Genomic DNA, 54,549 nt, shown 5'->3' on the forward strand with positions numbered 1-54,549 from the left:
CTGGGGTGGCACCGCCCGTAGTTCGCGGCAGGCGGTACGCAGTACGGGGCAGTGGGGTCAGGACGCGGCCTGGGCGGCCTTGGAGAGGCCCGGGAGGATCTTGTTCAGAACCCAGGGGACACTCAACACGCTGACCGCGCTCATCCCCGAGATGACCTGCTGGTCCGTCATCAGGTAGGCGCTGCCCTTCTTCACCGCACCGAGCGAGGCGTAGACGGGGTCGGCGGCGAACTTCTCCGGGGTGGAGCCGTCGATGTAGCCGACCACCACGTCCGCGTCGACATCGGTGAGGTTCTCCTTGCTGATGGTGACGGCGAACTCCTTCTTGGCGTTCTTGGCTTCCAGCGCGTCGACGCCGGGCGAGTTCACAAACCCCAGCTCATTCAGGATCTGCACCCGCGGGTCTCCCGGCATGTAGACGTAGTCGTCGGCGCCGTAGGACACGATCGACAGCGTCTTGCCCTTGAACTCGGGGTGCTCGGCCGCAGCCTTGGCGGTGAGGTCCTTGATCCCGCGCACGAGCTTGTCCGCCTCGGCCGACTTGCCCAGCGCCTTGCCGATCAGGGTCGTCTGGTCCTGCCAGGTGGTCTGCCACGCGGCGCCGGGGTAGGCGACAGTCGGCGCGATCTCCGACAGCTTCGTGTAGGTCGCCTTGTCGAAGCCCTCGTACGGCGCCAGGATGACGTCCGGGCGCAGCGCGGCGACCTTCTCGAACGGGATGCTGTCGATGGTGTCCAGCAGCGTCGTCTTGGCGGGGTCGAAGTGCTCGGTGTCCCACGCGGTCGTACCCGCCGGCGTCGGGCCGTACGTCACCTTCGGCATGCCGACCGGCGTCTCCCCCAGCGCGTACACGACGTCCTGGGCGTTCCACCCGAGCGTGACGATCCGCTCGGGCTTCTTCTCGATCGTGGTGTCGCCGAACGTGTTCTTCAACGTGACCGGGAACCCGGCGGACGCACCCGAGGCAGGCGTGGCCTGCTCGTCGGCATCAGTGCCGCACGCGGCCAACGTGGTCGCGACCAGCACGGTGGCCACCCCGAGCACGGCGATTCGGGTACGGGACCAGGACATGACGGATCTCCTTAGCTTGCTGTTACCTCAACTAAGGACAGCCTAAGCTAAGTAGGTGCCTCCGTCTCACGCCGGAGGGTGTGAGCGCCGACTCACCTGGCCGCGGCCTTGTGGGAAATGCCGTCGGAGTCCCGCTGGTGGGTTCTGCGTGCGGATCGTGCGGATCGGGATACGGGTCAGGACTCGAACTTGTAGCCGAGGCCGCGGACGGTGACCAGGTGGGCTGGGTTCGAGGGGTCCTTCTCCAGCTTGGAGCGGAGGCGCTTCACGTGGACGTCGAGGGTTTTGGTGTCGCCTACATAGTCGGCGCCCCAGATCCGGTCGATCAGCTGGCCGCGGGTGAGGACCCGGCCGGTGTTGCGCAGCAGCATCTCGAGCAGCTCGAACTCCTTCAGCGGGAGCCGGATCTCGGCGCCTGACACCGTCACCACGTGCCGCTCCACGTCCATCCGGACAGGCCCGGCCTCCAGCGTGTCGGGCAGCAGCTCGACGTCCTGGCCGCGACGGAGTACGGCGCGAATGCGGGCCAGCAGCTCGCGCGGGCTGTACGGCTTGGTGACGTAGTCGTCGGCGCCCAGTTCGAGCCCGACCACCTTGTCCACCTCGGTGTCCTTGGCGCTGACGATGATCACCGGGACATTCCCGCGGCTGCGCAGCGCCCGGCACACCTCGGTGCCGGACAGTCCCGGCAGCATCAGGTCCAGCAGGACGATGTCGGCGCCGGCCCGGTCGTACTCGTCCAGCGCGTCCGGTCCGGTCTCCGCGACGGCGACCTCGAACCCCTCCTTGCGCAGGACGTACGACAACGCGTCGCTGTAGCTTTCTTCGTCTTCGACGACCAGCACTCGGGTCACGAAGCTGCCTCCTGGGTTGTAGACCGCTGGTGCTCTGACGGGGTCGGCGTCAGGTAGATGGCCGGCTCCCCCTGGATGGAAGAGTCGGTCGGTTCCCCGGTCGCGGGGTCCAGCCGCAACGGGAGTCGGACGGTGAAGGTGGATCCCTGGCCCTCGACGCTCCAGACCCGCACGTCGCCGCCGTGGATCGAGGCGATGTGCTTGACGATGGACAGGCCGAGTCCGGTCCCACCCGTCTCACGGCTCCGGGCCCGGTCGACCCGATAGAACCGTTCGAAGATGCGTTCCAGGTCGCTGCTCGGAATCCCCACGCCCTGATCGCTGACGGTGATCTCGACCAGGTCCCCGATCGGGTGCGCGGCGACCGCCACCCGGGTCCCGTCGGGGCTGTAGTTGACCGCGTTCTCGACCAGGTTGCCGATCGCGATGGCCAGCTGGTCCTCGCTGCCCATCACCTCGAGAGCGGGGTCGGTCTTCACCACCAGGTTGATGTCGCGGTCCTCCGCGTCCACCCGGCAGCGGTCCACCGCCTGCTCGACCACAGCTGTCACGTCGACCGGGCCGGGGTTCTCCAGCGGGTCGTCGCCCTGCAGCCGGGACAGCTCGATGATCTCCTTGACCAGCCGGCTCAGCCGGGAGGCCTCGACCCGCATCCGGCGGGAGAACCGCTGCACCGCCTCCGGGTCGTCGGACGCCTCCGAGACGGCGTCGGCCAGCAGGATCAGCGCGCCGATCGGGGTCTTCAGCTCGTGGCTGACGTTCACCGTGAAGTCGCGGCGGATCGCGTCCAGCCGGCGCTCCCGGGTCCGGTCCTCGACCAGCACCAGGACCAACTGGCTGCCGAGCGGAGCCACCCGGGCACTCACGTACTGCGTGGCGCCGAGCCGGCCGCGGACGATCTCCAGGTCGCGCTGGCGGATCTCCCCGTCCCGGCGGACCGCGCGGACCATGTCGAGCAGGTCGTCGGCCACCAGCCGCTCACCCCGGACGATCCCGAGCACGTGCGCGGGGGCGCTTGCCTGGAGCACCTGGTCCTCGGGGCCCATCACCACGGCCGACGACCGCAGTACGGACAGCACGGTCGCCACTCCGGTGGGCACGATCGGGTCCGGCGACTCCGGCACCTTGTGCTGAGCACGTTCGCTGAGCATCAGCGCACCGAGCGAAAGCAGGGCCAGGGCCGCGCCGATGACGCCGCCCAGCACCGCAGCCAGCGTGGGGTCCACGGCACTGATGCTACGCGGGCAACCAGCAGGGAAAGACCGAATGAGCACCGGATGACCGGAACACGACCTAACTGTTCATCGGCCGTTCACCACTCGTCGCCAACCGGCAACCTGGGCGGCCTACCGTCCACGGTGAGCGGGCGTGACTTCCACGGTGGGCGGGTACTTTGCCACGGGTGGGCACAGGAAGCGCCCGCCCGCCAGCAGGACCGCACACCACAGATCGGAAGCAGACACGATGCGCGACACCTACCACGAGCAGCTCGACGACATCCTCGTCGAGCTCGAACGGATGACCCGGACGGTGTCCACCGCCGTACGACGTTCGACCAACGCGCTGCTGCAGGCCGACATCCGGCGGGCCGAGGAAGTCATTGCCGCCGACATCGAGCTGGACGCGGCGGGCGAGGGCGTCGAGGAGAAGGTCTTCGAGCTGATGGCCCGGCAGGCCCCGGTCGCGAACGAGCTGCGGATGCTGGTGGCGGCGCTGCGGATGGTCGCCGATCTCGAGCGGATGGGCGACCTGGCCGCGCACGTGTCGAAGATCGCCCGGCTGCGCTACCCGGCGCCCGCGATCCCGACCGAGCTGAACGGCGTGATCGAGGAGATGGGCGCCGTGGCGGGCCGGATGGTCGACGGCGCCGGTGACGTGATCAGGTCCCGCGACATCGACGCGGCCGCCAAGCTGGAGGCCGTCGACGACGAGATGGACAAGCTGCGCAGCAACCAGTTCCGGCTGATGATGGACGACTCCTGGCCGCACGGCGTCGAGGTCGCGGTAGACATCGCGCTCCTCGGCCGGTACTACGAGCGGATCGCCGACCACGCCGTCTCGATGGCCCGCCGGGTCGTCTACCTGGTCACCGGCGAGCTCCCGGTCGCCATCGGCGGCACCGCGGCCGGCTCCGGCGCCGGCGCGTCCGCCCCCTCCCCGAACGGCAAGTGAGCACCGAACGGCAACTGAGCAGCTCGATCAAGGAAGCCCTCGGCAACCAGCTGGTCGTCGAGGGCTTCTTGCTGTCCTGAAGGGGCTCAGCGGCCCTGGTTCTTGACGGCTTCGATGGCGGCTGCGGCGGCCTCCGGGTCGAGGTATTCGCCGCCCTTGGTGATGGGGTGGAAGTCCTCGTCGAGCTCGTAGTAGAGCGGCACGCCGGTCGGGATGTTCAGCCCGACGATGGTCTGCTCGTCGATGTTGTCGAGGTGCTTCACCAGCGCGCGCAGGGAGTTGCCGTGCGCGGTGACCAGGACGGTCCGGCCCGCGCGCAGGTCCGGCACGATCGCGTCGTACCAGTAAGGCAGCATCCGCTCGACGACGTCCTTGAGGCACTCCGTTGCCGGCAGCAACTCAGGCGGCAGTCCGGCGTACCGCGGATCGCCTGCCTGGTCGAACTCGGAGCCGCGCTCGATCGGCGGCGGCGGGGTGTCGTAGGAGCGGCGGAACAGCATGAACTGCTCCTCGCCGAGCTCCTCCAAGGTCTGCTTCTTGTCCTTGCCCTGCAGGGCGCCGTAGTGGCGCTCGTTCAGCCGCCAGGACCGGCGGACGTCGATCCACTGGCGCTCGGCCTCTTCGAGGACGATGTCCGCGGTGCGGATGGCGCGACGCAGTACCGAGGTGTGCAGGACGTCCGGGAGCAGGCCGCGCTCGAGCAGCAACTGCCCGCCGCGGTGCGCTTCCTCGACGCCCTGGGCGTTCAGGTCGACGTCGACCCAGCCGGTGAACAGGTTCTTGGCGTTCCAGTCGCTGTGGCCGTGACGGAGCAGGATCAGGCGGTAGGTCATAGCGACAGCCTATCGAGGCTCCAACCAGCCCTTGAACGCGTCCAGGTTCCGGGTGGACTCGCCGCGGGACAGGCGCCACTCGTATTCCTTGCGGATGGACGTGGCGAACCCCAGCTCCAGGATGGTGTTGAACGAGGAGTCGGCGTATTCGAGCACCGCGCCGAGCAGCCGGTCCACCTCGACCGGGGTGATCGCGTGCAGCGGGACCCGGCCGTCCAGGTGGATGTCGCCCATGTGGTCGACCGCGAAGGCGACGCCGTACATCTTCAGGTTCCGCTCGAGCAGCCAGCGGTACACGGCCTCGTGGTTCTCGTCCGGCCGCCGGGCCACGAACGCGTGCACCTGGACGGCCTGGCTACCCACCGTGAGCGTCACCGTGGTCTTCAGCTTGCGCTCCCCGGGCAGGTCGGCGGTGAACGCGCCGGGCGTCGCCTCGGTGAAATCCAGGTCGTTCTCGGTCAGCACCTGGCGGATCACGTCCGCGGCCGACACCCTCATCCGCCTACCTCTCCCTCGGGGGACTCATCTGACCGCCTCCGCGGCCAGCTCCGCTGCCATCGTCTCCTGCGCCGTCCGGTACGCCGCCAGGGTCTTCTCGGCGGTCAGCTCCCAGCCGAACCCCCGGGCGTGTTTGACCGCGGCCTGGCTCATGCTCTCGCGGGTCGACGGATCCGTCGCGATCCGTCGCAGCGCGTCGGCGAAGTCGTCGACGTCGTGGCCCCGCACGAGCAGCCCGGTGGTGCCGTCGCAGATCGCCGTCGTCAGCCCACCAACGGCCGCCGCGACCACCGGCGTCCCACAGGCCTGCGCCTCCAAGGCGACCAGCCCGAAAGACTCGGAGTACGACGGTACGCACACGACCGAGGCGGCCCGGTACCAGTCCGCGAGCCCGGCACGTGCCATCGGCTTCACGAACCGGGTGACATCGTCGACGTGCAGCGCCCGGGCCAGTTCCTCATGGGACTCGGGGCGTTCCATGCCGTTGCCGGAGGGTCCGCCGATGATCGCGACCACCAGGCGGTCCCGGATCGACGGGTCCCGCTGGAGCATCCGGGCCGCCGCCCTGATCAGGATGTCCGGCGCCTTCAGCGGCTGGATCCGCCCGACGAAGGCGAGCACGATCGCGTCCTCCGCCACCCCGACGGCTCGGCGCGCTGCCGCTTGGTCGCCCGGGCCGAACACGTCCAGATCGACCCCTGGGTTGACCACCCCGACCTTCGCGGGCTGTGCGCCGTACAGGGTGATCAGTTCCTGGGCCTCGTCCTCGGTGTTGGCCAGCAGGCGGTCGGCGGCCTCGACGACCTGCTCCTCGCCGATCAGCCTGGCCGCCGGCTCTGGTACGTCGTCGTCCGCGAGGCTGGCGTTCTTCACCTTCGCCATCGTGTGCATGGTGTGCACCAGGGGCACGGCCCAGCGGTCCCGGGCGAGCAGGCCGACCTGGCCGGACAACCAGTAGTGGGAGTGGATCACGTCGTAGTACCCGGGCTCGCGGATCGCTTCAGCGCGCAGTACGGCGCGGGCGAACGTACAGAGCTGGGCCGGGAGCTCGTTCTTGGACAGGCCTTCGTACGGGCCGGCGGCCACGTTGCGGACGGTGACGCCGGGCAGCAGCTCGACCTTCGCGGGCAGCGCCGAGGAGGTCGCGCGGGTGAAGACGTCCACCTCGATACCGAGATCCGCGAGGCGCTTCGACAACTCCACCACGTAGACGTTCATCCCGCCCGCGTCACCGGTGCCGGGCTGGTCCAGCGGGGAGGTGTGCAAACTGATCATCGCGACCCGCCGGAGAGGACGGTCGGCGGAGGGTTGAGTCACGTGGTCAGCGTAACTCCGGCGCCCTGACGGCGTTCGGGCGTGAGACGGGTTGCCGGGAAGGGCAGCAGGTTTGCCAGACTCAGGGGTATGTCTTCAACTGACCGTCCACTCGCCGTCGTCACCGGAGCCAGCAGCGGGATCGGGGCCGCCTCGGCCCGCAGACTCGCCCGGGAGGGTTTCGAGGTGGTCTGCGCCGCCCGCCGGCTGGACCGGATCGAGGCACTCGCGAAGGAGATCGACGGCCGTGCCATCCAGTGCGACGTGACGTCCGCCGAGGATGTCGCGGCGCTGGCTGAAGCGGTCGGCGACCAGGTGAACCTGCTGGTGAACAACGCGGGCGGCGCGTTCGGCTTCGAGCCGGTCGCGGAGGCGGACCTGGACGCGTGGCGGCGGATGTACGAGGTGAACGTGATCGGTGTCGCCGCGGTCACCAAGTCGTTGCTCCCGGCCCTCATCGCCGGGGAGGGCCAGATCATCGTGATGGGGTCCACCGCCGGCCAGGTCGCCTACGAAGGCGGTGGCGGGTACGTGGCGGCCAAGCACGCGGTCAAGGCAGTCGTGGACACTCTGCGGTTGGAGCTGTACGACCAGCCGGTCCGCGTCTGCGAGATCGCGCCGGGCATGGTGAAGAGCGAGGGATTCGCCCTCACCCGCTTCGAAGGCGACCAGGCCAGGGCCGAGGCCGTCTACGCAGGCGTCGCGGAACCCCTCACCTCCGACGACATCGCGGACATCGTCGCCTGGGTCGCCACCCGTCCCGCCCACGTCAACATCGACCGCCTCACCGTCCGCCCTCGAGCCCAGGCCGCCCAGCACAAGGTCCACCGCGTCCAGTAGATAGGCCCGGGACGACAGACGCGGGACCGCCGACAACAACTGGGGTCCGTGAACAGGAACTGGTGACCGTGGACAAGAAATGTCTTGTCCGAGGTCCCGCGTCCTTGTCCGAACCCACGTCTTCTGGCCTCCCCCGCGTCATTCCGCCGGACCAAAGGGGTTCGGCTGCTTTGCGCTCCGGGGGCGGACGGTCGGGCGGGCTATTCGGCGCGGAGGCGGGTTACCGGTGGGGACGAGATGGGGAGGGGCGTGGCGGGGTCGGGGAGGTTGTAGCCGCGGTGCAGGCGACGGCGGATGGACTCGACCGGGAAGGTTCCAGGGTAGATCGTCATCTTGACGGTGACGCCCTCCAAGGTTGCCCTGAGCAACATTTCCTCGACGGCGGGATCGGCGGCGCCGCGCTCGGCGAAGATGGCGCGGATCGCGTCCTCGACCTGGGACAGCCGGACCGTCTTGTCCGCCTCGACCTGGGCGAAGACCGGGTGGGTGGCCGGCTGCATCATCAGTGAGATCGCCAGCCGCTGCACGGGCAGAGTGGTCGCCGCCGCCATCAGGGCGCCATCGATGATGCCCGCGAGCCGCTCGTCCGCGGTGCCCGGGAGGTCGAGGATCGCGGCGATGCCGTCCAGCCAGCGGTCCAGCAGTTCCGCAGCCAGCCGCTCCTTGCTGGTGAAGTAATAGGTGACCAGCCCGCGGGACACCCCGGCCCGCTCGGTGACATCCGAGATCGACGCGGCCTCGTACCCCTTCTCGGCGAAGACCTCCAGGGCCGAGGAGAGGATGCGTTCGCGGGACTTCTCCCGCAGTTCCTGATTTGCCGTGACAGAGCGTGGCAAGCTGATCGCTGCCCTTTCGTTCCGGGCCAGGCCCCCGGGATGGGCCGAGCAACCCCCCACGGACACTCGGCAACCCCGGGGTCGACCCCACTCCCCCGACGCAGACCACTGGATTCGGGCCCGTCTATAGACTGTACGGACAGCGAACGAATGTCAAAGGCTCAACCGGTTTCGGGAACACCGTCTGTCACCGGTACCATGGAGCGGCTGCGCTCTGCAGACTGGCAGGTACAACCGCCGCAGCCACCGCCTGGCTACCTCATCAATTTTGCTTGGAGCGCTTCCGCATGCCCCTCCGTAATGATCTGCGCAACGTGGCCATCGTGGCCCACGTCGACCACGGGAAGACCACCCTGGTCGACGCGATGCTGTGGCAGTCCGGCGCGTTCGGAGCCCACCAGCACGTCGACGAGCGCGCAATGGACTCCGGCGACCTGGAGCGGGAGAAGGGCATCACCATCCTCGCCAAGAACACCGCGGTCCGGCACAAGATGGCCAACGGCGAGCAGATGACGCTCAACATCATCGACACCCCCGGCCACGCCGACTTCGGTGGCGAGGTCGAGCGCGGTCTGTCGATGGTGGACGCGATCGTGCTGCTGGTGGACGCCTCCGAGGGCCCGCTGCCCCAGACCCGCTTCGTACTGCGTAAGGCGCTGGCGCGGAAGATGCCGGTGATCCTGGTGGTGAACAAGGTGGACCGCCCGGACGCGCGGATCGCCGAGGTCGTCGACGAGACCTACGAGCTGTTCCTGGACCTGCTGGACCACGACGCGGACCAGAGCGCACTCGACTTCCCGGTCGTGTACGCGTCCGCCCGGGCCGGTCGCGCCTCGCTGAACCAGCCGGAGGACGGCGGCATGCCGGACTCCGACGACCTCGAGCCGCTGTTCGAGACGATCCTCGCGAACGTGCCGGCCCCGGAGTACACGGAGGGCGCGCCGCTGCAGGCGCACGTCACCAACCTGGACGCCTCGCCGTTCCTCGGCCGGCTCGCGCTGGTCCGGGTGCACGAGGGCACCCTGAAGAAGGGCGCGCAGGTCGCTTGGTGCAAGCACGACGGTTCGATCCAGCGGGTCAAGATCACCGAACTGCTGGTCACCGAGGCGCTCGAGCGGGTCCCTGGCGACTCGGCCGGGCCTGGTGACATCGTCGCGATCGCGGGCATCCCGGAGATCATGATCGGCGACACGCTGGCCGACCCGGACGACCCCAAGCCATTGCCGTTCATCACCGTGGACGAGCCGGCCATCTCCATGACCATCGGCACCAACAGCTCGCCGCTGGCCGGCCGGGTCAAGGGCACCAAGGTCACCGCCCGCCTGGTCAAGGACCGCCTCGACCGCGAACTGGTCGGCAACGTGTCGATCAAGGTGCTGCCGACCGAGCGTCCGGACACCTGGGAGGTCCAGGGCCGTGGCGAGCTGGCGCTGGCCATCCTGGTGGAGCAGATGCGCCGCGAGGGCTACGAGCTGACCGTCGGTAAGCCGCAGGTGGTCACCCGGGAGATCGACGGCAAGCGGCACGAGCCGGTGGAGCGCCTCACCATCGACTGCCCGGAGGAGTACCTCGGCACGGTCACCCAGCTGCTCGCGGTCCGCAAGGGGCGGATGGAGCAGATGACCAACCACGGCACCGGCTGGGTCCGGATGGAGTTCCTGGTGCCGGCGCGTGGCCTGATCGGCTTCCGCACTGAGTTCCTCACCGACACCCGCGGCACCGGTATCGCGCACCACGTCTTCGAGGGCTACGAGCCGTGGTTCGGCGAGCTACGCACCCGCCCGTCGGGCTCGCTGGTGTCCGACCGGACCGGCGCCGCCACGTCGTACGCGATGGTGAACCTGCAGGAGCGCGGCACGATGTTCTGCGAGCCGGGCACCGAGGTGTACGAGGGCATGATCGTCGGCGAGAACTCCCGCGCCGACGACATGGACGTCAACATCACCCGCGAGAAGAAGATGACGAACGTCCGCTCGAACGCGGACGAGTTCGAGAAGCTGGTGCCGGCACGCAAGCTGTCGCTCGAGCAGTCGCTGGAGTTCTGCCGCGAGGACGAGTGTGTCGAGGTCACCCCGGATGCCATCCGGATGCGTAAGGTCGCGCTGACCCAGATCGAGCGCGCGAAGCTGGGCCGCAAGAGCAAAGCCTGATCGGTGGTTGCTGACCCGATTGGTCGATCCGGCGGGGAGAAAGTTTCGGATCGTTACCAACCGGGTGGACTGCCACGGCGTCTACCTAGTGAAAAGCACACAGTTGGGGGAAGGGAAAAAGGACATGGGCATTCTGCGGAAGCTCGGCGCCACCACGACGGCCGTCGCGATGCTGGGGGTGGGGGTCTTCACCGCCGCAACAACGGCTGGTGCCGCGGCACCCGTCGCCAAGGCTGCGGCGGTAGCGCCCAAGGCTGTCGTGGCGCCGAAGGTCGCGACGAAGTCGACGGCAGCGACCGTGCTCGTGCCGGGCAAGCTGCGGCTGGACAAGCGCTGCATGACCGGCCGGATCATCTGCATCAACAAGAAGACCCGCAAGGTGGCCTTCATGGTCAACGGCAAGCCGCTCGCGGTCGGCGACGCTCGCTTCGGCGCTGCGCGGACGCCGACCCGGAACGGTATGTTCAAGGTCTACCGCAAGTCGAAGAACCACGTCTCGTCGATCTACAAGTCGCCGATGCCGTACGCGATGTTCTTCAGCGGTGGCCAGGCGATCCACTACTCGGCCGACTTCCGCGCCCGCGGCTACAACGGCGCGTCGCACGGCTGCGTGAACATGCGTGACAAGAACAAGATCGCGTGGATCTTCGCCCGGGTGAAGATCGGCGACAGGGTCCTGGTCTACAACGCCTGAGCAACAGCAGAAGTACGTCCGCGGCGGTCGGGTTCTCCCGGCCGCCGCGGTTTCGTTTACGCCAGGGCGTTCGAGAATGCCTGGTAGAGCCGTGGTTCCACCAGACAGAACGTCGCCTCCCGCACCTCGGTCGGCGTACCGAGCAGCGTCTGTACTGCGATGTCGGCCGCCGATTGCGCGGGCCAGCCATAGATTCCGGCCGAAACGGCGGGGAGCGACAGCCGCCGTACGCCGAGTTCGTCTGCTACCCGCAGCGCGTTGCGGTAGCAGGACTCGAGCAGGGCAGGATCGCGTTGGCCGGCCGTGTAGTTCGGCCCGACCACATGAATCACGTACTCCGCGGGCAGGTCACCCGCCGTCGTCCAGCCTGCCTGGCCGGTCGGAAGGCCGTGCGGGTATCTCGCGATGCACTCGGCCAGGATCGCCGGCCCGCCCGCGCGGTGGATCGCGCCGTCCACCCCACCGCCTCCGCGCAGGGCATGATGGGCAGCGTTGACGATCGCATCCGTCGGCACGGTGGTGATGTCGGCGGTGCTCAGCACGATCTCCATCGACGTTCTCCCTAGAGCTGTGGATCAGGTCACGAAGTGCGCACAGCGGGTGACCCTGTTGTGTTCTGCAACTTACGCTGCGCCCCCGCCGGGATACAGTCTGGTGACGGCACCCGCCCGGGGCCAACCAGCAGGTCTGTGAGGGCGTCCCACTCGCTGTAGGGGACAGATCGACCACGAGAGGTTCGGATGCGCGCGCAACGCTTGTTCCGCAGGGTTCTGGCCGTCCGTCACGTGCTGGCCGCAGCCGTCGTCACGGCTGCGATCGCCGGGCTGACCGGGACCGGAATGGCTGCTTCCGCGACGCCGTCCTCGACCGCCGATCTGAAGACAGTGCCGTTCGAGGTGAGCGGCGAACTGCCGATCTACCCGAAGGCCCTGTGGCGCAACGGTTCCAGCGGTGCGGACGTGCGCAAGGTGGAGGCGCGGCTGATCCAGCTGAAGCTGCTCGACAAGCAGTACCTGGACAACTCGTTCGGCACGATGACCCGGTCCGCGGTGAAGAAGTTCCAGACCAGCCACGGGATTCCGCCGCTGGGCTACGTCGACCAGAACACCTTGACCAAGCTCACGACTGCCACCCACGAGCCCACCCAGACCGAGTTGTTCCCGCCGGCGCCGGTTGTCGACGGCAAGAAGCTCGATCAGCGTTGCGCGACCGGCGTCGCCCTGTGCATCGACAAGACCACCCGGAAGCTGCGGTACGTGGTCGACGGGACCGTGAAGCTGACGATGGACGTCCGCTTCGGCGCCAAGGCAACGGCGACCCGCGAAGGCGGCTTCACCGTCGGCTGGAAGAGCCGCGACCACGTCTCCACGCTGTACGACTCGAAGATGCCGTTCGCGATGTTCTTCAGCGGAGGCCAGGCCGTGCACTATTCGTCCGACTTCGCCGCCCGCGGCTACAGCGGTGCCTCGCACGGCTGCGTCAACGTCCGCGACCTGACCAAGATCAAGGTCCTCTTCGACCAGGTCCACGTCGGCGACAAGGTCGTCGTCTACCGCTCCTAGCTCTAACCTGCGTCGCTCGCGGCTGCGTCGCTCGCGGCTGCGGCTCTCAGTTGCGGCTGGCGGTTGCCTCTCTCAGTTGCGTCCGAAGACCAGTGGGGCAGGCCCCGTGGATCTTCGGACGCAGGAGGTTGTCAGAGCGGGCGGGGGCCGCGGCGGCGGCGGATCGCGCCCCAGCCGCCCCGGCCTCGGCCGGCGGCGGCTCGCAGCGCCGGGCGGGCGTCGACGAGGTAGACACCGGCCGCGACGATTCCGATCAGGCCGAAAAAGCTCAACCAGCTCTGGAAGATGTGCGACAGGGTGAAGGTGGCCAGGATGAGCACCCAGCCGGGCTTGGTGAGCTTGTCGGCGGCGACGAACACTGCGCGGGGGCGGAAGGCGGCATCGAGCAACGCGACCAGCTTCAGGCCGAGCAGCACCCACCAGATGACGTCGATCGGATTCGCGAACCCATGCAACAGGGTCGGGAACGTGGCGAGTGGGAGCATGCCTACGAGCCTAACGCAGGCCGCGGGTGGCCCACCGCTGCCGAGTGGCAGATCTGGACCACCCGCGCCGGTGGTGTCACGGCCGAGGGCCGCGGAACTACTCTCAGTCGCCGACCTTGGAGGCCGCGGTCGAGGCCGCCTTGCCTGCAGTCTTCGCGGTCTTGCGGGCGCTGGTGGCCGTTGCCTTGACGTTGCTGGTGGCGGTGTCGGCGGTCTTGCGCGCGGTGGTGCGGGTGGCCTTGGCCTTGCTCACCGTGGTCTTGGCCTGCGCGACCAGGTCCTCGGTGGCCTTCTGCTTGCGGATCCGGGTGACGATCTCCTTGCCGCGGACGCCGAGGTCGTCGTAGGTCTCCTCGGCCTGGCCGAGCACGGTGGTCAGACCGGCCTGGGCGACGGCCGGCAGCTCGCGGAGCTTGGCGGGCACGGTCTTGGCGTCGGCGGCGAGCGCCTCGAGGCGCTTGCTCAGCTCGGCCTGGCGCTTGGTCAGCTCGGTCTGCAGTGTCGACTGCAGCGTCTTCTGGTCCAGCTTGGCGACGCGGCTGGTCACGTCGTCGCTGACCGCGCGGAACTTCTCCACGGCCAGGTCGCCGGCACCGGCGATGACGTACAGCGGTGAGGTACGGGTTGCCATCAGGCATCTCCTAGAACATTGGTTTCAGCGGGGTCTGTCCTATCGGGTACTGCGACTACTCGGTGGTGCGACTACTTGGTGGTGCGTTTTCTTGCAGGGGTCTTCTTGGCGGCCGGCTTCTTCGCCTGTGCGGCCTTCGCGGTTGCCTCAGCCTGGTCGGTGGCGGCCTTGCCGACAGTCTCTTGGGCGGCTGCTTCGGCGGCTGCGGCCTGCGCAGGCGTCGCGGCGGCCGCGGTGTCGGGCGTGTTCTCACGGACGAACGAGGCGTACACGTCCAGCAGGACGCGCTTCTGCCGCTCGTTCAACGCCGGGTCGAGCAGCACCGCGTCGACCACTCCCGACGCCCGCCGGGCGCCGTCCGAGCTGTCGTCCGGATCGAGAATGCCGGCCCGTACGTACAGGGTCTCCGCGGAGATCCGCAAAGCCTTCGCGAGCTGCTGCAGCACATCGGCCGACGGTTTCCGCAGGCCGCGCTCGATCTGGCTGAGATACGGGTTCGACACACCTGCCAGATCGGAGAGCTGCCGCAACGACAGCTGAGCGTGCCGACGCTGCTCGGCGAGGTACTCCCCCACCGAACCGACACGATCACCCAATCTGGCCATGCCCCCAGTGTGCTAGCAAGGTGCTTGCAATTGCAAGCAGCCACCGCGTGAGGCCAGTCACCCGTACTACGAACGCTGCGTGGCCGGTTGCTTTGTCGGCGACGCGCCCCCTGCTGGTCGATCAGCGAAGACCGGCCCGCGGTGGTGGTTCAGCAAAGCGCGGCAGGCGGTGGTGGTGGTGCAGGGGAAGCGCGGCAGGCGGTGGTTGGTCAGGAAAGCGCGGCCGGCGGTGGTTGGTGCGGAAAGCGGCCGGCGGTGGTTGGTCAGCCGAAGAGAGTTGGGGACGCGTGGACGGAGCCGACCTGGATGCCGCCGCCGAGGAGGGGCAGCTGGGCCTGGGTGTCGATGACCTCGTTGTCGATACCGAGGTGCTTCAGCACCGCCGCCATCACGACGGCGCGGGCTCGGAAGGCGCCGTCCTCGACCTTCACCGCGATTCCACGGCCGTCCGCGAGCCCGAGCGCGTAGACACTCTCGGCACCCGCCTTGCAGAACAGGCCGGGCACCGACCGCATCAGGGCGGCCTCGTCACGCCTACTCCCGCTGGCGTACTCGGGATGCGTGCGGTAGGCGGTCGCGATCCGTTCTTCCAGCGAACCGGGAGCCGCCGAGGCGAACAGTCCGAACGAACGGGCCAGCCCGGCCAGGCTGATCGCGAGCAGCGGAGCCCCGCAACCGTCGACCGCGACATACGAGGCCTTCTCACCGGCCGAGTCCTCGATCGCGGTCCGGATCGCCTTCTGCACAGGGTGTTCCGGCGAGCGGTAGTCGTCACGTCCCCACACCGCGTCGGGGCTCTTGGCCAGCGCGTCGTCGTGGATCGGCCAGCCGTTCAGCACGGAGGTGGCGATCATCGCAGCGTGCTTGCCGGAGCAGTTCATGGTGATCGACTCGACGACGTGACCGGCCCGGACCCACTGGTCCCGCGCCTGTTCGTCGATCGGGTACGCCGGGGGCGTGCGCAGGGCTGACTCGTCCAGGCCGACGCCCGCCAGGATCCGCCGTACGCCGTCGAGGTGGAACTCCTCGCCCGAGTGGGACGCACCGGCCAGCGCGAGGAGTTCGCCCTCGAGGTTCAGTCCGCTGCGGAGCATGCCGAGTGCCTGCATGGGCTTGTTCGACGAGCGCGGGAACATCGGCTGGTCCACCACGCCGACCGACCACTCGACGGTCCCGTCCGGGGCGGTCACCACAACAGAGCCGCGGTGATGGCCCTCCACGAATCCGCTGCGGACGACATCGGCGACGATCACAGGTTCGGTCACGGCCGTACCCTAGGCGACCCGGGCTGACTCCAAGCCCGCTGTCCAGAAAGGCCACGGCACAAGGTGGTCTACCTCACATCCGGGCCCGGACGTGCAGGCCGACCTCGGGGTCGACGAGCACTTCCTGGGTGGCGGTGACCGTCGGCCGGTCCTCGGCGACGACCTCCAAGACCGCCTCGGGATCCACCGAGCGCTTCACCAGCGCGAGCGCGATCGGGCCGAACTCGTGGTGCCGTGCGGCCGAGCCGATGAAGCCGACCTGCTTGTCACCCGCCCGCACCGCGTATCCGTGCGCAGGAAGGTGATCCACAGATCCGTCCAGGTGCAGGCGAACCAGTCGGCGCGGCGGCCGACCCAGGTTGTGCACCCGCGCGACGGTCTCCTGACCTCGGTAGCACCCCTTCTCGAGGTGGACCCCGACGCCGATCCAGGTGACCTCGTTCGGGATCGTGCGTTCGTCCGTGTCGAGCCCGAGTCGTGGCGCACCGGCCTCGATCCGCAAAGCCTCATATGCCCAGACGCCCGCGGCAGGGCCCTCCAGAGCAGCCAACTCGGCCCGGGGCAGGAAGAGCTCATGCCCGCCGAGCGAATCCGCGGCGCTGCGGGTCAGCGGCCCGTCAGCCGGAGCCGGCCCCGGACGCCAGACGATCGCGTAGTCGTCGGTGACGTCGGTGATCTCGACGCGGGACATGAAGATCATCTTCTGCAGCCACTCCACCAGCGCAGCGGCGGCGCCCGGCTCCGTGTGCAGCCAGAAGGTCTCGCCGTCGTCGATGCCGTACATGACGTGTTCGACGTGTCCGGTGGGAGACAGCAGCAGGGCCGTGGTCGACGTGCCAGGCCTCATGCCCTCGAAGTACTGGGATGTCAGTGCGTGCAGCCAGGTGAGGCGGTCCGGGCCGGTGATGGTGACCACTTCGCGGTGCGAGAGGTCGACAAAGCCCCGGCCCGCGGCGAGGGCACGCTGCTCGCGGAGATCCGACCCGTAGTGGGCGGCCACCCCGGCGTCGAGTCCGTCGGCCTCGACCGCACCCGGCAGATCCAGCAGGGGGCTGCGCTTCAGTGACATATCACCAGAGTACGTCCATCGGCGTAGGCCGAACGCCTCCGCTGGTGGGATGTGGACGACCCCGGGCCGGACCAGGCTGGAAGCACTACCAGCAAGAGGAGACAACGATGACTGACAGGCGATTCCGGTTCGGTGTGGTCGCGAGTCCGGACCGCGGCCCTGAGGCTTGGCAGACGACCGTACGCCGGGCTGCCGAGCTCGGGTACTCGACCATCTTGATGCCGGACGGACTCCAACTGCTGTCGCCGTTCCCGTCGCTTGCAATGGCCGCGACCACCGCGGATATCCGGGTCGGCACCTTCGTCGCGGCGGCCCCGCTACGCCCACCGCGAGCGGCTGCGTGGGATGCCCACACGCTGACGGTGCTCACCAACGGCCGGTTCGAGTTCGGCATCGGCACAGGCCGGCCGGTGGTCGAGCAGTTCGCGGCTGAGCTGGGCCTGCCGTTCGGGTCCGCGAAACAACGCCGGGACCAGGTCCGGGAGACGCTCGACCAGTTGGCGAAGCTGGACGGCGACCGGCACACACCGATCATGCTGGCCGCGGGCGGACCGCGGACCCTCGCACTGGCTGCTTCGCGGGCCGACATCGTGTCGTTGGCCAAGGCAGCGATGACACCGCGCGAGGAGGTCGTCCAGTTGGCGCGGGAGCTCCGCGAGCTGGCGGGACCGCGAGCAGACGACATCGAGCTGGCGATGAACCTCTTCGCCGCCGGCAACGGGGAACTGCCGCCCTGGACCAAGCAGGCAGCCGGCGTTGATGCGGCCACGCTCGCCGCGAGCGATTCGCTGATGCTGCTGCGCGGAACACCGCAGGAGATGGCGGACGAGCTGCTGCGGCGCCGTGACGAGTTCGGCGCCTCCTACATCAGCGTCAACTCGACCTACCTCGAGGAACTCGCCCCGGTCGTGGAGAAGCTCGCCGGTCAGTGAAACCCGCGGAGGGAATCCGCCGCGGCCCGGCGCCCCGCAGTACGGGCTGGTCGTGGAGCCGGACGCCCCGCAGTACGGGCTGGTCGTGGGGGCCGTCCGGCCAGCAGTACGGGCTGGTCGTGGGACAGAAAGCACGCTGCCCGGCAGCTCCCGGCGGAAGGGGGAGCTGACAGGCAGCGTGGAGGGGTGGGACAGGTGGACTAGCGGGCCGCCGGGCCTGCGTCGACGGACGCGGGTTCGGCGGTTGCCGGAGTGGTCTCCGGGACGTCGCCCGCGTGGGTGTCGCCGGCGGCGAAGGCGGCCTCGTCGAACGGGTCTTCGCCGGCGAAGACCTGCTTGGCCTGGTCCTTGTCGAACGCGCCGACCCAGTGACCGACCAGCACCGTCGCTACCGCGTTGCCAGCGAAGTTCGTCAGTGCCCGGGCCTCCGACATGAACCGGTCGATGCCGACGATCAGCCCGACGCCGTCGAGCAGCTCCGGCCGGTGCGACTGCAGCCCGCCGGCCAACGTCGCCAGGCCCGCACCGGTGACCCCCGCCGCGCCCTTCGAGGCCACGATCATGAACACCAGCAGGGAGATCTGCTGCCCGAGCGAGAACGGCTGGTTCATCGCCTCCGCGATGAACAAGGACGCCATCGTCAGGTAGATCGCGGTGCCGTCCAGGTTGAACGAGTAGCCGGTCGGGACGGTGATGCCGACCACCTGCTTGGAGACGCCGAGGTGCTCCATCTTGCCGATCAGCCTTGGCAGCGCGGTCTCCGACGACGAGGTGGACACGATCAGCAGGAACTCCCGGCCGAGGTACTTCAGCAGCTGGAAGATCGAGATCCCGGTGGCCAGCCGGAGAATGGTGCCGAGGACGACGATCACGAAGAGCAGGCAGGTGATGTAGAAGGCGATCATGATCTTGCCGAGGCTGACCAGCGCGTCCCAGCCGGTCGCGCCGACAACAGCCGCGATGGCACCGAAGGCGCCGATCGGCGCGGCCCACATGATCATGGACAGCACCTTGAACATCAGCCGCTGGATGTGGCCGATGCCGTTCAGGATCGGCTGGCCGCTGCGGCCCATGGCCTGCAGGGCGAAGCCGATCAGCAGCGCCACGAAGACGGTCTGCAGCACCTGGCCCTCGGTCAGCGCGGACAGGATCGTCTTGGGGATGATCCCGAGGAGGAAGTCGGTGGTGCCTTCGTGCGCGCCTGCGGCCTGCTGCTGGCCGGTCTGACGCAGCTTGTCGGTCAGATTCAGGCCGGCCCCGGGCTGGACGAGGTTGCCGACCACCAGGCCGATGGCCAGCGCGACCGTCGACATCACCAGGAAGTAGACGAGCGCCAGACCGCCGACCTTCCCGACACTGGCGGCCTGCCGGACCGAGCCGATGCCGAGCACCAGGGTGCAGAAGATGATCGGGCTGATCATCATCTTGATCAGGTTCACGAATCCGGTGCCGAGCGGTTTCAGCTCGACTGCGAAGTCCGGGAACAGGAAGCCGACGCCGATCCCCAGGAGTACGGCGACGATGACGGCTATGTAGAGGAAGTGGGTCCGGTCGTTGCGGACCGGCGTCGGTCGGGGTGCGGTCGTGCTCGACATGGTTGCTCCTGAGGGGGACAGCTGGAACAGAGCGGGCGGCTGGGTTCTCAGTAACTGTGACGTGACGCACAGCGGAACTGCGTATTTCGTTCATATCGTTCGTGGCCGTCAGCCGCATCACGGCGCGCGGCGACCAGTGGGGGCACTGGTGTGCAGAATGTCGGCATGAAACGACGGCCGTCCGAGCTGCGGCGCCAGGTGCTCTGGTTGCAGTCCGTCACGGTCATGGTGCTGATCACGATGGTCTGGATCACGCTGATCAGCCGGGCCCGGTCCCAGGCCGACCGGGACGCCGCCGCGGCCGGGGTGCGGCCGGCCGGCTGGTGGGACGTGATCGAGCCCGACCTTCGCTCGATGCTCGGAATCGCCAGCCTGATTCTCGGCGTGGCCATCGCCGGCAACGCGCTGGTCACCTGGCGGGTCCGGCGGGCCACCCGCGGGATGGGAACGCAGTCGCTCGCCTGGATGCTCGACTTCTACGAAGGAGTCCTGCGTGCTGCTCGCGAGGGCTTGCTGCTGGTGGATACGCACGGCCGGATCCAGCTGGTCAACGACGAGGCCCGCCGCCTGCTTGGGCTGCAACAGGTGCCACCCGGCACCGCTATCGAGGACCTCCACCTACCCGCTGCCCTGTCGGAACTGCTCGGCGCCGGACGGACGGCGTACGACGAACTGCACCTCGGCGCTGAGGGGGTCGTGGTGGTGAACCAGCAGCCGGCGCGGTCCGGCCGGATCATCACCCTGCGCGACCACACTCAGCTGCAGGCCCTTCTCGGTGAGCTGGACGCCGTGCGGAGTCTGGCCGAGTCGTTGCAGGCGCAGAACCATGAGGCGTCGAACCGGCTGCACACGGTCGTCAGCCTGATCGAGATCGGCCGGCCCGAACGCGCCCGGGAGTTCGCGGTGTCCGAACTCCAGTTCGCGCAGGCGATGACCGATCGCGTCGTCGGTACGGTCGGTGATCCGGTGCTCGCGTCCCTGCTGCTCGCCAAGCTGGCCCAGGCGCAGGAGCGCGGCGTGCTGCTGACGTTGGAGCTCGGCTCCGAGGCCCTGAACACCCGACTGCCCGCGCAAGACGTGGTCACCGTGGTCGGCAACCTGCTCGACAACGCGATGGAGGCCGCCCGCGGCGGACCAGCCCCGCGCCGCGTCGAACTGAAGGCCAGTACTACGGCTGACGCGATCGACCTGGCGGTCACCAACACGGGCGCCGAGCTGGGAGCCACCGAACTGGCGCGGCTGTTCGAGCGCGGCTGGACCACCAAATCCGAACCAGGGCACGGACTCGGCCTCGTCCTGGTGCGCAGCGCGGTCGAACGCTGGCAGGGCACCTTGATGGTCGACCCCGACTCCGAGCTGGACGAAGTCCCCGCTCTGACCGTCCGCGTCCGCCTCCCCCGGGCGGTGAGCGCCGGTGCCTGAGTCGCTTCGCGTCCTGGTCGTCGAGGACGACCCGGTCGCCGCGGAAGCCCACCGGACCTATGTCGACCGCCTGCCCGGCTTCATCTGCATGGGAATAGCCGGTACTGCGGCCCGCGCGCTGCAGGTGCTCAGCCGGGACCAGGTCGACCTGGTTCTGCTGGACATGAATCTGCCGGACGGCCACGGACTGGACGTAGTACGGCGGATGCGTGCTGCGGGCAACCAGACAGACGTGGTGATGGTGACTGCCGCACGGGAGGTGGCGGCGGTTCAGGCGGCAGCGCGGATCGGGGTCGTGCAGTACGTGCTGAAGCCGTTTGCCTTTGAAACGTTGAGGGATCGGCTCACCGCATATGCACGGCAGCGGCGCGCGGTGGAGTCCGGCCAGGTGGTCGCGGACCAGGACGAGGTGGACCGCTTGTTGCATCCAGCAACGGTTTCGTCAGTACCGAAGGGACTGGCCGGGTCCGTGCTGGACCGGGTCGTGACGTTGCTCGGGGACCGCGAGGGATGGACCGCCGAGGAGGTCGCCGCATCGTTGGGGACCTCACGGATCACCGCACGGCGGTATCTGGAGCACCTGGCCGACCAGGGGCAGGCGCTGCGGACCCAGCGGTACGACGGCCGCAGCGGACGGCCGAAGGTGGAGTATTCCTGGGTCTCCGAGAGTTAGTGCCCGGACACGGGGCGCTAGGCCCGGATCAAGGTGGCCCAGAGGTGGGGCTGAAGGGGCTGTCCCTCGGCCGCCATGTCGTAGGCCCACATCAGCTCGCCGTTGACCAGGCCGTAGAGCCGGTGGCCGGCGCTGACCTCCTTCGCGGTGACCGTGCGGGCCACCACGTCGGTGCGCATCTCGATCTTGGCGCCCTCGATCTCGCCGTACCAGATCTCCGCGATGCCGGTCGGATGCGCGAGCACCACCTCGAGCTTGTTGTCCGGCTTCGGGCGCCAGAACCCGGTCTCGACCGCCAGTGGGCGCTCCTTGGTGCCGTCCTCGCCGACCACGTAGGTCTGGCTGACGTAGTGCAGGTAGGGCTTGCCGTTGTGGCTGAAGTCGATCTGCTGCCCGAACTCGAACTTCTCGATCGTCGGGTAGTCACCGTGTCCGCGACCCTCCCACCGGCCGAGCAGCCAGGCCAGCGGCATCAGGTCGGGGTGCAGGTCCTGCGGGATCTCGAAGGCCACGGTCTCAGCTCGCGCTGCGGCCGCGGTACAGCCGGTAGACGACGAATGCCGAGAACCAGCCCATGAACAGGGTGACGAGCACCAGCAGGGTGGTGAAGATGACATGGAGCACGTTCGTCAGTCTAGGGGATGCCGGCAGGCGCCTGAGCTACCGTGGGGTGATGTCCCGCACGCTGGTGATCAAGCTGACCGCAGGTGCCAAAGAACCCGAACGCGCGAACCAGGCCTTCACTGTTGCCGCGACCGCGGTGGCTTCCGGGGCCACGGTGTCACTGTGGTTGACCGGCGACGCGGTGTGGTTCGCCGTACCGGGGAAGGCGGAGGCGGTCGAGCTGCCGCATGCGGCACCGCTGGCGGACCTCGTGGACGCCGTACTGACCGGTGGGCAGCTGACAGTCTGCACGCAGTGCGCAAAGCGCCGCGACCTCGGCCAACCCGATCTTTTCCCGGGCACCCGGATCGCCGGGGCGCCGGCCTTCACCGAGGAGATCCTCGCCGACAACGCGCAGGCGATCGTCTACTGACGCCCTGAGCAGTCGGCCGTTCGCGAGCAGTAAGCCGCGACGGCCCTGGAGCTGTTCACCGGCTTCCTGAACACGCGCCAGTGGTATCCGTGGCCCTTCCCCTTCAAGCAAACGCGACTACTGGCGCGACTGGTTGTTGCTAGAGGCGACGATTGTGCTGATCGGCGTACTGGTGCTGGTGATTCAGTGCAGGCGCTTGACGTTCAGGAGGTCGCGAGCCTCGTCCGGGGACATCGGCGGACGCTGAGCCAGCGTGGCCAGCGACGCGGCCCGCTCGACGAGCTCGGCGTTGTGGGTGACCGGCTGCCCCTTGGCCAGGGTGAGGGTGTCCTCCATGCCGACGCGGAGGTGACCGCCCTTGGAGAGTGCGGCCAGCGCCACCGGCATGGTGGTCCGGCCGACTCCCGTGGCGGACCAGGAGGTAACGCCCTCGGGGAGACCGTTGACCGCGGCAACCAGCGCGTCCGGAGTACCGGGCATTCCGCCGGGGACGCCCATCACCAGGTCGCAGTGCACCTTGCCGCCATACGGGAGACCGAACTTGTCCAGCAGCCGGTGCAGCGCGGCGACGTGGCCGAGATCGAACAGCTCGAACTCCGGCACCACCTCGCGCTCCTGGGTGAGCCGGTAGAGCTCGGTCACGAACGGCCAGGGGTTCATGAAGACGTCGTCGCCGAAGTTGACCGTACCCATCGTCAGCGAACAGGAGTCGGGCGCGGCGTCGAGCACGCGCAGCCGGTGCTCGAAGGGGTCCGTCACCGCCCCGCCGGTCGACAGCTGCACGATCAGCGCGGTGTTCTCGCGCACCGCGGTCACGGTCTCAGCGAGCCGGCCCAGGTCCAGCGTCGGCCGGTGCTCGGCGTCGCGGATATGGATGTGGATCATCGCGGCCCCGGCGGCCTCGCAGCGCTTGGCGGTCTCCACCAGCTCGTCGAGCGTGGTGGGCAGCGCCGGACAGTCGGCTTTGGCGGTCTCGGCACCGGTCGGAGCAACAGTGATCAACGTCGACGTCATGAACGAATCGTGCCAGATGCGGGCCTCGAACGGGACATTCGGCGGCTGAGCGGCGCAAGAGCCGGACGATCTCCCGTCGCGGAGAGGTCGTGCGACCGGTTGAGAGGATGGCGCCATGAGAGCAGTAGTGCAGCGCGTGAGCCAGGCGTCGGTGACGGTCGAGGGTGAAGTCGTCGGGGCGATCGAGAAGCCCGGACTGATGGTCCTGCTCGGGGTGACCCACGACGACACCGAGGAGAAGGCGGCCGCTCTGGCTGCCAAGATCTGGACTTTGCGCATCCTCCGCGACGAGCGGTCCTGCGCCGACGAGCAGGCTCCGATCCTCGCCATCAGCCAGTTCACCCTGTACGCCGACACCCGCAAGGGCCGCCGACCCTCTTGGAGCGCCGCGGCCCCGGGGCCGGTCTCCGAACCTTTGTACGACGCGTTCTGCGCAGCCCTGGAGGCACTTGGCGCGAAGGTCGAACGCGGCCGCTTCGGCGCGCTGATGCAGGTCGCTCTGGTCAACGACGGCCCGGTGACTCTCATCCTCGACGCCTAGCAACTCCCTTGCGTCCGAAAGAGCCGGGGGCCTGCCCCGCGGCCCTTCGGACGCAAGGCAATGAAGAACCGGGCCCCCGCCCGGATCGCGTGGATCCGGCCGGAGGCCCGGGGGTTACCCGTCTGGGTCGGTGAGGTTCGACTCAGAGTGGGAGGGGTGGTTGGCTGGATCAGCCGACCACACCGGCGGCCGAGTGGCCCACGACAACCTTGGTGTTCAGGCTGTAGACATCGATCACCAGGGCGTTGACGGAGATGTAGCGGCTCTGACGCAGGACCTGGTTGAAGGTCAGCTTGGCGATGCCGGGGATCTCCAGGGTCTGGTTCGGCTTGTTCGGCACGGTGTAGACCTTCTTGCCGACGGTCACCGAGACGACCTTGGAGTCGGAGGCCAGACCGATCTTGCCGTCCTTGGTCTTCCACGCGGAGGCGGAGGACTCGATGGCACCGATCGACAGGTTGCCGACCTTGACACCGGCGACGTGCGAGGTGAAGTTCACCGAGGCCTTGTCGGCACCCACGACGCCGTACTTGGTGGTGTAGACCGCACCGACGTAGGCGACCTTCGGGATGACGACCTCAGCGACGGCGTTCCGGATGGTCTTGCCCTCGGTGCCCTGGCACGTGGCCTGGTACGAGGTCGGGCCGGAGGTGACCAGCTTGTCCACGTTCGCCTTGGTGCCGTACGCGTCGCCGATGACCATCGCGATGGCCGGCTTGGTGATCTCCGCGCGGGTCTTCAGTACCGCGACGTCGACACCCTCCGGGATGTACTGGTTCTTCACCGTCGCGTGCAGCACGACCGCCTGCGCGTACGAGTAGATGCCGGAGCTGGTCTTCACGCCGCCGACGCGGTTCAGCACGATGTAACCCAGGCCCGGGATCGCGACCTTGGTGTTCGGCTTCGCCTTCAGCAGGTTCGGCACTGACAGGTTGCCGATCTTGACGCTGGCGAAGGTGGTGCTGCCCGTGTAGTACAGGTTGCCGTTCTTGTACCACGCGGTGGTCGTGGTCTTCGCGCCCGTGAGGGACAGCAGGCTGCCGAGCTTGATGTCGGCGGCGGTCGCGTTGCTGGTGACACCGTTGCCGCGTGCGTCGTTGAACGCGTGCGTGTCGGTGGTGACCGTGCGCGCGATGGCCTGGTCGTTCACGTTCGCGGTCGCGAGGTCGTTCTTGTCCGCGCGGCTCGAGTCCGTGGTGCAGCTGATCTGGCTGACCACCTGCGGGCCGCTGTTCGCGATCCCGGTCTTGACGTCGGTGCCGAACGCGTAACCGCTGTAGCCGAACACCGGCGCGGCAGACGCCGAGCCCGAGGTCAGCGCAATCGTGGAAGCCACGCCGACAACCGCGGCAACACCCACGGCAGCGAGCTTCTTGTATCCGATGCGGGGTCTCATGACCCCTCCTCCCTGAGTGATGACGTGACCCTAAGAGCGGGCCAGGACACAGACACAACTCAGGCGGTTGCAGTAGGTAACGAGGAGGTGATGCTCCGAGATCAAACTGTTACACAACCAGCCGACCCGTGAGAAACGCGATCTTGTGCGTAACTCCCCGATTGTGCGATCGAGAATCAGCGAGGTACTTGTTCCCGCAGCAAACCCCAGTACTACAAGGGGATTCCGGGCAGGCCGAAGGGCCCAGACGCGCAAGGTCCGGGCCCTTCGGGGGTCTTGCTGACTGCTGCTACCTGCTCAACGACGCCGCGCTCAGACGGCTACGGCCACCTCAGCGACCTCGCCGTACTGAGCCACGACCTTGCGGTCGACCGGCTCGGCCTTGGGAGCCAGCGTCCGCAGCGTCCAGGTGCCCGGCGCCGCGAAGAACCGGAAGTGGCCGGTCGCCGAGGTCGGCACCTCGGCCGTGAACTCACCGGTGGAGTCCAGCAGCCGCACGTAGGCGCCGCCGACCGGCTCCTCACCGCGCAGCACCTGACCCTGGATCACGGCTTCCTTGTCGATGTCGACGCCCTTGAGATCGAGGCCGCCCTTCTTCGCTCCGCACATGTCAGGCCTGCCCGGGCTCGTCGCCGAGGGCAACGGGTACGCCGACCAGCGAACCCCACTCGGTCCAGGAACCGTCGTAGTTCTTGACGTTCTCCTGGCCGAGGATCTCGTGCAGCACGAACCAGCTGTGCGCCGAGCGCTCGCCGATCCGGCAGTACGCGATGGTATCCTTGCCGAAGTCCACGCCCGCGTCGGCGTACAGGGTCTTCAGCTCGTCGTCGGAGCGGAAGGTGCCGTCGTCGTTGGCCGCCTTGCTCCACGGGATGCTGGCCGCGGTCGGGATGTGACCCGCGCGCTGCGCCTGCTCCTGCGGCAGGTGCGCCGGGGCCAGCAGCCGGCCGGCGTACTCGTCGGGACTGCGCACGTCGACCAGGTTCTTGACGCCGATGGCTTCCTCGACCTCGTCGCGGAAGGCGCGGATGTTCTTGTCCTGCGGCTGCGCGGTGTACTCGGTGGCCTCGCGCTTCTCGACTTCGTCGGTCAGCTCGCGGCTGTCCAGCTCCCAGCGCTTGCGGCCGCCGTCGAGCAGCCGGACGTCACCGTGGCCGTAGAGCTTGAAGTACCAGTACGCGTAGGCCGCGAACCAGTTGTTGTTGCCGCCGTAGAGCACGACGGTGTCGTCGTTCTTCACGCCACGCTCGGACAGCAGCGCCTCGAACTGCTGCTGGTTGACGAAGTCCCGGCGGACGTGGTCCTGGAGGTCTTCCTTCCAGTCCAGCTTGATCGCACCGGCGATGTGGCCGGCATCGTACGCCGAGACGTCCTCGTCGACCTCGATCAGGACGACGTTCCCGTCGGACTTGTGCTCCTCGACCCAGTCGGCCGAGACGAGCGCGGATTCCCTGCTCATGTGTGCTGCTCCTTAGTTGGTAGTAGCGGTGTTGGGCGTACGAATGCGTTGGATCAGCAGATAGGCCTCGCAGCCGAGGCAGAGCCCGACCGCGGCGTTCACGAACGCGGCGACCAGGGCGAACCCGGTGGCGACGACACCGAGCACCTCGACGCCGGCCAGATACCCGATCAGGCCGATGACTGCGAAGACCAGGCCGACCAATTGGGCGAACCGGGGTGGCGCGGCGTCCTCCAGCTCCGTCGGCGGACCGAGCCGGGGCCGGATCAGCCGCTTGAAGAACTGCCCGTACGGCGAGGCCTGGACGCCGAACGCGACCGAGATCGCGAAGACCACAGCCTGGACCGCGAGCGGCCAGGCGTTGTTCAGCACCAGGGTCAGCGCGAGAACGACCGTGGTGACACCCGCGGCGAACCGGAGTCCGCGCGGGTCGACCTGGGGTTGTGCTGCCGTCTGACTGGACATGACCACTCCCGGAAGGAGTTGGATCGAGCCGGGCCCGCCCGAGGTGCGGGAGGCGACGTACTGGGAACCGTGCTCAGCTACCGGTCCCGGAGCGCTCGTGACGCCGCCTGGTCAGCAGGGACGACACAGCGACGAGCGCATCCGGCAGTTGTCCACTGCCCTGCGCTTGGTCAGCCATGTCGTGTACTCCACGCCACCGAGAGTACGGAAACCGCGCCCACCGAAAAGACTTTGTCCCACCTATCGAGACAACTGATCACTATCCGGGCAGGAGAGCCGGCCTGTCAGCGGGGCGGCTGAGGACCCAGCACCACGTTGGTCGCGGCAACCTTGTCGTGGAGTGCCTGCTTCTTCTGGTCCCACAGCGGCCAGACGATGTTGAGCAGTCCCAGCAGCCCGAACAGACTCCCGAAGGTCGGGATGGATCCCAGTGCACTCAGCCCGGCATAGAGGCCGAACCGCTTGAGCACCGCCGACAGGGGCGGCGGGCCGGGTACGTCGCGCAACCGGACGCTGATACCGACCGCCTGCTTTCCCGGGGTCGCGCCGCTGCGGGTGAGGAAGTAGACCTCGTACACGAAGTTCACCACCAGCGCGATGAGCGTCACCGCGAGCGCCCACTTGTAGACGTCCCAGGGCAGTGTGAAGCTGAACTGGGTGTCGCCGGCCACCGCGCGGTCGAGGAGCCCCTGCTCGTAGTCCAGCGCCGCCTGGAAGTAGTGGTACCAGAAGTAGCCGGTGAGCGGCAGGCTCACGATCAGCACGACGATCGCGTCCAGGATCCGCGCGCCGACCCGCTTCCACCATCCCGACAGAGGTACCCCGTCCGGCGTGGCAGGTACGGCCGGCCGGTACCCGAACCCCTGCGCTTGCGGCGAGTAGCCCTGGCCGTAGTACTGACCCTGTCCATACTGCTGGCCCTGCCCGTAGTGCTGGCCCTGCCCATAGTGCTGCGGTGCCTGCTGGGGTTGGGTCTGCTGGGGCTGGGTCTGCTGGGGTTGGCCGAACTGGCCCTGGTACGGCGGGGGGCCGGGTCGGGGCCGACGGTGGTCCGTCCAGGCCGTGCCGTCCCAGTAGCGCTGCTGACTCAGGTCCTGCGGATCGTCGTACCAGCCATGCGGAAAGCTCACCGGCACAGCATCCCGCACGACAAGGTCGTCTGAACAATCAGCCCGACGACAATTCAGCGCGGCTGGCGATCCACCGCGGCACCCAAGGCGGCGATCACATCGGGCTTGCGCGGCTGGCCGCTGGCTCGAGTGACAATGGCGCCGGTGCTGTCGAGCACGAGCACGGTCGGGGTGCGGAGAATGTCCAGGCGGCGTACCAGGTCGAGGTGGGACTCGGCGTCCAGCTCGACGTGCCGGACTCCCTCCACCATCGACTCGACCTCGGCCAAGGTCCGTCGGGTCGCTCGGCAGGGCGCGCAGAACGCGGAAGAGAACTGCAGCAAGGTCGCCCGCGAACCGAGGTCGCCGCCGATCTCCTCAGCCGTCACCCGGTCCACGCCGGCCTTCGCCGTCTCCACTGCCGCCCTCTCAGCTGGGCCCCTCCGCTTGACCGGCCGGGTGCCCCGGAACCGGCCGTCGAACCGGGCCTTGAGCACGCTGAGCAGGACGCCGACGGCGACTGCACAGACCAGCACTACGATCCCCAAGCTCACAGCAATCCAGACTACGTCGCTAGGAATTCCCTTCAAACGGTCGTTCATCCCTTGGACCCTGCGAGCCCGTCAGCGGCTTGACTACACGCCTGAAGTCGGCTGGACCCCGGCCGGCGTCAGGTGGGCGAACGGGGGTGGGCCGAGGATCTCGATGCCGCCGTTGCTGCGGGCTGATTCCCGGATCCGGTCGAAGTCGACTCTGTGGGCCGTGCCCGCGTCGAGTGGCTCGCTGGCACCGAAGTAGAAATCCTGGCCGATCCCCGGCGTGATCAAGCAGAGCATCCGCGCCGTCTCTGACGTCACCAGAAAGGCGTGCGGCATGCCCCGCGGGGCCATCGCGAGCCCGCCCGGACCGATCCGGTGCTCAGCACCGTCCAGGTGGATCAGGATCTCGCCCTCCAGCAGATACATGGTCTCGTCCGCCTCCGGATGCAGGTGGAGCGGCGTCACCTTGCCTTGCTCGAGCTGGTCCTCGAACAACAGATAGCTCGCGTCGGTCTCCGCCGCGGTGGCCAGCCACCGGTGCACCCCGCCACCCGCGAACCACCGCAAGTCACCGTCATCCGCGCTCCTGACAATCGGATCTCGCCCCATCGCTCCGCCCACCTTCTCGAGTTCCTGAGACTGATGTCTCAACACGAGACTGCGGTATCATCTGGCCTGTGTCAATCCCCTACGAGGCCGGCGGTCGTACCAGGCAGAAGCAGCGGACCCGGGACACCCTCGTGGCTGCGGCGCGCGAACTGGTCGCGGCCGGGGTGACGCCGACAGTCGAGCAGGCCGCGGCAGCAGCGGAGGTCTCACGCCCGACGGCCTACCGCTACTTCCCGAACCAGCGCGCTCTGCTCGCGGCCGCCCATCCGGAGACCGCTGCCTCGTCGCTGCTGCCGGCAGATCCCCCCGCTGATGCCGCCGATCGCCTCGCTGCAGTGCTCGATGCCTTCACCGCTCTGATCATCGAGACCGAGGACCAGCAGCGCACGATGCTCCGCCTCTCGCTCGAGGCCGCACCCGCCGAGCGAGCGGCTCTCCCGCTGCGCCAGGGCAGGGCCATCGCCTGGATCGAGGAAGCGTTGGAGCCTCTCCGGGACCAGCTCCCCGAGCGGTCTGTCCATCAACTCGCCATCGCCATCCGCAGCGCGGTCGGCATCGAGGCCCTCACCTGGCTGACCGACGTAGCCAAACTTCCCCAGCCCGAGGCCGTCCGCCTGATGAAATGGTCAGCCCAGTCCCTGCTCCACGCCGCCCTCGTCGGCTCACCACCGCCGGTCGGGGATGATCAATCAGGAGGCGGTCGGCGGCCCCGATCCGATTGAATGGAGCCCATGGAGAGTGGGCTGGTCGTGCGGACAGGGGTGGTGATCCCTGATTCGGAACTGGAGTGGCGGTTCTCGCGGTCCAGCGGGCCGGGTGGACAGTCCGTCAACACCACTGACAGCCGGGTCGAGCTCAGCTTTGACGTGGCGGCGACCACCGCGCTGAACGAAGTACTGAAGGCTCGGGCGCTGGAACGGCTCGGGTCGCGCCTCGTCGACGGAGTACTGACCGTGACCGCCTCCGAGCATCGGTCGCAGTGGCGGAACCGGGAGGCGGCGCGGACCAGGCTCGCGGCCGTACTACGGGACGCGATCGCCGCGCCGCCGCGACCGCGGCGCGCGACCCGGCCGAGCAAGAACGCGATCCGGCGACGGGCCGAGGACAAGAAGCGACGCAGCCAGACCAAGCGGCTCCGCAACCGCCCGATCGACTGAATCGTCACACAGCCCGGCGCGAGGCCAGGTTTGGTCCCCTCGGCTCGTTACGCTTCTGCCCGTGCAGGAAACGGGGAACGCGGACCGGGAGGAATTGCCGGATCTGCAGGATGTCAAGGTGCGCGGGCGGTCGCTGCGCAGTTGGGTGGTCGGCGCGGGTGTCGTCGCGCTCGCGATCTCGGCCGCGTTCGGGGGATTGAAGAAAGCCGCCGACGAGACTCCGCAGGTCACCGCGGGGACACCCGTCGACGCCGGCCAGTTCGAGGTGACGATCCAGCGGGTGGTCGTCGTGGCCGATCTGAAGCCTCTGTTCAGTCCCGACGAGGGCGGCGCGCTGATCGGCGTGGTGACCAAGCTCAAGGTGACCGACGACACCGGGGTGACGCCACCGAGCGACCTGATCCGGCTGATCGGAGTGCCGGGGATCAAGGACGACGACCCACCGATCGGCACCACCAGTCTGCGCGACCAGACCATGAGCCCGGTACTGACCCCGGAGTACGGCGAGGACGTCGCCTACGTCTGGAAGTTGCCAAAGGCCACGGAGCTGCCGAAAGAGGTCAAGCTCACGGTGCAGCACTTCGAACACATCGACGACTCCGTGCTCGACCACCACGAGAAGTGGATGCCGGACAAAGTCGCTGCTGAAGGCATGGCCGCGGTCAAGGACAACACGAAATGACGGCCCGGAAGCTGGTCAACGTCGGGCTCACCCTTGTCGTGCTGGTCGCGATCGTCGCGCTCTACCGCTGGACGCCGACCCTCAAGGACATCCAGCAGCCCGTCGCGGTCAAGGGCGCGGTCGGCAAGCCCGTGCACACTCCCCGCTTCGACCTGACCGTCGACGGCATCCGGATCAGCAACAAGCTGCGGGTCCCGCGCACCACCCCGGATCGCGACACACTGACGGACTTCGTGGTGGTCGACGCGACGGTCAAGGCGACGCGGGAGCCGATCCACCTGGGCCTGGTGCAGATCAGGACCGCTGACGGCGTGACCTACCTCGGCGCGAACCGCAACGGCCTGGACCTGGCAGATCTGACCGGCTTCCAGTTCGCGCCCGACATCCCGGCGCGGGGTTCGTTCGTCATCGAGATGCCGGCCGACAAGTTGCCCGGCGCGATCCTGCTGGTGACGGAGAAGAAGATCTTCACCGATTTCGAGCCGCAGGCAACGATTCCGCTGGACGTGAAGAAGGAGCAACTGGCCGGTCTGCGGAAGGACGTGGCGATCCTGACCTCCACGGACGCCTCATGAGCAGCGCCCGTCGCGCCAGGCGCGGCTGGTTCCGCGCGAACGCCGCTGCACTGGCCTCGCTTCTGATCAGTGTCCCGCTGGCCGGCTGGTGGTTCACCCATGCCGACTTCAAGTCCTGGTACGACGACGAGCCGCGCGATCCCGTGGTTGTCGCGGCCGGCGGTACGCAGTACACGGATGCCACCTGGTACGCCGCGAGCGTCGAGGTGGATCCGGAGCCGAAGCGGAGCACCGATACGCCGGGAGCCCTGCCGACCGGAACCACCCGCGTGCGGGTGTACTTCCGCCTGCAGGTGGACGACGTGGCCAAGCTGGAGAAGCTCGGCGGTTGCAGCATCCACCTCCGGGCGCCGGACGGGCGGACGTGGGACGAGTCGATGCTGGAGGACGACTTCCAGGACCGCCCGACGGGATGCACCGGTGGCTACGACGAGAAGCCGCAGACCTGGCGCGCGCCGGGGACAGCGCAGTACTACCTGAAACCCCAGGCGGGGAAGGCGTTCGAGACGGTGGCGGTATTCGTCGTACCGACCGATGTGGCGGCGACGGCCCAGCCGACGATCACCTGGCCTACGAAACTTCCGCAGTACCTGGCATTCCCGAGGTAGCCGCGGTCAGGTCCGTGACGCCCTTGTCCTCCGGCTGATCCCCGGCCGCGGGCTTCGTCCGCGGGCGCAGGTAGCCGGCCAGCCCGCCCACCATCCGGTCGTACGCCGCGGCGAGCAGGCTGATCTGCAGCATGATCTTGAGGCCCTCGGTGACGAGGTTGAGCGGCTCGTCGACCACCTGCCAGAACTGCAGCGAATGCGGACCCAGCACGTAGTCGCGCATCAGGATCCACACCTCGCTGGCGCAGTACGTGACCACAGCCCACGCCAGGAAGTAGCCGAGCATCGGCCGGATCCCGGACCGGGCCACCAACCGGAACGCCGCCACCACGGGGGTCCAGCGGTCCTTCCAGTCCGAGACCACCGATTTCCCGGCGCTCCGGACAATGCGCGGCGTGCGCTCCCAACGCTGGGTGATCCGGTCGAACCGCCAGCGCGGCTGGACCTTCTCGGCCTTGTGTACGGCCCGTCCATAGATCACCGCGGTCATCGTGATCCACATCAGGGGCAGCACGGCGGCGCTCCACAGATCACCGATGCCTGCGGCAAGGAACCCGGTCACCGTGTCCCAGATGTCGCGGACCGTCGCGACCCCGAGTACGTGGTCGAGGACCCAGCCGTACCCGTCTTGCACCCAGGCAGCGACCTGGCGCTCCTTCAGCCAGCCCTTCGGCGACGGGATGAACGACGTCGCCTGGTAGGCCACCACGAAAATCCACAGCGCCTCTAGGTAGGTGACGAACAACCTGCGCACCGGGCCGCCCGCGTTACGGTCGCCACGCTTCTTGAAGAGCAGCCGCAGCAGATACGCCGTGACGCCCAGGCCGATGAACAACCATGTAGACAGCGACTGGAGTCCCGTCGACTGCTGAGCGACTGTGCCTCCGCCGAAAATGGTGGCCGCGTCCGCGTTGAGCTTGTGGACAGCCAGGTCGTACTCGTACTGGTACGCCTCCGCCTGGAGGAATTTGTAGGCCGCGTAGAACGCCAGAAACGGCAGCAGCGCGGCGGCCAGGGCGTCGATCGGCCGGTGCTCCTTGCCGGGTTCCATCCCGTCAGGCGCCAGCACGCCCTCGGCGACAGCCCTACGGTGGAACGGGAGCTCGCCCCGGAGCACGAGGAACATCGTGACGTACATGGCAAGGGAGATCAGTACGAGCAGGGCGAGCACGGCGATTCCCGCTGCCTGAACCTTGGCTCCCGCTTGTACCGCGACCCACGCAACCCCGCGGTGAGCGAGTTGCGCAGCGAGGAAGACGGCCAGCAACCGCGGCCAGGCCCTCCCGAAGAGCGCCCCAGCTCGCCCGACCGTAGTGAGCAGATCCCCCGATTCCTGTGCCACAGCCCCGAAATCTACCGCGCCAGAAGGTCGGACCAAGGTCTCCTCGCCGCAGCGGTCGTTCGGGTCTGACCGGCGAGGCTGCCTGTGGATAACGCGGGCTGATCAACGGGCCCGGCGGATACGCTTAGTCAGGAAGGACAGAGGGCGGCAGATGCGGGGCTCAGCCGCCGGCGAAGGGTGGGAGGGCGTCGACGAGGGCGCCGTCGTTGAGGGTGGCGTCGGCCTCGACGCGCTCGCCGTCGAGGAGGAAGGTGCAGATGCCGAGGACCCGGGCGAGCTCGGGGCGGTCGGCTGAGACCGTGCCCACGAGCTCCTTGATCGAGCCCGCCTCAGCGGTCGCCGTGGACTCACCTGCGGCAGCGCGCGCGGCGGCAAAATACCTGATGGTCACTTCCGGCATGTGGGAGCAGCCTCACTAATCGGTTAAGTCTTCCGGTATTGTGTCATCTTGCTGTTGCAAACCAGTGTGTCTCGGGCCCCCGGCAATGACGCCGTCGGGGCCTGACGTGCATAAGGACCGGATCACCCACCAAGGATCCGACTACCAGCACAAGGAGACAGCGTGAGCACGTTGCTTCTGCTGACGAACGCGTTGCAGGCCTCTACCGAGGTGCTGCCCTCGCTCGCCCTGCTGCCACACCAGATCCGGATCCTGCCCTCCGAGGTCGCGGCCCTCGTGGACGCCCCCGACGCCGACGCGGTCCTGCTGGACGCCCGGCGCGATCTGGTCAACGTGCGCGGGGTGGCCCGGCTGATCCGCACCACGGGCATCGACGTACCGCTGATCCTGGTCGTCACCGAGGGCGGTCTGACCGCGGTGAACGCCGACTGGGGCGCCGACGACGTCCTGCTCGACACGGCCGGTCCGGCCGAGATCGAGGCCCGGCTCCGGCTGGTGATCGGCCGGCTCGCGGCGGCCCGTAACGAGGACCCCGACACCACCCTGATCCGCAGCGGTGACGTGGTGATCGACGAGGCCTCCTACACGGCGAAGCTGAACGGGCGCGCGCTCGACCTGACCTACAAGGAGTTCGAGCTGTTCAAGTTCCTCGCGCAACACCCCGGCCGGGTGTTCACGCGGGAGCAGTTGCTGCAGGAGGTCTGGGGCTACGACTACTTCGGCGGCACCCGAACGGTCGACGTCCACGTCCGGCGGTTGCGGGCCAAGCTCGGCCCCGAGCACGAATCCCTGATCGGCACCGTCCGCAACGTCGGCTACCGCTTCGTCATCCCGCCCTCCACCCAGCGCGAATCCGCCGACGTCACAGTCTGATCCTGCCGCGCCGCGGCGGCTGCGCCGTGAGACCCGTCCTGCGGCTGGCTCGCCTGTCCGGCCACCGGGGCGGTTTCGGGTTTGGACGCTTTCAGGCGGATTCCGGCCTGGACCGGTGCGGGCTATTCACCATGGACCAACGGCTGTTTTTGCTGCTACCGTGCGTATTCGGTCTTTTCACGGAAGGTGACCGATGGCGCACGTTGCTCCGACTTCGCACCGCCGCGCGACCCGCGCAGGCCATCGCGGTGATCGCACCGCCGACGGGCCGATCCAGACGACAACCTGGCTCGGGCTCACGTTCGCCCAGATCCTCGGCCTCGTCCTGGTCGGCCGATCCCACGTCGGTGTGCACGCTGCCGGCGTCACCTTGCTGATCATGCTGGTCCCGCTGACGGTCGCCGTGTTCGGCACCGCCCTGCGCCGCGGCCTCGGCTCGGGCAAGGCCGCCCTCTCGACCGGACTCGCCCTGACCTTCGTGATCCTGAAGTTCCTGCTCTGACGCCGCGACGCCCGGGTCGCTCCTGATCAGGAGCGACCCGGGCACGCGGCACAGCGCAGTACGGGTCAGGAACCGATGCTGATGCGGTCGGTCGCGACCGGTGTGTACGGGTCGTGCGCGGTCAGGTAGTTGGCGAAGCCGTCGATGTCGAGACCGCCGAAGAACTTGTCCGTCGCCGTGGTGAAGGCCGGGAAGCCGTCACCGCCGTCGGAGAGGAAGTTGTTCGTGACGATCCGGTAAGTCGTGCTGTCGACCAGCGGCTGACCGGCGATCTTGATCGAGCCGGGCACCACCTTGGAGCCGGCCGCCGCGGCCGGGTTCCACGTGTACGTGATCCCTGCGACCTGGAGCACCTTGAACTTCGGGGCTTCCGGACCGTTCAGGCCGGAGAACTGCTGTTCCAGCAAGGCTTTGATCTGGGTGCCCGTCATGTCCATGGAGACCAGGTAGTTGTTGAACGGCTGCACGGTGAACGCCTGGCCGAAGGTGACGGCACCACCGTTGGACGCCAGGTCGCCCCGGATGCCGCCCGGGTTCATGAAGGCGACGACCGGAGTCTTGCCGTTCGTCACGGCCGAGGTGTCCGCCAGTTGCGCATCGGCGATCAGGTTGCCCAGCGGCGATTCCAGCGAGTCATCGTTCGTCCTCACCACGGTCGGGGTGGTGATGTGGCCGATCACCTTGCTCTCGATCGGCGCGACCAGCGTCTGGTACTTCGTGATCAGTTTGGTCAGCGCCGGGTCCTTCGGCACGTCCTGGGTGACGATCTTGTTGTTCGCCAGCGTGTTCAGCCGGTCGACGTCGTGCGTGGCGTTGTCGATGCTCAGCCGGACCTCGGTGACGATCTTGCCGAAGGAGGACGCGCTGGTGACCAGGCGCGGCTTGTTGGCCGGGTCGTTGATCGAGCAGTTGTACGCCGCGTGGGTGTGCCCGGTCAGCACCGCGTCGATCGCCGGGTCGAGGTTCTTCGCGATCTCGGTGACCGGTCCGGAGATGCCCGGGCAGCTGTTGTAGGCCTTCGGGTCGGACGGGAAACCACCCTCGTGCAGCAGCACCACGATCGACTCGATGCCCTGCTTCCGCAGCTCCGGCACGAGCGCGTTGGCGGTCGCCACCTCATCGGTGAAGGTGAGCCCCGCGATGCCGGACTTGGTGACGATGTTCGGGGTGTTCTCCAGCGTCATCCCGATGAAGGCGACCTTCTGGCCGTCCTTGAACTTCTTCACCGTGTACGGCCGGAACAGCGTCTTCTTGGTGTTCTCGTAGAAGACGTTCGCGGACAGGTACTCGAAGTCGGCACCCTTGAACTCGTTCTTCGGGTCCGGGCAGGAGTTCTGGTTGTTCTGCCCGTCGCCGTCGTTGAGGCAGCCGCCCTTCTGCATCCGGAGCAACTCGTGCCAGCCCTCGTCGAACTCGTGGTTGCCGACCGACGTGGCGTCCAGGCCCATCTCGTTCATGGCCTCGATGGTGGGCTCGTCGTGGAACGCGGCCGACAGCAGCGGGGACGCGCCGATCAGGTCACCGGCAGCGACAGTGGCAGTCTCCTGCCCCTGCGCCTTGGCGGACGCCCGCAACATTTCCAGCTGGGTCGCCAGGTACTCGGCGCCGCCGGCCGGCGTTCCGTTGACGTTGCCACTCGAGCTGGTCGCCGGATTAGGCGCCAGGTTCCCGTGGAAGTCGTTGATCGAGAGCAATTGGATCTGGGTGTGCGTCGGCTTGGGTTTCGCCGGCGCAGCCTGGGTCACGGTTCCCCCCGTGGCCAAGCCGAGTACCACGGCGGCGCCGGCTGCCAGCAGGCCAACGGCCCGCGGTCCCCTCAGCCACGTCTTGTCTCGTCCTGTGAAGGCCATGTCTTCTCCGTCGTCGGTTCGATACCGCGGGTGCGCGGTTCCGCGAAAATTACCCGACCCGGCGCGCCTCACCAAGGCCTTGACTACGAACTGGCAAGGACCTTTTACGGTACTTACGTGACACTCGAAGCCGTACCTTCCCCGTTGCCCTCGGCTACTGCCGCCCTCGTCACCGAGCTCGCCCGTTCGGCTGCTGAGAGCGACGGAGTCCACCCGCTCTCCGAACACACGCTGCTCCACCTGGACGGCGAACACCCTGGCGACGTCCACGTGCTCGCGTACGCCGGGGAGCCGGGGACGAGTGACCTCGCCGGATACGCCGCGCTAGGCCCAGACGGATCAGCCGAGCTGGTAGTTGCCCCGCAGTACAGACGTCAGGGCTTCGGCACCTCGTTGCTGCGAGTGCTGCTCGACCACGGCGGCTCCAAGCTCGCTGTCTGGGCGCACGGCCGACTGCCGGGATCCGATCAGCTCGCTGCTCGCCTAGGCCTCGAGGTGACCCGCGAGCTGTACTTCCTGCGCAGGCCGACTGCTCCGCTGGCCGAGCCTGCCTGGCCGTCCAGCATCACGGTGCGCACGTTTGTCCCAGGCGAGGACGACGCCGCATGGCTCGCTGTGAACGCGGCAGCCTTCGCACACCACCCGGAGCAGGGCGGTTGGACGCAGGCCGACATGGCGGATCGCCTGCAGCAGCCGTGGTTCGACCCGGCCGGCTTCTTCCTAGCAGTGGACTCCACTGGGGCAGTGGCCGGCTTCCACTGGACGAAGGTGCACGAGGACGAAGGCGACGGCCCGTACGGCGAGGTGTACGTGGTCGGCGTATCCCCCGACCAGCAGGGCTCCGGCCTAGGCAAGGCACTCACCCTGCAAGGGGTTCGCCATTTGCAAGAGGACCGGGGGCTCGCATCGGTCGTCCTGTACGTCGACGGGACGAACACTGCCGCCCGTGCCCTCTACGAAAAGCTCGGCTTCACCACGGCGGCCCTGGACGTCCAGTTCGCCCCAAAATCCTTGTGAACGGTGTCACACCGGAATCATCCGCTCACTTGGCGTCATAAGCGGGTCGGTCTCCCGTCTCACCCTTAACCGGGAGCCGTCCGCCTCTACCCCCCAGCCGGGCGGCTCCTGGCCGCCAACCCGGTTATCCACATGCCTCCCCCGAACGCCGGGCGCGACGCTCCCTCACCCAGTTACGATCAGGGTCGACTACTGAGGGGTGACAACCGTGACTTACCGCAACAGGACGACCGCCCTACTAGCGGCCTGCCTAACCGCCACCCTCTTCCTCGCATCCTGCAGATCCTCCCCCGACGCGGGTCGGCCCGACAGCGCTCCGCCGTCTACAACTGCCAACTCCTCAATCACCCCGTCCCGACCCAGCGCGACACCTTCCGGACCACCTGTCCGCCCAACCACCGCTGAGGGCTTGACGCTATCCGCAGCCGAGGCGTTCTACCGGCACTATGTCGATCTCATGAACTATGCCTCGCAGACCGGCGAGACCGCTCCTTTGTTGGCGGCCAGCGAGAGCGGCTGCGAGCGATGCAAGGAGTACGCAAGCTTCGTCGCCAAGGTCAACGAGGCCAACGGCGGTCTAACCGGTGACTACCGGGAGCGGGTGAAGGAAGTTTCGGAGCTCGTCCGAGGATCCAGCGGACGTGTCGGCGGGTCAGCGATCGTCACCGTTGGCAACTACACGACAAAGGCGACGCCAACAACAAAGCCGATAGTCAGCAAAGCGGCCGAGTACACCGAGCAGATCGCGCTCTCACCTAGCGGCAGTAACTGGGTGATGTACGAACTGAAACTCGAAAGTCGATGAAGTCGTCAAGATTCGTTCCCGTATGGGTGGTGCTGGTCTGCGGCGCGCTCTGCTGGCAGGCGGTCACGACGGCGAACGCGAGCCAAGCTCCGGCGGCTTGGAATAACTCCGTCACGACACCGACGCCCCCACCGGTTGTCGTAGTCGGCGGGACGAAGGAAGGCGCCAAGGCCGGCGCAAGCAAAAAGGCCGATGGACGCTTGAAGACAGGAGATCCAAAGCCATCGCCCAAGAAGACCGGAGAACCGTCTCGCCAGGTTCCATCCGCACCGTCACTTCCGGTCGTTAGCCAGAAGAGAGATTTTCGACTCAACGTGGGGATCTGTGGGCGGCTTGGGCCTGACGGGACTGTGCCAGGGCCTCAGAGGTGTCAGCCCTTTGGACCGGGGCGGCCGGTGCCGCCTACTCAGGTGGTGGTGCGGCGGCTGCCGCAGCCTCAGGATGTCCGGTGGGAGCAGATCCTCACTGAGAACAAGGAGGTGCTGTTTCCGAAGCTGGGGGTGAAGGTACAGCCGGCGGGGCGGACGTTGGTGAATCTGGACACGATCGTGTACACGGATGAGAGCCGGGTCTCGACGAAAACCGTTACGTTGTTGGGGTTTCCGGTGGTGGTTGAGGCAACGCCGATGAGTTACAGCTGGGACTTCGGGGACGGGGGTCCTGTGCTGATCACGAGTACGCCGGGGAAGCCGTATCCGGCGAAGGAGATCACGCACAAGTACATGAAGCGTGGGTCGACGAAGGTCACGCTGACTACGAACTACGCGGCGCGGTTCAACGTTGCTGACACGGGGTGGCAGTACGTGGACGGCACTGTGCCGATTGCCGGGCCGCCGACAGTGTTGCTGGTTCGAGAAGCTGTACCTGTGCTGGTCGATCCGCCGCGCTGAATGGACAGGCCTTCGACCCCGCCGCGCTCAGTGGATGGACCTGCGCGGCCCCGCAGCCTGACGGGCAGGCTCTCGACGACCGGCTGGACCGAGTGCTCAGCCGGGGTTGAGGACTGAGCGGATGTGCTGCGCGATCCTGAGTTGGGCGGCGCGGGTCTCGCCGCCGATGGCGAGGATGTTCGCGTAGCCGTGGACCATGCCGGGTTCGCAGATGTGGGTGACCTCGACACCTGCGTCCGCGAGCAGGGAGGCGTATTCGTTGCCCTCGTCGCGCAATGGGTCGAAGCCTGCCGTCGCCACGATAGCCGGAGCCAGCCCGCTGAGGTCCTTGCCGAAGATCGGCGACACCATCGGGTCCGAGCGGGCCGCCGGGTCCGGGACGTAGTGGTCGCGGTACCAGTTGATGTCGTCCTCGGTCAGGAAGAACCCCGCCCCGAAAAGATCACGACTGGGCCGCCTGCCGACCAGGTCCACCGCGGGGTAGATCAGCACCTGAAGAGCCGGCGCCGGCAGGCCTCGTAGTACGCATTGCTGGGCGACAACTGCGGACAGGTTGCCGCCGGCGCTGTCGCCGCCGACCCCGACGAGGGCCGGATCGACACCGAGGTCCTCGGCATGTTCGACTGCCCAACTGAAGGCGGCGATGGCGTCCTCGGCGGCGACAGGGGCCTCGGCCTCCGGCGCGAGGCGGTACTCGACCGAGAGGATGCGGATCCCGGCCTCCTCAGCCAGGTCGCGGCAGTAAGCATCGTGGCTTTCCAGATCGCCCAGCACCCAACCACCGCCGTGGAAGAAGACGAGCAGGCCGCGTCCGGCCGAGCGCGGCACATAGAGCCGGGCGCCCAGTTGGCCGTCGGCGCCGCGGACGGTGAGCTCGGTCACGCGCTGTAGTTCGCGGGGGTGCCCGGCGACCAGGTGCGACATCGCCAGCAGGTTCGCGCGTGCCGCCGGGACCGACGACTTCATCGTCGAGGGCAACAAGCGCTCGATCCGCAACAGCAGCTGGAGATCGGGGTCCAGGACGTTGCCGTCGATCTGGATCGGAGCGCCGGCCAGGCGGCGCCGAACTATCGCGGGCAGGACCGTCACCGGCTTCAGGGCGCTGCCCTGCACCGTACCCAGCGCGGTCCGCAGCAGCGTGTCCACTCGTCGGTTCACAAGGAGTGACGCTAGCAACTGGGATTGCCTCGCCGCGCGGGCTACCTCCCGTTCACCTGGGGATGGGATGCTGGACAACGTGGCTGGAGACTTGTTGGCGTCGCACAACCGGGAGTACGACGTCGAGCCCCCGTACGACATCGCGGAGGCCGGCGATCTCCCGCCTGACCGGTTCTCGGACCGGGAGTTGAGCTGGCTCGCGTTCAACCAGCGGGTGCTCGAGCTCGCTGAGAGCGACCGGGTGCCGCTGCTCGAGCGGGCCAAGTTCCTCGCCATCTTCGCCAGCAACCTGGACGAGTTCTTCATGGTCCGGATCGCCGGGTTGAAGCGGCGGATCGCGGCCGGTGTCGCGGTCCGCGCGGCCAGCGGGCTGATGCCGCGCGAGGTGCTCGACCGGAGTCTCAGCCGCAGCCGCGAGCTGATGGACCGGCAGGCCGAGAACTGGCGCAAGGTGGTGTTGCCCGCGCTGGTCCAGGAGGGCATCGACATCCTCCGCTGGGACGAGCTGAACACCGGCGAGCGCGACGCGATGACCCAGTTCTTCAAGGACCGGGTGTTCCCCGTGCTGACACCGCTGGCGGTCGACCCTTCCCACCCGTTCCCGTACATCTCCGGCCTGTCGCTCAACCTCGCCGTGGTGGTCCGCAACCCCGACACCGGCGGAGAGCACTTCGCCCGGGTGAAGGTGCCGCCGCTGCTGCAGCGGTTCGTCCAGGTGGCCGAAGGCCGGTTCGTCCCGCTCGAGGACGTCATCGCCGAGCACCTGGGACAGCTCTTCCCCGGCATGGAGGTCACCCAGCACCACACCTTCCGGGTCACCCGCAACGAGGACCTGGAGGTCGAGGAGGACGATGCGGAGAACCTGCTCGCCGCGCTCGAGAAGGAGCTGCTGCGGCGCAAGTTCGGTCCACCGGTCCGCCTCGAGGTGGAGGAGTCGATCGACCCGCAGGTCCGGGCGCTGCTGGTGTCGGAGCTCGGCGTCAGCGAGGCCGAGGTGTTCGAGCTGCCGGGCCCACTCGACCTGCGCGGGCTGTTCGCGATCGCCGCGCTGGATCGGGCCGAGCTGAAGTACCCGGCCTTCGTGCCGTCGACCCACCCACACCTGGCCGAGGTGGAGACCTCCAACCCGGCGGACATGTTCCACGCGCTCAAGCAGCGCGACGTTCTGGTGCACCACCCGTACGACTCGTTCTCTACCTCGGTCCAGCGGTTCATCGAGCAGGCCGCGGCCGATCCGCACGTGCTGGCCATCAAGCAGACGCTCTACCGCACATCGGGTGACTCCCCGATCGTGGACGCGCTGATCGACGCCGCCGAGTCAGGCAAGCAGGTGCTGGTGCTGGTCGAGATCCAGGCCCGCTTCGACGAGCAGGCGAACATCAAGTGGGCCCGCCAGCTCGAGCACGCCGGCTGCCATGTCGTGTACGGCGTGATCGGGCTGAAGACACACTGCAAGTTGTCCATGGTGGTCCGCGAGGAGCCGGACGGATTGCGGCGCTACGTCCACATCGGCACCGGGAACTACCACCCCAAGACAGCAAGGGTCTACGAGGATCTCGGCCTGCTGACCAGCGACAAGGTCGTCACCGAGGACGTCGCGCACCTGTTCAATCACCTGTCCGGGTTCGCCCGCACCAGCGGCTACCGTCGCATCCTGGTGGCGCCCCAGTCCGTACGCCGGGGCCTGCTCGACCGGATCGAGCGAGAAGTGCAGCACCACCTGGCAGGGCGCCCTGCCAGGGTCAGGATCAAGGTGAACAGCCTGGTCGACGAGGCCCTCTCGGACGCGCTGTACCGCGCTTCGCAGGCCGGCGTACCGGTGGATCTGTGGATCCGCGGCATCTGCACCATCCGGCCCGGCATCCCCGGGCTGTCCGAGAACATCCGCGTGCGCAGCATCCTGGGCCGCTTCCTCGAGCACAGCCGGGTCTTCTGGTTCGAGAACGGCGGTGAGCCGGAGGTGTGGATCGGGTCCGCCGATCTGATGCACCGAAACCTGGATCGCCGCGTCGAGGTGCTGGTCCAACTGAAGGAGCAGGACCACGTCACCGAACTGGGCGACCTGTTCGACCTGGGATTCGACGAGGGCACCGGCTCCTGGTGGCTGCAGCCCGACGACACCTGGCAGGCTCGGCTGACCGGGCCGGACGGCCAGCCGCTGCGCGATCTGCAAGAACGGCTGATCGCCACGCGTGGCCGCCGTCGGCAAGCAGAACCTATTACCTAGGCTTGAAACCATGAGCAACCCGGCGACGGTCATCGCCGCGGGTGGTGTCGTGTGGCGGGACCGGCGCGGCGCCCGCCAGGTCCTGCTGGTGCACCGCCCCCGGTACGACGACTGGTCCCTGCCCAAGGGCAAGCTGAACCCGCACGAGCATGTGCTGCTGGCCGCCCGGCGCGAGATCGAGGAGGAGACCGGTCGGCGCGTGATCCTGGGTCCACCACTCGGCGTGCAGCGCTACCAGGTCCGCAAGAACGGCGGCACGGTGCCGAAACTCGTGCACTACTGGGCCGCCTCGCCCACGGGACGCGACACCGGGTTCGAGCCGAACGACGAGGTCGACCTGCTCGAGTGGCTCGACGTCGAGAAGGCCCGGAACCGGCTCAGCTACCCCCGCGACGTGGACATCCTTGACTCCCTGGAGGGAAAGGTCCCGGTCGTCTCCAGCCTGGTTCTCATCCGGCATGCGGAGGCGATGAAACGTAAGGACTGGGACGGCGAGGACACAGCTCGGCCGCTGACCGCAGAGGGAGAGGCCACGGCCCAGCGACTGGTAGGCGTCCTGGCCGCGCTGGGCGTCGATCGCGTGCTGAGCAGCGATGCGGAGCGGTGCGTGGCCACGGTCGCGCCGTACGCCGCTGCGATCGGGAAGAAGGTCCACCTCTACCCCGAGATCTCGGAGCGAGGGTACGAGGCGGACCCGGAGGCTCTGCGTGGCATGGCGGAGCGAGCCTGGAAGCGCGGCAAGGTCACGGCGGTCTGCTCGCATCGGCCGGTCCTGCCCGCGCTGGCCCGCGAGTTGGGCCTCAAGGTCGGACGCTTTGCCCCAGGGGCCTTCGTGGTCGCGCACCGGCTGCCGAACGGCCGGATGGTCCACGAACGCTTCAACGCCCCCTGAGCACTTCCCCGGCTCGCGAGGCGAGCGCCTCGATCCTTGGATTGAGCCCGTGGAACTCGGACACGTGCCGCTCCACGATCTGTTGCTGGATGGCGATCTCCGCCTGGTCCAACGCGGCGAACAACCCGACCGAGTCGCCGCAGCGGACGAAGGCGATCGCGAAGGCGGCCTCGGCCATGCTCGGCTTGTACTCACGGGCCGGTACTGCGGGAACGACCGCCGCGCTCGCGGGGAGTCCGGCAGGCCGCACCACCGGGACGGGACGCGCCGGCGCATAGGAGCCGGGCTTGATCCCGAACTGACTCAGGTCACCACGCACGCTGAACTCCTCGCCCGGCTTCAGCGGATATCCCCGACCGGCCAGGCACCCGGTCAGACCCTTGCTATGGGCAACCATGATCGCCTGGACCTTCTTCACCCGATCCTGGACGAGCGCGTTGCCAAGCTCGGCGTACCGGTCCCGCAGGGCGCCGACCTCGTGCGGATCACCGAGCGGCTCGCGGGCGGACTTCTCGCACCGCGCGGCCGCGTCGAGAAAGGCCGGCTCCTTCCTGTCGATCACCGCCCGCTGCGCGCGCTTCGGCGTACCGAAGCCGTGTTTGCGGGCCTCCGCCTCCGTGCGCGGGCTGATGACGGGCTCGAAGAGAGCAGGCACGACCGGGTCGGGCTCTGCGCCGAGCGCCCGCTCCTGCGGATAGCCGGCCTCGGCCAGACAGTCGTTGAACAAGGACAGATCGGCCTTCTCGACCAGCATGACGTCGGCCCGGCGATAGAGGTCGAAGGGACGTGCGCCGGCCGGCAGCGGCGGCAGTTCGGCAGCCCGCGGTACGGGCTGAGCACCGCAACCGACAACGGCGGCCAGCACAGCTATCACCAGCGCAACCTTGCGCATGCCCTTGCTCCCTTCTCAACCAGGCTTGACGAACAGGGACGCGGGTACCAGCCGGCGCCCGCGTCCCCGACGGCGTCCCAAGACGTCTCAGCAGGCGGCGCGCTTGTGGCTGTTGTTCTCGTCGTTCAGGTCATTCGCGAAGTTCGACCACGTGGTCGACCTCGACGGGAACTGCCAGCTGTCGTTCACCCAGTCACCGGATTCGGTCACGCACACCGCGCTCACGGTGTCGCGGTTCTTGATCGAGCTGGCGTTGTGCCAGAAGGGCGTCCCGGACGAGAAGTTGCCCTCGTTGCCGTGAGCCGACGAGCCGTAGTAGAAGTGCCGCTGGCCGCCACCGCCGCCGGCGTGCTCGGCGAAGCAGATCTCACCGGAGTTGCAGGCCAGCAGGCCGTCGCCGTTGTCGGCGCTGGCCATCGTGCCACCCGCGACGGCCAGCGCCGCGGTCACCGCAAATCCCCCGACGATCCTCGTGATAGCGCGCATATCCCTCTCCCTGTGATCGAAGTCCGGCACCGCCTTCGCGGCCCTGGGGAAGAGTCAATCCGAGCTACTGCACGAGGTCCCGTGTCGTTCGGACACCTGCGCCCTGTCCGCACGGACAGGTGGTCGGCAGCAGACCTGACCGAACGGCCAGCTTGACGATGTGGGCCCGGTTCCGCGCTTGCAGCTTCGCCAGCAGGTTGGACACGTGGTACTTCACCACCCGTTCGCTGCGTTGCAGCCGCGACGCGATCTCCCGGTCCGTGTGGCCGTCGGCAACCAATTTCAGGACCAGGTGCTCGCTCGGCGTCACGGCGCCCTGGCCTTGGCTGCTGCCCGCCTCGGCCTGCCGGTACGACGGTTCGCCCCGGCGCAGGATGTCGGCGCCCAAGGTCGGGCTGATCCAGCCACCCGGGGCCCGGCCGGACCGGATCGCCAGCAGGCTGTCCCCGATGTCCTCGGCCGTCGACACGATCCCGTCCACCCCGGCCGCGACGTACTCCCGCAGCTCGGCCACGGATGGCACCTCAGCCGTGACGAGCGCGACCACCTTGAGCGCCGGATCGCGTCGCCGGACGAGCTCCAGGATGTCCTGCCTGAGCTTGGTGTCCACGAGCAGCACGTCCGGCCGGTCCGCCGCAGCCACGCCCGCGACCGCTTCCGTAGTACCGGCGACTTCGATCCCGGTCTGATCACCCACCAGGGTCCGTACGCCGGCCCGGACCACCGGGTTCGGCACCACGATCACCACCCGGGTCCACACGTCCCCGGACAGCACCAACCCCAGACCTTGCGGCATTGCGGCCCCCAGCCTCTTCGCCGTCGCGCCCGCAGCGCCTCACCACTTGCGGACTACCTCTGGAAAAGTAGGTGACCGACTACCCATCGTCAATCGTTTCGAGACAGATAGTAACGTCCTGCCTACGGACAGGGATCAGGTTGCCTTCGATCGTGTCCGGTTTCGGGACAGTCGTCGGAGTTACGCCAGTTCCTGCGGGTATGTTCCTACCGAGGCTGCAGCAGGGGCGTCCCACCGGGCGCCGGCTCACGGAGAGGTTCAGGGCGCACCATGACGACGATGCGAGAACTCACTCTGATCGGTATCCGGATGGAGTCGCCCGACCGGGCGCCCGTGATGATGCTGCGCGAGACGGAGGGCTACCGCTACCTGCCGATCTCGATCGGCTCGGTCGAGGCCACCGCGATCGCCTACGAGGAGCAAGGTCTGCGCCCGTCGAGACCGTTGACCCACGACCTGATGCGCGACCTGATCGAGGCCTTCGGCGTCCACATCGAGGCCGTCGAGATCGTCGAACTGCGCGACGCCGTCTTCTACGCCGAACTGGTGCTCGGCAACGGCGTCCGCGTCTCCGCCCGTCCGAGCGACTCGGTCGCCCTCGCGGTCCGGCTCGGGACGCCGATCCGCTGCACCGAGCAGGTCCTGCGCGAAGCAGGCGTGGCCACCCCGGAGGAAGAGCAGGCCGAGCTGGAACGCTTCCGCCGCTTCCTCGACGGCGTCGCGCCCGAGGACTTCTCCAGCTGATCCCCGCAGCAGGTGCGATCGGCTGCCGGGTTGACCCCGCGATGCGCTAGGTTCGACCGACACTGGCGTCGGGGTGATCGCCAGACTCGTCCTTCCTGGGGGTTCCATCATGCGCAGGCCCGCGCTCGCCGTACTGTCCTTGTCCCTCCTGGCCGGCGCGCTCACCGCGCCGCAGGCTCTGGCCGCGGATCCGCTGGTCACCCTGAGCTGGGCCGACAGTACCCACAAGGCCGTACGGGTCAGCTGGCCTACTGACGACAAGGCGAACATCGTCTACGTCATCCGGGAAGGGGTCGGCATCTACGACGTCGAGACCGCCGCGCCCGGACCCGACACGGTCGACATCCCGACCACCACCTTCCCGGCGAATCACCGGATCCGGATCGACGTGCGTGCCAAGACGTCTCCGACCACGACGACCACGGTCGGTTCGTCCGCGGTGTTCGACACCGACGTGCGCTTCGACGGCTTCATCCGCAAGCTCCAGCCGAACACGAACAGCACGCTCGCCCTGGAGTGGATCTACACAGGTCAGCCCGACGACGCCGCCGACCCGCTCGACCTGGCGATCAGCCATGCCGGCGGCCCGATCGCCAGTACGCCGACCGGCTGCGGCTGGGAGCAGTTGGCAACCGTGCCGGGTTCACCAGCCGCCACAACGCTGGCGAGCCGCCCCCGGCCGTACAAGCTGGGCATCCGGTCCAACGAGGAGTGGGGCTCGCTCGACAGTTCGATGCAGTGGGAAATCGACGACCAGGCGGTCACCACGACCCTGCCGGCCTTCGGCGCCTTCAACCATCCGGTCACGCTCCAGGGCAAGCTCGAACTGATCCGGCCCGGCGCGTGTGTCGACGGGAAGCCGCGACCGACCGTCCGCACCCCGTACGGCGGCACCTACCTCACTCTGCAGGCCCGCTCGAGTTCCATCGCACCGTGGGTGCAGGTGGCGAGCGGCATCTACACCAATCCCTCGACCGGGCGGTTCGTGGTGGACGTCAGGCCGCTCGGCACCCGGCAGTACCGCATCTTCGCGCCTGGCACCGGCGAGATCCAGGTCGCCAGCGGCCTCACTGGCGCGACCTTCCACGGCTTGTCCGCCGCGACCACCCTGACGACGCGCTATCAGGTGAACACGGCGAAGTTCTACGACCCGACCGTCGCGCCGGGCCAGCCTGCGACGATCGCGCTGGCGGTCGGCCCGGCGAACAACGTGCGAACCACGTTGCAGCGCTGGGACGGCAAGGCCTGGGTCTCGATCAAGTGGGTCTACCTGACCAAGGGCGTCGCCCGCTACACCTTCCCGGCCCCGGGCCGCGGCAACACCGCCTACCGTTTCGTCGTACCGCCGACCACCTACAACGGCCTTCCGGTCGCCGGCATCACCACGGGCAGCATCGTCCTCGTGGTTCGGTGATCGGCTGCTGAACCCGGCGAGACCGGGGCCTGAACATCGAACCCGCCGGGCCACGGGAGCGATATCGGGCTGTGACCAACAGGCGTTTGGAATGACACTGAGTCACGGCAGGTGACTCAGTTCACCTGATAGCCGCCTGGCGGAATGCCAGATGTCGCGATCGCTACCGGAACCGTTCACCACCCGTTCACCCGCGACGGACCGCCCGGTCACCTGCTCTCCCTACCTTTTGTGGAAGTTCAAGAAGTCTGATCCCCGCAGAAGGGCAACACTCTCGTGTCCGTCAACCGCCTGCTCCGCGTCGGCACTGTCGCCGTCGCTTCCCTCGGCGTCCTCGCACTGAGCGCCTGTGGCAGTGACCCGACGCCGTCCGGCTCCTCGAGCCCCTCCGGCTCCACCTCGACCTCCACCGGCGCAGCCGACTGCCCCAAGGGCACCCTGAACGCCGAGGGCTCCACGGCGCAGAAGAACGCGATCGAGGAAGTCATCGCGAAGTACAACGCGAAGTGCGCCGACGTCACGGTGAACTACAACCCGACCGGCTCCGGCGCGGGGATCAAGCAGTTCAACGCGAACCAGGTCGACTTCGCCGGTTCGGACTCGGCGCTGAAGACCGTGTCGACCGACGGCAGCGAGACCGAGGCGGCCGCGGCCCAGAAGCGGTGCGGCGGCAGCCCGGCGCTGAACCTGCCGATGGTGATCGGCCCGATCGCGATCTCCTACAACCTCGACGGCGTCAGCAAGCTGATCCTCGACGGCCCGACCGCCGCGAAGATCTTCCAGGGCACGGTGAAGACCTGGAACGCGCCGGAGATCGCCGCGCTGAACCCCGGTGTGACCCTCCCGTCGTCCCCGATCGCGGTCTTCTTCCGCTCGGACGACTCCGGCACCACCGAGAACTTCGCCAAGTACCTGGCCGCCGCGGGCGGTGGCGCCTGGAAGGGCAAGCCGGCCAAGAAGTGGACCGGCACGGGCGCCGGCAAGGAGAAGTCGGCCGGTGTCGCCGAGGGCGTGAAGAGCACCAAGAACTCGATCACCTACGTCGAGTGGTCCTACGCGATCGACAACAAGCTCGGCATCGCGCAGATCGACAACGGCTCCGGCAGCCCCATCGAACTGACCGCCGACTCCGCCTCGAAGGCACTGGCCGCGGCCAAGCCGGCCGGCACCGGCAGCGACCTGTCGCTGAAGCTGGACTACGCGACCAAGGCCGCCGGCACCTACCCGATCATCCTGGCCACCTACGAGATCGCCTGCAGCAAGGGCCTCCCGGCTGAGAAGACCGCGCTGGTGAAGAGCTTCCTGAGCTACTTCGCGAGCGCCGACGGCCAGGGCGCGCTGACGGCACTGAACTACGCGCCGCTCCCGGAGGAGCTGCGGACCAAGGTCGACGCCGCCATCCAGGCGATCAGCTGACCTGCGACATCCGCGGTACGAAGTGATGCGAGCCCCGGCCGGTCCCCACAGCGGACGCGGCCGGGGCTCCACCTCGTGAAGCCGGCACCTCGACCAGTCACTTGGAGCACCACCCATGAGTAGTACAGACGGCACGGCACCGCCGGACCGGCCGACCGACCGCGTTCCCGGGCCGAAGCTGGATCTCGGACCGGTCGGACACCTGGGCGACCGGCTGTTCGCCGGGCTCGCCCGCGGCTCCGGCGGTCTGGTGGTCCTGATCGTCGCGTTCGTCGGCATCTTCCTGCTGGCGCTGGCGATCCCGGCGCTGGCCAAGGACCAGAGCAGCTTCCTCTTCTCCCGGATCTGGCAGCCGGGCGGCGACACCCCGAAGTTCGGGATCGCGGCCCTCTTCTACACCACCCTGATCAGCTCGATCATCGCGATGGTGATCGCGGTCCCGATCGCGGTCGGTGTCGCCCTCTTCAGCACCTACTACGCACCCAAGCGGCTGGCCCGCCCGGTCTCGTACGCGATCGACCTGCTGGCGGCAGTCCCCTCGATCGTCTACGGCCTGTGGGGCATCCTCTTCTTCGCGCCGATCCTGCGGCCGGTGATCAACGGCCTGGCTTCAGCGCTCGGCTGGATCCCCCTGTTCGCGAAGCCGGGCACCGCGGACCTCGGCGTCGTCTTCACCGCCTCGGTGGTGCTGGCGATCATGATCCTGCCGGTGGTCACCGCGATCAGCCGGGAGATCTTCGCGCAGACCCCGATCGCGCACCGCGAGGGCGCACTCGCGCTAGGCGCCACCCGCTGGGAGATGATCCGGATGGCGGTGCTCCCCTACGGCCGGTCCGGCGTGGTCAGCGCTTCGATGCTCGGCCTCGGCCGCGCGCTCGGTGAGACCGTCGCCGTGCTGATCATCCTGTCGGTGCCGAACGGCAACGACCCGTGGGTCTCGTCCATCTTCGCCGGCGGCGAGACCTTCGCCTCGAAGATCGCCAACAACGCCGCGGAGTTCGACTCGCCGGAGAAGACCGGCGCCTACATCGCTGCCGGCCTGGTGCTGTTCGTGGTGACCTTCCTGGTCAACTCGGCCGCGCGGCTCATCGTGGCCCGCAGTACCCCTGGCGGCAAACGCACGCGCAAGGTGCGGCGCGTCGGTGACAAGGATCAGGCCGCGCAGATCGAAGGAGCTACCCCGTGACGACCACCCTCGCGGCGAACCGCCCGGCCTACGACGGCCGCGCGCTCGACCTGACCGGTAAGTCCGGGATCCGGGCGTTCAAGAACACCCTCGCCACCGTGCTGATCGTGCTCTGCTTCCTGGTCGCGCTGATCCCGCTGCTGTGGATCCTGTGGACCGTGGTCAGCAAGGGCTACCACCTGCTGCTGGACGCGAACTGGTGGGGCCAGTCGCAGCGCGGTGTGACCGTACGCCGGGTCGGCGGCGGTGCGTACCACGCGATCATGGGCACGCTGATCATGTCCCTGATCACGGCGGTGATCGCGGTTCCGATCGCCGTCCTCGGCGCTGTCTACCTGGTCGAGTACGGCAAGGGCAAGCGCGCCGCGAAGGTGGTCAGCTTCATGATCGACATCCTGACCGGTGTCCCGTCGATCGTGGCCGCGCTGTTCATCTACGCCGTCTGGATCACGGTGCTCGGCTTCAACCGCGTCGGCTTCGCGGTCTCGCTAGCCCTGGTGCTGTTGATGCTTCCCGTCGTGCTGCGCTCCACCGAGGAGATGCTGAAGCTGGTGCCCGACGAGCTCCGCGAAGCGTCGTACGCGCTGGGGGTGCCGAAGTGGAAGACCATCCTCAAGGTCGTCATACCGACCGCGTTCGGTGGCATCATCACCGGCGTGATGCTCGGTCTGGCCCGGGTGATGGGCGAAACGGCCCCGCTGTTGATCCTGGTCGGCTACTCCAAGAACATCAATCTGAACCCGTTCAGCGGCTTCATGGGAGCGCTGCCGACGATGATCAACCAGGACCGGACCGAACTGGCGCTGCAGCCGGCCGCGGACCGGGTGTGGGCGGCAGCGCTCACCTTGATCCTGCTGGTCCTACTGCTCAACATCCTGGCCCGCGTGATCGCGCGGTTCAGCGCCGTCAAGTCCAAATAGTCGAGAGGTTCTGAGTCGATATGGCGAAGCGCATCGAGGTCAGCGGCCTCAACGTCTACTACAGCGATTTCAAGGCCGTCGAGGACGTGTCGATGACGATCGAGCCCCGCTCGGTCACGGCGTTCATCGGACCCTCCGGCTGCGGCAAGTCCACCTACCTGCGCACCCTGAACCGGATGCACGAGGTGATCCCCGGCGCCCGGGTGGAGGGCAAGGTCGTGCTCGACGACCAGGACCTCTACGGGCCCGGCATCGACCCGGTCGCGGTCCGCCGGGTCGTCGGCATGGTGTTCCAGCGGCCGAACCCGTTCCCGACCATGTCGATCTTCGACAACGTCGCGTCCGGGCTGAAGCTGAACGGCGTGAAGGACCGCAAGAAGCTCACCGAGGTGGTCGAGCGGTCCCTCAAGGGCGCGAACCTGTGGACCGAGGTGAAGGACCGTCTCGACAAGCCGGGCGCCGGACTGTCCGGTGGCCAGCAGCAGCGGCTGTGCATCGCGCGGGCGATCGCGGTCGAGCCCGAGGTGATCCTGATGGACGAGCCCTGCTCGGCCCTGGACCCGATCTCCACGCTGGCGATCGAGGACCTGATCGAGAAGCTGAAGGACCGCTACACCGTCGTCATCGTGACGCACAACATGCAACAGGCGGCCCGGGTCTCCGACCAGACCGCCTTCTTCAACCTCGCCGCGACCGGCAAGCCCGGCCGCCTGATCGAGATGGGCCCGACCAAGCAGATCTTCTCCAACCCGGGCGAGAAGGCCACCGAGGACTACATCACCGGCCGCTTCGGCTGATGCCTCCGGCATCCAATGCCGGGTGACAGTTGTCGATCCTGCGATCGGCCCACTTGCCACTTGCTGCAGTGCATGCACAGATCGGCGGCTCGCCTTCCAGAAGGCCGCCGCAGAACCCCTCTGACCGCTAGCCTTTGCCCAGGAAACCCGGGACTCCGGGCGGGCCGGCGGCAGTTCGACGCAAATTCCGGGCTCCGGCGGTCCACCAGAGCCCGGGTCGAACTGTGACGAAAGGACCAACGTGAGCGACCAAAACGTGCCCCCGGGCAGTGGACCGGAGGACCGCCCGAACGAGGGGCCGGGCAACGCCGGCGGACCCCCGTCGTACGGGCAAGGTCCGCAGGGTCCGGGACAAGGCCCATCTGGTCCCGGCTCGATGCCGCCCGGGCAGCCAGGGTATGGCGCTCCGGGACAGTACGGCGAGCAGCCCGGCCAGTATGGACAGCAGCCAGGCGGACCCGGTCAGTACGGCCAGCCTCAGTACGGCCAGCCTCAGCAGTCCAACATGCCGCCCTACCCGGGTCAGCCCGGCCAGTACGGCGGTCCTGGTTACGGCCCTGCCGGGGGACCACAAGGACCGGACTACGGTCAAGTCGCGCAGGCCCAGAGCGGGCTCGTGCAGATTCCCGGTGTCGGGACCGTCAAGATCGCGACGCTCGGCTCCCGGGCGCTCGCCCGGATCATCGACTCGGTCATCCTCACCGTTGTCGTCTACATCCTCTGGGCAGTCATCCTCGGTGGCACCTCAGCGGCGGTCACCAATGCGGACGGAACCGTCAGCGACGGCGCGGCGGGCGGCATCATCGGCGCCTTCTTCGCCGCTTTCCTGATCACAGTAGCGCTCACGATCGCCTATGAGGTGGTCCTCACCGCGGTCAAGGGTCAGACGCTCGGCAAGATGATGATGGGCATCAAGGTCGTGCGCTCCGGCGACGGCCAGGTGCCAGGCTTCGGCCCGTCGTTCATGCGGTGGCTGTTGCCGATCATCGGTGCGCTCATCTGCTTTGTCGGCCAGATCCTGGTCTACTTGTCGCCGCTGTTCGACAGCTCCGGCCGGATGCAGGGCTGGCACGACAAGGCAGCGAACACTCTGGTCATCAGCCTGCGATAGTCGACCGGTGGGACGAGATGAGTGACGGGAGGCGCTGTGCTGCAGCCACACGAGCGGGACTGGTGGGACGCATGGAATCTGTGGAATGCGTTGAACCAGGGCCTGCAGCCACAGCCCCTTCCCCCACCGGTGCAGCTGGA

At 68.0% G+C, this 54,549-nt stretch carries 59 protein-coding genes; 29 read left to right on the forward strand and 30 right to left on the reverse strand.

Annotated features, from left to right (window positions below; translation table 11 throughout):
- Positions 1 to 57: 57 nt before the first annotated feature.
- The 3 genes from ABD210_RS15625 to ABD210_RS15635 all read right to left on the reverse strand — a co-directional run bounded on the left by ABD210_RS15625 (position 58) and on the right by ABD210_RS15635 (position 3,151).
- A complete protein-coding gene (locus ABD210_RS15625; protein ID WP_344112159.1) occupies positions 58 to 1,071 on the reverse strand; it encodes an iron-siderophore ABC transporter substrate-binding protein in 1,014 nt (337 codons plus the stop codon).
- A gap of 176 nt (positions 1,072 to 1,247) precedes the next feature.
- The gene (locus ABD210_RS15630; protein ID WP_344112160.1) at positions 1,248 to 1,925 is read right to left on the reverse strand and encodes a response regulator; all 678 of its coding nucleotides are present in this window, start codon (positions 1,923 to 1,925) and stop codon (positions 1,248 to 1,250) included.
- Positions 1,922 to 3,151 carry a sensor histidine kinase gene (locus tag ABD210_RS15635; protein WP_344112161.1) on the reverse strand — a complete coding sequence of 410 codons (1,230 nt, stop codon included), beginning with the start codon at positions 3,149 to 3,151 and terminating at the stop codon, positions 1,922 to 1,924. Before ABD210_RS15635 ends, ABD210_RS15630 begins: the two co-directional genes overlap by 4 nt.
- A 238-nt stretch (positions 3,152 to 3,389) precedes the next feature.
- Here ABD210_RS15635 and phoU point away from each other — a divergent pair, with 238 nt between their 5' ends.
- Entirely contained in the window at positions 3,390 to 4,097 is a 708-nt protein-coding gene (gene phoU / locus ABD210_RS15640) for a phosphate signaling complex protein PhoU (RefSeq protein ID WP_344112162.1), read from the forward strand.
- 86 nt (positions 4,098 to 4,183) lie between these two features.
- On the opposite strand, the gene ABD210_RS15645 is transcribed toward phoU, so the two are convergent.
- From ABD210_RS15645 to mshA, 3 genes are read right to left on the reverse strand one after another with little or no spacing between them, the layout of a single operon-like run.
- On the reverse strand, positions 4,184 to 4,930 hold the full coding sequence (locus tag ABD210_RS15645; RefSeq protein ID WP_344112163.1) for a phosphoglyceromutase: 747 nt from the start codon (positions 4,928 to 4,930) through the stop codon (positions 4,184 to 4,186).
- 9 nt (positions 4,931 to 4,939) lie between these two features.
- Complete coding sequence (locus ABD210_RS15650) at positions 4,940 to 5,428, reverse strand: type III secretion system chaperone family protein (RefSeq protein WP_344112164.1); 489 nt, start codon at positions 5,426 to 5,428, stop codon at positions 4,940 to 4,942.
- Between the two features lie 24 nt (positions 5,429 to 5,452).
- Positions 5,453 to 6,745 carry a D-inositol-3-phosphate glycosyltransferase gene (mshA, locus tag ABD210_RS15655; RefSeq protein WP_344112166.1) on the reverse strand — a complete coding sequence of 431 codons (1,293 nt, stop codon included), beginning with the start codon at positions 6,743 to 6,745 and terminating at the stop codon, positions 5,453 to 5,455.
- An 87-nt stretch (positions 6,746 to 6,832) separates the two neighbouring features.
- Between mshA and ABD210_RS15660 the strand changes: the two genes are divergently transcribed.
- Positions 6,833 to 7,582 (forward strand): SDR family NAD(P)-dependent oxidoreductase, encoded by a 750-nt coding sequence (locus ABD210_RS15660; protein ID WP_344112167.1) that lies wholly within the window; start codon positions 6,833 to 6,835, stop codon positions 7,580 to 7,582.
- Positions 7,583 to 7,782: 200 nt separating this feature from the next.
- On the opposite strand, the gene ABD210_RS15665 is transcribed toward ABD210_RS15660, so the two are convergent.
- Positions 7,783 to 8,418 (reverse strand): TetR/AcrR family transcriptional regulator, encoded by a 636-nt coding sequence (locus ABD210_RS15665; protein ID WP_344112168.1) that lies wholly within the window; start codon positions 8,416 to 8,418, stop codon positions 7,783 to 7,785.
- Positions 8,419 to 8,705: 287 nt separating this feature from the next.
- Here ABD210_RS15665 and typA point away from each other — a divergent pair, with 287 nt between their 5' ends.
- Together typA and ABD210_RS15675 are read left to right on the forward strand one after the other, a co-directional pair.
- Complete coding sequence (typA, locus tag ABD210_RS15670) at positions 8,706 to 10,568, forward strand: translational GTPase TypA (RefSeq protein WP_344112169.1); 1,863 nt, start codon at positions 8,706 to 8,708, stop codon at positions 10,566 to 10,568.
- 124 nt (positions 10,569 to 10,692) lie between these two features.
- Positions 10,693 to 11,262 carry a L,D-transpeptidase gene (locus ABD210_RS15675; protein ID WP_344112170.1) on the forward strand — a complete coding sequence of 190 codons (570 nt, stop codon included), beginning with the start codon at positions 10,693 to 10,695 and terminating at the stop codon, positions 11,260 to 11,262.
- A gap of 56 nt (positions 11,263 to 11,318) precedes the next feature.
- On the opposite strand, the gene ABD210_RS15680 is transcribed toward ABD210_RS15675, so the two are convergent.
- Complete coding sequence (locus ABD210_RS15680) at positions 11,319 to 11,813, reverse strand: O-acetyl-ADP-ribose deacetylase (RefSeq protein ID WP_344112171.1); 495 nt, start codon at positions 11,811 to 11,813, stop codon at positions 11,319 to 11,321.
- Positions 11,814 to 12,002: 189 nt separating this feature from the next.
- Here ABD210_RS15680 and ABD210_RS15685 point away from each other — a divergent pair, with 189 nt between their 5' ends.
- Positions 12,003 to 12,824 carry a L,D-transpeptidase family protein gene (locus ABD210_RS15685; RefSeq protein WP_344112173.1) on the forward strand — a complete coding sequence of 274 codons (822 nt, stop codon included), beginning with the start codon at positions 12,003 to 12,005 and terminating at the stop codon, positions 12,822 to 12,824.
- 131 nt (positions 12,825 to 12,955) lie between these two features.
- On the opposite strand, the gene ABD210_RS15690 is transcribed toward ABD210_RS15685, so the two are convergent.
- The 5 genes from ABD210_RS15690 to ygfZ form a co-directional block, all read right to left on the reverse strand.
- On the reverse strand, positions 12,956 to 13,309 hold the full coding sequence (locus ABD210_RS15690) for a DUF2516 family protein (protein ID WP_344112174.1): 354 nt from the start codon (positions 13,307 to 13,309) through the stop codon (positions 12,956 to 12,958).
- Positions 13,310 to 13,412: 103 nt separating this feature from the next.
- Positions 13,413 to 13,940, reverse strand: a complete 528-nt coding sequence (locus tag ABD210_RS15695) for a hypothetical protein (protein ID WP_344112175.1) — start codon at positions 13,938 to 13,940, stop codon at positions 13,413 to 13,415.
- A 71-nt stretch (positions 13,941 to 14,011) separates the two neighbouring features.
- Positions 14,012 to 14,545 (reverse strand): helix-turn-helix domain-containing protein, encoded by a 534-nt coding sequence (locus tag ABD210_RS15700; RefSeq protein WP_344112176.1) that lies wholly within the window; start codon positions 14,543 to 14,545, stop codon positions 14,012 to 14,014.
- 263 nt (positions 14,546 to 14,808) lie between these two features.
- Entirely contained in the window at positions 14,809 to 15,810 is a 1,002-nt protein-coding gene (locus tag ABD210_RS15705; RefSeq protein WP_344112178.1) for an asparaginase, read from the reverse strand.
- Between the two features lie 73 nt (positions 15,811 to 15,883).
- Positions 15,884 to 16,879, reverse strand: coding sequence for a CAF17-like 4Fe-4S cluster assembly/insertion protein YgfZ (ygfZ, locus tag ABD210_RS15710; RefSeq protein ID WP_344112179.1), 996 nt, complete (start codon positions 16,877 to 16,879; stop codon positions 15,884 to 15,886).
- A gap of 107 nt (positions 16,880 to 16,986) precedes the next feature.
- Here ygfZ and ABD210_RS15715 point away from each other — a divergent pair, with 107 nt between their 5' ends.
- Positions 16,987 to 17,811, forward strand: coding sequence for an LLM class flavin-dependent oxidoreductase (locus ABD210_RS15715; RefSeq protein WP_344112180.1), 825 nt, complete (start codon positions 16,987 to 16,989; stop codon positions 17,809 to 17,811).
- Between the two features lie 200 nt (positions 17,812 to 18,011).
- Here ABD210_RS15715 and ABD210_RS15720 read toward each other — a convergent pair whose 3' ends face one another.
- On the reverse strand, positions 18,012 to 19,406 hold the full coding sequence (locus tag ABD210_RS15720; protein ID WP_344112182.1) for a cation:dicarboxylate symporter family transporter: 1,395 nt from the start codon (positions 19,404 to 19,406) through the stop codon (positions 18,012 to 18,014).
- 165 nt (positions 19,407 to 19,571) lie between these two features.
- On the opposite strand from ABD210_RS15720, the gene ABD210_RS15725 reads away from it, so the two are divergent.
- Both ABD210_RS15725 and ABD210_RS15730 read left to right on the forward strand, forming a co-directional pair.
- On the forward strand, positions 19,572 to 20,828 hold the full coding sequence (locus tag ABD210_RS15725) for a sensor histidine kinase (RefSeq protein ID WP_344112183.1): 1,257 nt from the start codon (positions 19,572 to 19,574) through the stop codon (positions 20,826 to 20,828).
- On the forward strand, positions 20,821 to 21,501 hold the full coding sequence (locus ABD210_RS15730) for a response regulator (protein WP_344112185.1): 681 nt from the start codon (positions 20,821 to 20,823) through the stop codon (positions 21,499 to 21,501). The genes ABD210_RS15725 and ABD210_RS15730 overlap by 8 nt, the downstream gene beginning before the upstream one ends.
- Positions 21,502 to 21,518: 17 nt before the next feature.
- On the opposite strand, the gene ABD210_RS15735 is transcribed toward ABD210_RS15730, so the two are convergent.
- Complete coding sequence (locus ABD210_RS15735; protein WP_344112186.1) at positions 21,519 to 22,013, reverse strand: heme-binding beta-barrel domain-containing protein; 495 nt, start codon at positions 22,011 to 22,013, stop codon at positions 21,519 to 21,521.
- A 161-nt stretch (positions 22,014 to 22,174) separates the two neighbouring features.
- Between ABD210_RS15735 and ABD210_RS15740 the strand changes: the two genes are divergently transcribed.
- On the forward strand, positions 22,175 to 22,537 hold the full coding sequence (locus ABD210_RS15740; protein ID WP_344112187.1) for a DsrE family protein: 363 nt from the start codon (positions 22,175 to 22,177) through the stop codon (positions 22,535 to 22,537).
- Between the two features lie 183 nt (positions 22,538 to 22,720).
- Here ABD210_RS15740 and ABD210_RS15745 read toward each other — a convergent pair whose 3' ends face one another.
- A complete protein-coding gene (locus ABD210_RS15745) occupies positions 22,721 to 23,551 on the reverse strand; it encodes a beta-keto acid cleavage family enzyme (RefSeq protein ID WP_344112189.1) in 831 nt (276 codons plus the stop codon).
- 115 nt (positions 23,552 to 23,666) lie between these two features.
- On the opposite strand from ABD210_RS15745, the gene dtd reads away from it, so the two are divergent.
- Entirely contained in the window at positions 23,667 to 24,092 is a 426-nt protein-coding gene (gene dtd / locus ABD210_RS15750; protein ID WP_344112191.1) for a D-aminoacyl-tRNA deacylase, read from the forward strand.
- Positions 24,093 to 24,261: 169 nt separating this feature from the next.
- Here the strand turns inward: dtd and ABD210_RS15755 are convergent, their stop codons facing one another.
- From ABD210_RS15755 to ABD210_RS15785, 7 genes are all read right to left on the reverse strand, one after another.
- Positions 24,262 to 25,488 carry a choice-of-anchor P family protein gene (locus tag ABD210_RS15755; protein WP_344112193.1) on the reverse strand — a complete coding sequence of 409 codons (1,227 nt, stop codon included), beginning with the start codon at positions 25,486 to 25,488 and terminating at the stop codon, positions 24,262 to 24,264.
- 312 nt (positions 25,489 to 25,800) lie between these two features.
- The gene (locus ABD210_RS15760; RefSeq protein ID WP_344112194.1) at positions 25,801 to 26,097 is read right to left on the reverse strand and encodes a DUF1416 domain-containing protein; all 297 of its coding nucleotides are present in this window, start codon (positions 26,095 to 26,097) and stop codon (positions 25,801 to 25,803) included.
- A gap of 1 nt (position 26,098) precedes the next feature.
- Positions 26,099 to 26,947: a sulfurtransferase gene (locus ABD210_RS15765; RefSeq protein ID WP_344112196.1), complete on the reverse strand. Its 849-nt coding sequence runs from the start codon at positions 26,945 to 26,947 to the stop codon at positions 26,099 to 26,101.
- Positions 26,948 to 26,959: 12 nt separating this feature from the next.
- Complete coding sequence (locus ABD210_RS15770; protein WP_344112198.1) at positions 26,960 to 27,412, reverse strand: DUF4395 domain-containing protein; 453 nt, start codon at positions 27,410 to 27,412, stop codon at positions 26,960 to 26,962.
- 284 nt (positions 27,413 to 27,696) lie between these two features.
- Complete coding sequence (locus tag ABD210_RS15775; protein ID WP_344112199.1) at positions 27,697 to 28,542, reverse strand: RDD family protein; 846 nt, start codon at positions 28,540 to 28,542, stop codon at positions 27,697 to 27,699.
- A gap of 53 nt (positions 28,543 to 28,595) precedes the next feature.
- Positions 28,596 to 29,075 (reverse strand): TlpA family protein disulfide reductase, encoded by a 480-nt coding sequence (locus ABD210_RS15780; protein WP_344112201.1) that lies wholly within the window; start codon positions 29,073 to 29,075, stop codon positions 28,596 to 28,598.
- Positions 29,076 to 29,156: 81 nt separating this feature from the next.
- On the reverse strand, positions 29,157 to 29,669 hold the full coding sequence (locus tag ABD210_RS15785; RefSeq protein WP_344112202.1) for a cupin domain-containing protein: 513 nt from the start codon (positions 29,667 to 29,669) through the stop codon (positions 29,157 to 29,159).
- Between the two features lie 68 nt (positions 29,670 to 29,737).
- Between ABD210_RS15785 and ABD210_RS15790 the strand changes: the two genes are divergently transcribed.
- The 5 genes from ABD210_RS15790 to ABD210_RS15810 all read left to right on the forward strand — a co-directional run bounded on the left by ABD210_RS15790 (position 29,738) and on the right by ABD210_RS15810 (position 32,691).
- The gene (locus ABD210_RS15790; protein ID WP_344112203.1) at positions 29,738 to 30,391 is read left to right on the forward strand and encodes a TetR/AcrR family transcriptional regulator; all 654 of its coding nucleotides are present in this window, start codon (positions 29,738 to 29,740) and stop codon (positions 30,389 to 30,391) included.
- A gap of 9 nt (positions 30,392 to 30,400) precedes the next feature.
- Positions 30,401 to 30,826 carry an alternative ribosome rescue aminoacyl-tRNA hydrolase ArfB gene (arfB, locus tag ABD210_RS15795; protein WP_344112204.1) on the forward strand — a complete coding sequence of 142 codons (426 nt, stop codon included), beginning with the start codon at positions 30,401 to 30,403 and terminating at the stop codon, positions 30,824 to 30,826.
- Between the two features lie 61 nt (positions 30,827 to 30,887).
- Positions 30,888 to 31,508 carry a hypothetical protein gene (locus ABD210_RS15800; RefSeq protein WP_344112205.1) on the forward strand — a complete coding sequence of 207 codons (621 nt, stop codon included), beginning with the start codon at positions 30,888 to 30,890 and terminating at the stop codon, positions 31,506 to 31,508.
- Complete coding sequence (locus ABD210_RS15805) at positions 31,505 to 32,083, forward strand: hypothetical protein (protein ID WP_344112206.1); 579 nt, start codon at positions 31,505 to 31,507, stop codon at positions 32,081 to 32,083. The genes ABD210_RS15800 and ABD210_RS15805 overlap by 4 nt, the downstream gene beginning before the upstream one ends.
- Entirely contained in the window at positions 32,080 to 32,691 is a 612-nt protein-coding gene (locus ABD210_RS15810; RefSeq protein WP_344112207.1) for a hypothetical protein, read from the forward strand. Before ABD210_RS15805 ends, ABD210_RS15810 begins: the two co-directional genes overlap by 4 nt.
- On the opposite strand, the gene ABD210_RS15815 is transcribed toward ABD210_RS15810, so the two are convergent.
- The gene (locus ABD210_RS15815; protein WP_344112208.1) at positions 32,654 to 34,033 is read right to left on the reverse strand and encodes a hypothetical protein; all 1,380 of its coding nucleotides are present in this window, start codon (positions 34,031 to 34,033) and stop codon (positions 32,654 to 32,656) included. The genes ABD210_RS15810 and ABD210_RS15815 overlap by 38 nt on opposite strands.
- Positions 34,034 to 34,193: 160 nt before the next feature.
- Positions 34,194 to 34,433 (reverse strand): MoaD/ThiS family protein, encoded by a 240-nt coding sequence (locus ABD210_RS15820; protein WP_344112210.1) that lies wholly within the window; start codon positions 34,431 to 34,433, stop codon positions 34,194 to 34,196.
- Between the two features lie 162 nt (positions 34,434 to 34,595).
- Between ABD210_RS15820 and ABD210_RS15825 the strand changes: the two genes are divergently transcribed.
- Complete coding sequence (locus tag ABD210_RS15825) at positions 34,596 to 35,306, forward strand: winged helix-turn-helix domain-containing protein (RefSeq protein ID WP_344112211.1); 711 nt, start codon at positions 34,596 to 34,598, stop codon at positions 35,304 to 35,306.
- Positions 35,307 to 35,499: 193 nt separating this feature from the next.
- Positions 35,500 to 35,808, forward strand: coding sequence for a hypothetical protein (locus tag ABD210_RS15830; RefSeq protein ID WP_344112212.1), 309 nt, complete (start codon positions 35,500 to 35,502; stop codon positions 35,806 to 35,808).
- 65 nt (positions 35,809 to 35,873) lie between these two features.
- Here ABD210_RS15830 and ABD210_RS15835 read toward each other — a convergent pair whose 3' ends face one another.
- Positions 35,874 to 37,658, reverse strand: coding sequence for a bifunctional metallophosphatase/5'-nucleotidase (locus ABD210_RS15835; protein ID WP_344112213.1), 1,785 nt, complete (start codon positions 37,656 to 37,658; stop codon positions 35,874 to 35,876).
- Between the two features lie 117 nt (positions 37,659 to 37,775).
- Between ABD210_RS15835 and mshD the strand changes: the two genes are divergently transcribed.
- The 3 genes from mshD to ABD210_RS15850 all read left to right on the forward strand — a co-directional run bounded on the left by mshD (position 37,776) and on the right by ABD210_RS15850 (position 40,370).
- Entirely contained in the window at positions 37,776 to 38,675 is a 900-nt protein-coding gene (gene mshD / locus ABD210_RS15840; protein ID WP_344112214.1) for a mycothiol synthase, read from the forward strand.
- Positions 38,676 to 38,883: 208 nt separating this feature from the next.
- Positions 38,884 to 39,480 carry a DUF6318 family protein gene (locus ABD210_RS15845; RefSeq protein ID WP_344112215.1) on the forward strand — a complete coding sequence of 199 codons (597 nt, stop codon included), beginning with the start codon at positions 38,884 to 38,886 and terminating at the stop codon, positions 39,478 to 39,480.
- 395 nt (positions 39,481 to 39,875) lie between these two features.
- Entirely contained in the window at positions 39,876 to 40,370 is a 495-nt protein-coding gene (locus ABD210_RS15850; protein WP_344112216.1) for a PKD domain-containing protein, read from the forward strand.
- 96 nt (positions 40,371 to 40,466) lie between these two features.
- Here ABD210_RS15850 and ABD210_RS15855 read toward each other — a convergent pair whose 3' ends face one another.
- Positions 40,467 to 41,528 carry an alpha/beta hydrolase gene (locus ABD210_RS15855; RefSeq protein ID WP_344112217.1) on the reverse strand — a complete coding sequence of 354 codons (1,062 nt, stop codon included), beginning with the start codon at positions 41,526 to 41,528 and terminating at the stop codon, positions 40,467 to 40,469.
- A 67-nt stretch (positions 41,529 to 41,595) separates the two neighbouring features.
- Between ABD210_RS15855 and ABD210_RS15860 the strand changes: the two genes are divergently transcribed.
- Positions 41,596 to 43,755, forward strand: coding sequence for an RNA degradosome polyphosphate kinase (locus ABD210_RS15860; RefSeq protein WP_344112218.1), 2,160 nt, complete (start codon positions 41,596 to 41,598; stop codon positions 43,753 to 43,755).
- 10 nt (positions 43,756 to 43,765) lie between these two features.
- Positions 43,766 to 44,647, forward strand: a complete 882-nt coding sequence (locus ABD210_RS15865; protein ID WP_344112219.1) for an NUDIX hydrolase — start codon at positions 43,766 to 43,768, stop codon at positions 44,645 to 44,647.
- On the opposite strand, the gene ABD210_RS15870 is transcribed toward ABD210_RS15865, so the two are convergent.
- The 3 genes from ABD210_RS15870 to ABD210_RS15880 all read right to left on the reverse strand — a co-directional run bounded on the left by ABD210_RS15870 (position 44,634) and on the right by ABD210_RS15880 (position 46,821).
- A complete protein-coding gene (locus tag ABD210_RS15870; RefSeq protein WP_344112220.1) occupies positions 44,634 to 45,539 on the reverse strand; it encodes a hypothetical protein in 906 nt (301 codons plus the stop codon). The genes ABD210_RS15865 and ABD210_RS15870 overlap by 14 nt on opposite strands.
- An 87-nt stretch (positions 45,540 to 45,626) precedes the next feature.
- Positions 45,627 to 46,025 (reverse strand): hypothetical protein, encoded by a 399-nt coding sequence (locus ABD210_RS15875; RefSeq protein ID WP_344112221.1) that lies wholly within the window; start codon positions 46,023 to 46,025, stop codon positions 45,627 to 45,629.
- Between the two features lie 64 nt (positions 46,026 to 46,089).
- Positions 46,090 to 46,821, reverse strand: coding sequence for a LuxR C-terminal-related transcriptional regulator (locus tag ABD210_RS15880; RefSeq protein WP_344112224.1), 732 nt, complete (start codon positions 46,819 to 46,821; stop codon positions 46,090 to 46,092).
- 270 nt (positions 46,822 to 47,091) lie between these two features.
- Between ABD210_RS15880 and ABD210_RS15885 the strand changes: the two genes are divergently transcribed.
- From ABD210_RS15885 to ABD210_RS15915, 7 genes are all read left to right on the forward strand, one after another.
- Positions 47,092 to 47,565, forward strand: a complete 474-nt coding sequence (locus ABD210_RS15885) for a bifunctional nuclease family protein (protein WP_425552680.1) — start codon at positions 47,092 to 47,094, stop codon at positions 47,563 to 47,565.
- 109 nt (positions 47,566 to 47,674) lie between these two features.
- Positions 47,675 to 48,979: a hypothetical protein gene (locus tag ABD210_RS15890; RefSeq protein ID WP_344112226.1), complete on the forward strand. Its 1,305-nt coding sequence runs from the start codon at positions 47,675 to 47,677 to the stop codon at positions 48,977 to 48,979.
- Positions 48,980 to 49,255: 276 nt separating this feature from the next.
- Positions 49,256 to 50,395, forward strand: a complete 1,140-nt coding sequence (gene pstS / locus ABD210_RS15895; protein WP_344112228.1) for a phosphate ABC transporter substrate-binding protein PstS — start codon at positions 49,256 to 49,258, stop codon at positions 50,393 to 50,395.
- 115 nt (positions 50,396 to 50,510) lie between these two features.
- A complete protein-coding gene (gene pstC, locus ABD210_RS15900; protein ID WP_344112229.1) occupies positions 50,511 to 51,581 on the forward strand; it encodes a phosphate ABC transporter permease subunit PstC in 1,071 nt (356 codons plus the stop codon).
- Positions 51,578 to 52,501 carry a phosphate ABC transporter permease PstA gene (gene pstA / locus ABD210_RS15905; protein ID WP_344112231.1) on the forward strand — a complete coding sequence of 308 codons (924 nt, stop codon included), beginning with the start codon at positions 51,578 to 51,580 and terminating at the stop codon, positions 52,499 to 52,501. Before pstC ends, pstA begins: the two co-directional genes overlap by 4 nt.
- A 20-nt stretch (positions 52,502 to 52,521) precedes the next feature.
- Complete coding sequence (gene pstB, locus ABD210_RS15910) at positions 52,522 to 53,298, forward strand: phosphate ABC transporter ATP-binding protein PstB (RefSeq protein WP_344112232.1); 777 nt, start codon at positions 52,522 to 52,524, stop codon at positions 53,296 to 53,298.
- A gap of 505 nt (positions 53,299 to 53,803) precedes the next feature.
- Positions 53,804 to 54,409: an RDD family protein gene (locus ABD210_RS15915; RefSeq protein ID WP_344112234.1), complete on the forward strand. Its 606-nt coding sequence runs from the start codon at positions 53,804 to 53,806 to the stop codon at positions 54,407 to 54,409.
- Positions 54,410 to 54,549: the final 140 nt, after the last annotated feature.

It is taken from the genome of Kribbella alba, from assembly GCF_039529635.1.
Lineage (GTDB): Bacteria > Actinomycetota > Actinomycetes > Propionibacteriales > Kribbellaceae > Kribbella > Kribbella alba.

What these genes read in the sequence shown, in the direction of transcription:
- ABD210_RS15625 (WP_344112159.1), bottom strand. Translation starts at nt 1,071, where the DNA reads ATGTCCTGGTCCCGTACCCGAATCGCCGTGCTCGGGGTGGCCACCGTG.
- phoU (WP_344112162.1), top strand. Translation starts at nt 3,390, where the DNA reads ATGCGCGACACCTACCACGAGCAGCTCGACGACATCCTCGTCGAGCTC.
- ABD210_RS15645 (WP_344112163.1), bottom strand. Translation starts at nt 4,930, where the DNA reads ATGACCTACCGCCTGATCCTGCTCCGTCACGGCCACAGCGACTGGAAC.
- ABD210_RS15650 (WP_344112164.1), bottom strand. Translation starts at nt 5,428, where the DNA reads ATGAGGGTGTCGGCCGCGGACGTGATCCGCCAGGTGCTGACCGAGAAC.
- ABD210_RS15660 (WP_344112167.1), top strand. Translation starts at nt 6,833, where the DNA reads ATGTCTTCAACTGACCGTCCACTCGCCGTCGTCACCGGAGCCAGCAGC.
- typA (WP_344112169.1), top strand. Translation starts at nt 8,706, where the DNA reads ATGCCCCTCCGTAATGATCTGCGCAACGTGGCCATCGTGGCCCACGTC.
- ABD210_RS15675 (WP_344112170.1), top strand. Translation starts at nt 10,693, where the DNA reads ATGGGCATTCTGCGGAAGCTCGGCGCCACCACGACGGCCGTCGCGATG.
- ABD210_RS15680 (WP_344112171.1), bottom strand. Translation starts at nt 11,813, where the DNA reads ATGGAGATCGTGCTGAGCACCGCCGACATCACCACCGTGCCGACGGAT.
- ABD210_RS15685 (WP_344112173.1), top strand. Translation starts at nt 12,003, where the DNA reads ATGCGCGCGCAACGCTTGTTCCGCAGGGTTCTGGCCGTCCGTCACGTG.
- ABD210_RS15690 (WP_344112174.1), bottom strand. Translation starts at nt 13,309, where the DNA reads ATGCTCCCACTCGCCACGTTCCCGACCCTGTTGCATGGGTTCGCGAAT.
- ABD210_RS15695 (WP_344112175.1), bottom strand. Translation starts at nt 13,940, where the DNA reads ATGGCAACCCGTACCTCACCGCTGTACGTCATCGCCGGTGCCGGCGAC.
- ABD210_RS15700 (WP_344112176.1), bottom strand. Translation starts at nt 14,545, where the DNA reads ATGGCCAGATTGGGTGATCGTGTCGGTTCGGTGGGGGAGTACCTCGCC.
- ygfZ (WP_344112179.1), bottom strand. Translation starts at nt 16,879, where the DNA reads ATGTCACTGAAGCGCAGCCCCCTGCTGGATCTGCCGGGTGCGGTCGAG.
- ABD210_RS15715 (WP_344112180.1), top strand. Translation starts at nt 16,987, where the DNA reads ATGACTGACAGGCGATTCCGGTTCGGTGTGGTCGCGAGTCCGGACCGC.
- ABD210_RS15720 (WP_344112182.1), bottom strand. Translation starts at nt 19,406, where the DNA reads ATGTCGAGCACGACCGCACCCCGACCGACGCCGGTCCGCAACGACCGG.
- ABD210_RS15725 (WP_344112183.1), top strand. Translation starts at nt 19,572, where the DNA reads ATGAAACGACGGCCGTCCGAGCTGCGGCGCCAGGTGCTCTGGTTGCAG.
- ABD210_RS15740 (WP_344112187.1), top strand. Translation starts at nt 22,175, where the DNA reads ATGTCCCGCACGCTGGTGATCAAGCTGACCGCAGGTGCCAAAGAACCC.
- ABD210_RS15745 (WP_344112189.1), bottom strand. Translation starts at nt 23,551, where the DNA reads ATGACGTCGACGTTGATCACTGTTGCTCCGACCGGTGCCGAGACCGCC.
- dtd (WP_344112191.1), top strand. Translation starts at nt 23,667, where the DNA reads ATGAGAGCAGTAGTGCAGCGCGTGAGCCAGGCGTCGGTGACGGTCGAG.
- ABD210_RS15755 (WP_344112193.1), bottom strand. Translation starts at nt 25,488, where the DNA reads ATGAGACCCCGCATCGGATACAAGAAGCTCGCTGCCGTGGGTGTTGCC.
- ABD210_RS15760 (WP_344112194.1), bottom strand. Translation starts at nt 26,097, where the DNA reads ATGTGCGGAGCGAAGAAGGGCGGCCTCGATCTCAAGGGCGTCGACATC.
- ABD210_RS15765 (WP_344112196.1), bottom strand. Translation starts at nt 26,947, where the DNA reads ATGAGCAGGGAATCCGCGCTCGTCTCGGCCGACTGGGTCGAGGAGCAC.
- ABD210_RS15770 (WP_344112198.1), bottom strand. Translation starts at nt 27,412, where the DNA reads ATGTCCAGTCAGACGGCAGCACAACCCCAGGTCGACCCGCGCGGACTC.
- ABD210_RS15785 (WP_344112202.1), bottom strand. Translation starts at nt 29,669, where the DNA reads ATGGGGCGAGATCCGATTGTCAGGAGCGCGGATGACGGTGACTTGCGG.
- arfB (WP_344112204.1), top strand. Translation starts at nt 30,401, where the DNA reads ATGGAGAGTGGGCTGGTCGTGCGGACAGGGGTGGTGATCCCTGATTCG.
- ABD210_RS15805 (WP_344112206.1), top strand. Translation starts at nt 31,505, where the DNA reads ATGACGGCCCGGAAGCTGGTCAACGTCGGGCTCACCCTTGTCGTGCTG.
- ABD210_RS15810 (WP_344112207.1), top strand. Translation starts at nt 32,080, where the DNA reads ATGAGCAGCGCCCGTCGCGCCAGGCGCGGCTGGTTCCGCGCGAACGCC.
- ABD210_RS15820 (WP_344112210.1), bottom strand. Translation starts at nt 34,433, where the DNA reads ATGCCGGAAGTGACCATCAGGTATTTTGCCGCCGCGCGCGCTGCCGCA.
- ABD210_RS15830 (WP_344112212.1), top strand. Translation starts at nt 35,500, where the DNA reads ATGGCGCACGTTGCTCCGACTTCGCACCGCCGCGCGACCCGCGCAGGC.
- ABD210_RS15835 (WP_344112213.1), bottom strand. Translation starts at nt 37,658, where the DNA reads ATGGCCTTCACAGGACGAGACAAGACGTGGCTGAGGGGACCGCGGGCC.
- ABD210_RS15860 (WP_344112218.1), top strand. Translation starts at nt 41,596, where the DNA reads ATGCTGGACAACGTGGCTGGAGACTTGTTGGCGTCGCACAACCGGGAG.
- ABD210_RS15865 (WP_344112219.1), top strand. Translation starts at nt 43,766, where the DNA reads ATGAGCAACCCGGCGACGGTCATCGCCGCGGGTGGTGTCGTGTGGCGG.
- ABD210_RS15870 (WP_344112220.1), bottom strand. Translation starts at nt 45,539, where the DNA reads ATGCGCAAGGTTGCGCTGGTGATAGCTGTGCTGGCCGCCGTTGTCGGT.
- ABD210_RS15875 (WP_344112221.1), bottom strand. Translation starts at nt 46,025, where the DNA reads ATGCGCGCTATCACGAGGATCGTCGGGGGATTTGCGGTGACCGCGGCG.
- ABD210_RS15880 (WP_344112224.1), bottom strand. Translation starts at nt 46,821, where the DNA reads ATGCCGCAAGGTCTGGGGTTGGTGCTGTCCGGGGACGTGTGGACCCGG.
- ABD210_RS15885 (WP_425552680.1), top strand. Translation starts at nt 47,092, where the DNA reads ATGACGACGATGCGAGAACTCACTCTGATCGGTATCCGGATGGAGTCG.
- ABD210_RS15890 (WP_344112226.1), top strand. Translation starts at nt 47,675, where the DNA reads ATGCGCAGGCCCGCGCTCGCCGTACTGTCCTTGTCCCTCCTGGCCGGC.
- pstC (WP_344112229.1), top strand. Translation starts at nt 50,511, where the DNA reads ATGAGTAGTACAGACGGCACGGCACCGCCGGACCGGCCGACCGACCGC.
- pstB (WP_344112232.1), top strand. Translation starts at nt 52,522, where the DNA reads ATGGCGAAGCGCATCGAGGTCAGCGGCCTCAACGTCTACTACAGCGAT.
- ABD210_RS15915 (WP_344112234.1), top strand. Translation starts at nt 53,804, where the DNA reads ATGCCGCCCTACCCGGGTCAGCCCGGCCAGTACGGCGGTCCTGGTTAC.